Origin of the sequence: Halalkalibacter sp. APA_J-10(15) (assembly GCF_023017105.1) — a bacterium.
Taxonomy (GTDB): Bacteria; Bacillota; Bacilli; order Bacillales; family Bacillaceae_D; genus Halalkalibacter.
Window position 1 is genome coordinate 115,343 of sequence record NZ_JALKEV010000009.1, and the last position, 57,671, is coordinate 173,013.

Genomic DNA, 57,671 nt, shown 5'->3' on the forward strand with positions numbered 1-57,671 from the left:
GTTCTCCATTCTCATCAAGTACATAAGGTACACTTCTTGCGGGAACAAATGGAGAATGTGTATACAAAATCGGTCGTAGATCTTCGCCTTCATTAAAAGGATGATCATACTCCAATAACATTTGGTAAAGATCAAGTCGATAGTCTATTATAACTTCATGATCATGCGTAAAAAGAAGTGGTAAAAATTGATCGGAATAAGGACTTTGTACAAGTGGTTCTTCGGAAAAACCAAGTTCTTCATAATCTAAAATAAATAACCCATCATCGAATACTTCCATAATAGGAACATAAGTATGGTTCCTTATATAATCATTCACCCTACGGTGATATTGCTGAATAACCGATTGCGGGCGTAAATCAATCACCTTCACTTCAGGTTCCTCTTCTACATTCACTAACGCATATCGAAATACACCACCATTCTCAAAAGCAGTACCAGGTGGTTGCTGTAAATAACGTGGGACCAATTGGTTGAAATCAACCACATATCGATTATATAGCGACGTATGCTCATCAAATGTATAAATGGGTAATACGCCAGAATCTATTTGAAATTGATCTACTGCTAATTGAACAGATTGTAATTGATCAGGATAAGCGATTTGGTTTTCTGCGCGTTGATCATCAGGCAGAAAACAACCTGTAAGTATAAACAAACCGATCATCAAAACTAAAGATTGTATCACTCGCTTCATACCAAGCGTATCTCCTTTAAACTAAACTGTAGCTGTAGGTCCACCCAAAACAATAAGGAAAACAATAATTCCTGCTACGACTAAGCAGACAAATGAAAATGATAACATTATTTTTTGAAACCAACCTGTTAATTTCGTTCTGCTGAAAATAGCCGTTCCTGCTGAGACAAACATGAGAGCAAGAGCAAAAAAAGACACCCACATATTAAACATCGCTTGTGACACTAAGTTCCCCCTCTTTCTGTTGCAGTTTGTCGTTTATTATAGCACAGCTTGTCCAAAAATGAAGTGACAGAGTCGCGAACGATTAAACTCCAAAATGTTGAAGAAGTGGGGGCACACTTCTTCAACATGACGAAACCCTTCGTTTTAACAGCCCTATTATAATGTTCGTTCTTTAAAGTATATGCACATAAATGAAACATGCTTGTGATATTGCCTATAGTAGTGAATTTTACTTTTTATTGAACATTTTAGCAAGTGAAGAGAAGTCAGCAGGCATGTTATTATTAACAATAGCATTGACAATTTGATCTTCTTTTTCTTTCGACACTTCTTTATTAGCGAGCTTTGCTACTTGAGCAACGAGCTGTCGAACGGTTTTTTCATCTTGTAAATTAGCTTGACTAACTGAATTAGCTAGTTTCATAATTTCGTCAGGTTTCACACTCGTTTTCTTTTGAATTTGATCCATAAATGAATCATTTTTCCCAAACATGTTTCGCCCTCCCTCAATCGTATGATCACCATATCATATGCACGACTAGAAAGAAGGTGAGGACGTATAACTAATTAACTTAATCTTCTTTAAATGTTGATTTTATTAAATCGACAGGTAAGTCTTCTACTTCATGCTTTTTCACTCGACCCATTAATTCATCAGCTGCGTCTTGTGGCCTTACATGCTCAAAAAGAACACGGTATAGCGCTGTCGTGATCGGCATATCCACTTGTAGTTTCGTAGCAAGTTCATATGCAGCCTGAGTAGTACGAACCCCCTCGACTACCATACCCATTTCATTAAGAACATCCTCTAATGTTTTGCCTCTACCTAACATCAAACCTGCTCGGAAGTTTCTGGAATGAACACTTGTACACGTGACAATTAAATCTCCAAGCCCTGATAGGCCAGCAAATGTCATTGGGTTGGCACCAAGCTTCATACCAATACGCGCAATTTCTGTTAATCCACGTGTCATAATAGCAGCCGTAGAATTATCTCCTAACTTAAGCCCTTCCGTTAAGCCGCAAACAAGTGCAATAATATTTTTAAGAGCTCCACCGATTTCAACCCCGATCAAATCAGGATTTGTATAAACACGAAAATGCTGATTGAAGAACAAATCCTGAGTATATTTAGAGGCTTGTTCACTATGCGAGGATACTGTAACAGTAGTTGGTTGCCTTCTGCTTACTTCCTCAGCATGACTTGGCCCTGATAAAACAACAACATGTTCTAGAAATGATGAGTTATACATTTCCTCTTCAATCATTTCTGATATACGTTTATGAGATCCAGGCTCAATTCCTTTACTTGCGTGAATAATCGTTACCTTGCTTTGAAGCTTTTCAACCATTTGTTGGATCGTTGTACGAATTGCTTTTGTTGGGACGACCAAAACAACCACTTCAGTACCTTCAAGCGCTTCTTCCATCTTTTCGTAAGCTCTAATTTGTTCAGGTAAGGAAATGCCAGGTAAGTATTGATTATTTGAATGTTTAGTGTTGATTTCTTCTATTTGTTTAGCTCTTCTTCCCCAAATTCGCACATCATGATGATTATCAGCAAGCACCATCGCTAAAGCAGTACCCCAGCTACCTGCTCCTATAACGGTTACTCGTTTCAAATTGTCCACCTCAACTTTGTATTATTTGTTTTTCTGACCGATTTTGCTTTCTTCTCCTGCAACTAGTCGTTTTATATTTGTTTGATGCCTCCAAATCAAGAGAACAGCTATTACCACTGTTAAATACGTATAAGCATCTGGATATTCAAAGAAAACAACCATAAATATCGGTGTTCCAATCACAAATAAAATCGATCCTAATGAAACATATCTAGTAATGAAAATACTGCCGATAGCAATTAGCCCTGCGTATAGTGCTGGTAAAAAAACTAGTGTTGCTAGCACGCCAATCGTTGTTGCAACACCTTTTCCACCTCGAAAACCAAAATAAATCGGCCAATTATGACCAGCTATCGCAGCAAACCCAGCTAATGCAGGGAAGACTCCGCCATCGTCAGGTGCTAACCAATGGCCAAGCCATACAGCAACAATACCTTTTGCAATATCTAAACTAAGTACTAAAATGGCTGGACCGATACCTAATACTCGTAATGTATTAGTCGCCCCTGCATTCCCACTACCATGTTGACGAATATCGACTTTTTTAATTTTTTTTGCTATTAAATAACTAAAGCTTATTGAACCAAGTAGATAACTAATGATAATAACAACGATTAAAGAAATTGCAATGACTCCTTCTCCCATTTCATCTACTCCCTCTAACTATTTTTCTTTCTAGCGATAATTTTAATCGGCGTTCCTTCAAATTCAAACGTGTCCCTTAATCGATTTTCAAGAAAACGCTCATATGAAAAGTGCATCAACTCTGGCTCATTAACAAAAAAAACAAACGTTGGAGGCTCTACTGCTACTTGAGTGACATAATTAATTTTTAAACGACGTCCTTTGTCAGTAGGTGTAGGATTCATCGCAACAGCATCCATGACCATATCATTAAGCACATTTGTAGGAACACGTAGATGGTGATTTTCTGACACTTTTTGAACCATCGGCAAAACCGTATGTAACCTTTGCTTCGTCATAGCTGAAACAAAAAGAATAGGAGCATATGTTAAAAAGAGCAATTCATCTCTTAATTTTTGTGTGAAATTCTGCAGGGTTTTGTCATCCTTATTTACTGCATCCCATTTATTTACAACAATGATTACTGCCCTACCTGCTTCGTGTGCATAGCCAGCAATTTTTTTATCTTGCTCAATAAGCCCTTCTTCAGCATTTATGACGACTAAAACTACATTAGAACGCTCGATTGCTTTTAAAGAACGAAGTACACTATATTTTTCAGTTGCCTCATACACTTTTCCTCGTTTTCTCATACCTGCTGTATCGATTAGTACATACTCTTGCTCATCTTGTGAAAATGCTGTATCAATTGCATCTCGGGTCGTACCAGGAATATCACTTACAATTACTCGCTCTTCTCCTAACATCGCATTGACAAGTGAAGATTTTCCAACATTCGGCCGACCAATTAATGCAATACGAATCGTGTCATCTCCATATGGATCCGAAACTTCTTCGGGAAAGTACTCAATTACCTTATCTAACAAATCACCTAATCCAAGGCCATGAGATCCTGATATAGGATAAGGTGTGTCCATTCCTAATGAATAAAACTCATATAATTGTTCATGCATATCAGGGTTATCGATTTTGTTCACCCCTAATACAACTGGTTTATCCGAACGAAACAGCAGATTAGCTACTTCTTGATCAGCTGAGGTTACACCTTCACGACCATTAACAATAAAGATAATAACATCCGCTTCTTTTATAGCGAGTTCTGCTTGCGCTCTCATCTGTACAAGCAATGGCTCTTCTCCAAGCTCGATTCCTCCTGTATCGATCACATTAAATTCTCTATTTAACCATTCTGCTTTACTGTATATTCGATCACGGGTAACACCCGGCATATCTTCTACAATAGCAATTCTTTCGCCGATCACTCGGTTAAAGATTGTTGACTTTCCAACATTAGGTCTTCCAACAATAGCGACAACTGGATTGGACATACTTGCCACAACCTTTCTATTTAATAATTGACAACCTATTTATTTTAGCTGATTTCCTGCATATTGTCGACCGCTTCTCGGAACAGGTTGATTTTTTAAGAATGAAGACATCCATGAAATGATTATTCGTATCATGAAACCGACTCCAAACAAGGAAGTCGTTATGAATAGAACATCAAAGAAATAGAGATTTCCAATAGCTTGATCTTGATCATAAAATGGAGTTAAAGACAGTAAATACTCACCATGTATAAGTCCGGAAACAGACAGAATATAACGTTTTTTTAAAGTTGATGTTAAGAAATAACAAATAACAACAACTAGACAAGCTAACATCCACCTGCTGTCAATAAATGCAATGACCGGATCATAAATAAGCATTAGACGAAAACCAGCAAAGCATGCTGATACAGTCAAAGACATAAACAGAAAATAAAAATACTTTTCTTGTCTCCTTAATGTCTGTACATAAAAATATAGAAAAAAAGCAGAGCCTATGTAAACTAAATGATAAGATGTGTTCATAATTGAAACCTCAATCGGTAAAAGAATGAGAATGAGTAAAATGCTACACCCCATCCAAAAGCGTATCTTCAAACTAGAAGCAAAAAATGTGAACACACCCCAAAAAATCCAACCAAACCAATAAACGAAAATACCATCCATAATTAAACCACCTCAAATTCATTATGGACGAATCTCCATTAAATCATCCGTTTAGATAGTACTATTCTATTTATTTTTCCTCATAAAAAAAGGAGAGATAGGGTTCTACCGCTATCAACTCCTTTTTACTCTTTTTATTTTTTATATTTATCTAGTTTATTCCCGATCATATCTCCTAATGAAAATCCAGAAGGTTCATCATTTTGCTGTGCCTCGTATTGTTTGTAGTCTTCATCGTCTTGTTCATCTTCCTCTAATAAAGCACGAATACTTAAAGAAATTCGCTTTTCATCGATATTCACATCGAGAACTTTCACTTGTACCGTTTCTCCTTCAGTTAATACCTCAGAAGGGGTTCCGATATGCCGATTTGCGATTTGAGAGATATGAACGAGGCCTTCTACTCCAGGTGCGAGCTCGATAAACGCTCCAAAATGAACAAGTCTTCTCACAACGCCTTCTAACACATCGCCAACGGCTACTTTACCAGAAAAAGATTCCCAAGGACCAGGAAGTGTATCTTTAATTGATAATGAAATCCGTTCACTGTCGACATCAACTGAAAGGACTTTGACTTTCACCGTATCCCCTTCAGCTACTACATCTGATGGATCTTCTACACGATGATGAGCTAATTGTGAAATATGTACAAGACCATCAACTCCACCTACATCAATAAATGCACCAAATGATGTTAAGCGCTGTACTTTCCCTTCAACCACATCTCCTTCTTTTAAAGAACTCAATGCATCTTTTTTCAAACGCTCTAAGTCTTCATCCAAAACAGCTCGTTGAGAAAGAATTAACTTATTGTTTTCTTGATCAATTTCCGAAACCTTTAAGCGTAGTGTACGTCCTTTATAATCAGAGAAGTCTTCTACATAATGTCTTTCGACTAATGAAGCTGGTATAAAGCCACGAACACCTAAATCAACAACAAGTCCACCTTTTACAACTTCAGCAACTTCCACTTCTAAGATGTCGCCTGATTCATAGGCTTTTTGCAGGTCATCCCATGCTTTTTCAGCTAAGACAGCTCGTTTAGAGAGAATTAGCTCGTCATCTTCGAGCTTAATCACTTTTAATTCAATCTGATCATCAACTGACAAAACATCACTTACTTTTTCTACATGTAAACTTGAAAGCTCGCTAATTGGAATAATTCCATCAACTTTAAATCCGACATCGACAAACGCTTGTTTATCTTCGACCTTTGTTACTTTACCTGTAACAACTTCACCTATAGATAAAGATTTCATCTCTGCCATTTCGTTGTTCATTTCTTCGACCATTGACTTTTGCCTCCTTCATTACTCGCCGTCTACTTACGGTTATTTTCAACTTATTTAAAATCTTTCACACTAGCGAAAGAATTTGAATAACAATTACTGATGTTCATTTATCAAATTTTGAATTTCAGCCATAATTATCGCAGTTGCTTCTTCAGCAGAGCCTCTAGTCTCTTTTAATTCTGAAAAATCAATAGGCTCACCATAAACTAGCTTAAGTCTACCTCTAAACTTATATGGCCCAATAATAGCACTAGGGATTACGGTAGCATTAGTACGTAACGCAAAAAAACCAGCTCCTGCTAATCCTTTTTGTAATTGACCGTTTTTGCTTCTAGTTCCTTCAGGAAAAAGCCCTACTATTTCATTGTTCTTTATTAATGTCATAGCTGTGCGCAATGCTTGCTTATCACTCATCCCACGACGAATTGGGAATGCGTGTAATTTCGGGAGCAACCATTTTAGTATAGGCTTTTCAAATAGCTCCTTCTTTGCCATATAATGCACGTTTCTGTCTAAGTAGCTTCCTAGTAAAGGCGGATCTAAATTGTTAATATGGTTACAACAAAGCAACACTCCTCCATCTTTAGGAATATTTTCACGTCCAATTACTTCTACTTTATACGAACTTGAGAGAAACAACAAACAAATACGCTTGCCGAATTGGTACATACTCATATTGATGCTCTCTCCTTCACAAGGTTTAAAATTTGTTTTACTACAGCATCTATTGTAAGTGAAGTGGTGTCCACTTCAATAGCACTTTCAGCTTTTTTTAAAGGAGCAAATTCTCTAGTTGAGTCTAACTCATCACGTTTAGCAATTTCTTGAACTAATTGCGCGTAATCGATAGTCTCCCCTTTAGCTATTAATTCTTCATAACGCCTTTTAGCACGTTCTTCAACGGATGCCGTTAAAAATATTTTTAAATCGGCATTTGGTAATACGTGTGTTCCAATATCACGTCCATCTAAAACAACTTGCCCTTCTTTTGCCAGTTGCCTTTGGCGTTGTACCATTTCATGCCGTACTATTTCATGCTGTGCTACTATAGAAACGTTCGCAGTTATGGAAGACGAACGTATATCTGACGTAATATCCTCACCATTTAATAGTACAGTAGTGACACACTTTTCATTTTTTAATTCAATCTCTAACTTATTTAATAAATTTAATAATGCCTTTCCATCTTCTAAGGTTACATTTTCCTGTAACGCCGCATACGTCAATGAGCGATACATAGCACCAGTATCAATATATAAATACGATAATGACTCTGCTACTAATTTAGCAACTGTACTTTTACCTGCTCCTGCAGGTCCATCGATGGCTATATTCATCTCGACTACACCTTCCAACAATAACAACCATATATTTTAATAAGGTTAATTTTATCACAATCTTATATGCTTGGTCTAATGAAGAATACAAAATTGGAATTATATTCTGTTTTTTCTTCGTTGCTCTAACTGTTTTTCAAAGCAATATCGAACGATCGTTTGACTTTCTTCTTTAGAAATTGATAGAAACTGTAGCGATACACGCTTTCCTATATTCCCCTTTATCGGTATAACTCTTATAATTTTGCTCAATGTTTGTATGTAAACTAACTCCCCTGAGTTCATATGTAAAGCGATCCATAGATTTACTTCACCATGCTCAGGAAATGGGTGATCTTCTTGTAACACTACGGCACAACCTCCGCCACTTAAATCCCATGTTACAGAACGAAGAGGCTCATATTTGTTGTCTGTTGGATAAACAACAACATCAACCGCTTCTTCTACTCTAACATAATTACGGCGCTGTGTTCGGATGTAATTTTCTTTTCCTGGATCTTTTAACAATAAAACGGGTACGTTGAACTTTATTCTACCGACAATTTCCGTATTTAGCATATAGACAGCATCATCTTTTCCAACAAACGTAGCATGAAACTCAGTGCCCTCTAAAAAAAAACTCTGCTTGTTCGTTTCTTCATCTATTGGATAATCAACAACTAAGTGAGAATCATGATAATCAACAATTCGACAACGAAACTTTCTATTTTGTTGATTTTCTGCTTTGATTGATATTTCTAATATAAGAACCGTACCTACTTCAATCATAAATACCCCTCCTGTAAATACCGCTACTTTCATTTCTTATCTATTATGACATGAATGAGTCAAAAGTAACACCTTTCCGATCGATTATACATACCCTTTATCCTATAAAAAAGTGGAAGGGGGTACTTTATCCCCCCTTCCGCTTATCTTTTTTAAGAGAAATCATATACTGGCTCCGCCTGTTCTAGCATTTCAACCTTCTCTTCTTCACCATCCTCTGCGTTAATAAAAATCCGATACGTATTATTATCAATTACACCAAAGAACTCATAGCATAATACTTCTTCCCCTAAATCATTCTCAATAACTGCAATATGATCCTCCATAATTTCAAGTTGTGGATTAACGTTATCTAACGCTTCCTCCATTGAAATTTCTGGATCTGGAATATCCCTTTCCTTATGGTTAATTAGATAACTGATGGCGTGATAACCTAATATATCATTGTCATCCAGTGCTACCTCAAGGGTAATTTGGTCTGGATAAATACGTACATTGTCTTCTAAATGTACGTATTCCAGTACAGCCAAAGAATTGTATTGCTTACTATCAACTAACTGCATTGAAGATTTATCTTGCTTTCTTAGAAATTTAGAACCAGCTTCAGCTGCTTCGTTTAAACTTTTGTTCGTTTCTGAAACCTGACGATCTTGAAGAAACCATAATGGCTCTCCACCATAAACACTCATGTCCATATAGTAATTTGAACCATGGTTAGGATCATTTACAACGATTGAGTATGCAGGATACTCTAATCCATTACCAGTTTTGGAAATGTCCACTTCGGTTTGTTCATTCATATTTAGGAAGGACAACGCCTTATCTTTCGCTTCCTCTTCTGAAATTTCTTTCCCTTCTTCAAGAGCCCTTTTTAATTCTCCATTTAGATCATCAATGGCGGCTAAACTTACTCCCCAATCTGTTTCACTATAACCCTCTACCGCTTTATTCATGACTTCAAAATTTGTAACGACTTCATTTTCTTTCGCTTCCTCTGTTTGCTCAAGCGCTTGTTCAACATCTAACCAACGTCCATCTTGCTGTAACATCAATGCTTGTGCTTTTCTTAGTTCTTGTCGAATCTCTTTAGAGTAATCATAAAACTTTTCAAGTGTTTCATATTCCTCATCTGTTAAAGGCTCCTTGTCCAGATCTCTTATCGATGTCCGATAAGAAAAACGCCCCATTTTAAACAGAAACTCTTCCGTTTTACCTATATCAACAAAATTTAAAGGGAGCTGTCCGATCATTTCATGTGCTAGACTTGTCACACGCCAAATCTCTGCTAAAGCAGGCGTTAACTGTCTTCTTGTATTCATGGCTAAACTAGCTCCTAATTGATCTTCAATTTGATCTATATAATAGGCTAATTCATGAAAAGCTCGTTGGTAATTATTCTCTGCTTGTATTTGTAAAGTTTGGCCTTGAGTTTGTTGTTGATATCCCCAAATACCCGTTGAAACTAAAGCGATAGCTAATAGACCAATAATAAGATTCTTTGCCATACTTTTCACCTCCAAAGATTAATGACAGAAAATGTGCTTCCCGATACGTTTAATTTGCGGTCTGCTCCAAATCCATCCAGATGTGGCTGTATCAGGATTGAAATAGTAAATAGCGTTTCCGGTTGGATCCTGGCCATTTAATGCATCTAAAACCGCTCTTCGCGCTGTTTCATCAGGGTCCATATATATTTGTCCATCTGCAACAGCAGTAAATGCCCGTGGCTCAAAAATAACACCTGAAACCGTATTAGGGAAAATTGGACTATTTACACGATTGATAATGACAGCAGCAACGGCAACCTGGCCAATATATGGCTCACCACGTGCCTCTCCATAAACGGCTTGCGCCATAATTTGAATGTCATTATCAGAGTAACCAGGGGGAACATTATCGGCTTTTTGAATATTTGCTTCATTATCCTGTTCCTCTGGTACCTCTTCATATGGAACCGGTTCTTCAGGTATTGGTTGTTCTTCAGGAATTGGTTCCTCTGTCGGTGCTGCTTCTTCACCTGCTGGTTCCTCTTGTTGAGCAGGGGGCTCCTGATCAGGAGGTGATGGAGCTGGCTCCTCCGCTTCTTGAGGTGAAGGGGTCGGCTCCTCTGGTTGGTCCGCTTCTGCTTCACCAGTACGTTGTTGTGGTTTTTCTTCTTTTTGAGGCGTTTGAGTCTGTTTTTGACCTGTACTTCCTTTAGGGCCTTTTTGAATATCTAACGGTGTGGTGCCATAATGTGTAAATTTCCTACCCTCTGTCAAAGCTTTTTGAACAAACTCTTCGTGGTATTGTGTTGTTTTCTCTAACCGTTCCTTCATCTGAGGACCAACTAATCCATCAACCGTCATACCGAATTGATCTTGGTAATTTCTTACGGACCAATAGGTTCCCCATCCGTAAACACCATCAATCGTTCCATCGTAAAACCCGATGTATTGTAATCTTGCTTGCAATTCAACGACATCATCTCCAGTTGCTCCTCTTTGTACAATTTGTTCTGAAAAAGCGAATGTCGTCTGAGGCCAATGAAATACACTGACTAAAAGTAACGCAATTACTAAAATCGTTTTACGCATAACGATACCCTCCTTATCTTCAAACGCTTAAATACGTCCTACTTTCTAAGGATATTGTTTGTAAAGAACCATATTTTATACAAATGGATCAAAAAAACAGTTAACTACCCATTTTTTTCAGAAAAACATAAAAAAGCTAAAAAAGCCTTGTACACCACAGTAAGTGTATAAGGCTTAAAATCTCACTATTTAATTTGCTAAAACATTAAAATAACGTCCTTCAGGATGAGCAAATACCATCGCAGTAACTGAAGCTTCCGGTTCCATCATATACCCTTCCGTTAGTTCAATACCTATCTTTTCTGGTTTAAGTAAAGAGAAGAGCTTTTCTTGATCTTCCAAGTTTGGACATGCAGGATAACCGAATGAAACACGTACTCCTTGATACTTTGCAGCAAACCGTTGATCCATTGTCATATCAGGTGAATCAGGAAAACCCATTCGATCTCGCATTAATTGATGGACGCGTTCAGCAAACCCTTCGGCAATTTCTAATGCTGCAGCTTGAATTAAATGACTGTATAAATAGTCTCCATCACGTTTAGCTTGCTCGGCCAGCTCTCTTATTCCTTGGCCTGCAGTAACTGCTAAGAAACCAACATAATCCATCTCACCACTCGAAACTGGGCGTAAATAGTCCGCTAAGCATAGGAAAGGTTTATGATTTTGACGAGGAAATGTAAAACGCTCTATAATCGTTTTATGATCTATTGGATCATAAATAATGATATCATTTCCATCTGATTGAGCAGGAAAGAATCGATACATTCCATGAGCCTTGATTAGTTCGTTGCTTTTTGCTTCGTGTAAAAATTGATCTACCTTTTCCTTTAATGCTACTGTACGTTCATCACCTTCAGCTAATAAACGACTCACTTTTCCTTGTAAGCCTAAATGACGACCAAGTAGCATTTGCATATTGATATAAGGTACTAAATGTGATAGTTGGTACTCGCGAAGAATATGCGGATCAACGTCAGACGGCTTAAACACTTGAGCTTCTTTCACTTCAGATCTTGCTGGTACTATAACCTCTTTTTGTACCTTTGGCTCTTTTGTTACGGTTACTTGATCTCGCTTCAATTGAGCTTCTTTTAATTCTTCAGCAAGCTTCTGTTTCTCATCCGGCTTCGCTAATCTATTTGCTATATCAAGTCCATTCATTGCATCCTTAGCATATAAAACAAGGCCATCATATTCAGGGGCAATCCGAGTGTTTGTAAATTTCCGCGTAAGTGCAGCACCACCAACTAGAATAGGTAATGAAATTTGCTGCTGCTTTAAGTCTTGGGCAGTTAAAACCATTTGTTGTGCAGATTTGACTAAAAGACCAGATAATCCTATTGCATCAGGATTTTCTCGGTTAATCGCATCAATCAATTCATTAGGTGTTACTTTTATACCTAGGTTCACAATATTGAATCCGTTATTGCTTAGTATGATTTCAACAAGGTTTTTACCGATATCATGAACATCACCTTTAACAGTCGCAAGAAGAATTTTCCCTTTCCCATTTCCATTTTCTTTCTTTTCCATCAACGGTTCTAAATGAGCAACCGAGGCTTTCATCACCTCAGCGCTTTGTAAAACTTCAGCTACAATTAATTCATTATTATTAAATAACCGACCTACCTCGTCCATCCCCGTCATTAGTGGACCATTAATAATGTCTAAAGGTTCATCATACTTTTCTAAGGCTAAATCTAAATCTTTGATTAAACCATCTTTTGATCCTTCTACAATGTAAGATGCAAGTCGCTCCTCCAATGTTAAATTAGAGTGCTCAACTTTCTTTTCAGCTTTTTTTCCACGATAGAATGCCGTAAAGCTTGCTAAGTTCTCATCGGTTGTATGAAACAATAGCTGACTGGACATTTCTTTTTCCTCATCTGAAATGGATGCATATCGTTCAAGTTTCTCAGTGTTCACAATCGCGTAATCTAATCCTGCTTGTGTACAATGATATAAATAGACTGCATTTAGCACTTCACGACCGACAGGAGGTAGCCCAAAAGAAACGTTGCTTACTCCAAGAATCGTTAAACATTTGGGAAGTGCTTCTTTGATTAAACGGATGCCTTCTACCGTTGCATTTGCTGAGCCTATATATTGCTCATCGCCAGTTCCAACCGGAAATACTAACGGGTCGAAGATAATATCTTCAGGCTGTAAACCATATTTATTGACTAATAAATCATGCGATCGTTTAGCAACTTCTAACTTACGTTCAGCAGATACAGCCATCCCTTCCTCATCAATTGTTCCAATAACAACAGCTGCTCCGTACTTCTTTATAATTGGCACAACAGCTTCAAAGCGCTCCTCACCATCTTCTAAATTAATTGAATTAATGATGGCCTTACCTTGAGAATACGTTAATGCTTTTTCAATGACTTTTTCATCAGTCGAATCAATCATCAAAGGAACTTTAACTTTATTAATAACAAACGACAAAAATTCTTCCATGTCTTGTAGTTCATCTCGATCTGGATCTGCCAAACATATGTCTATAACATGGGCACCTCGCTTCACTTGAGCGCGTGCAATTTCAGAGGCTTCCTCGTATTTCCCATCAGCAATCAACTGTTTAAATTTACGGGAGCCGATGACATTCGTTCTTTCACCAACAAATAACGGTCTCATACTATCATCATAAATGAGTGGCTCAATTCCTGATACCGCATGTCCATGCTCACGATTGAATGAGCGAGGGGCTACACCCTTTGTCGCCTCGACCATTACACGGATGTGCTCAGGCGTTGTCCCACAACAGCCCCCAACAACATTTAACCAACCCTTTTCAGCAAAAGCGATAAGCTTCTTTGCAAGAGAATCGGGTGATTCATGATAATGTCCATCTTCATCAGGTAAACCAGCATTCGGATAACAGCTTACATAGGTTGTGGAAAGCTCTGACAATGAACGAATATGGTCACGCATAAACTCGGGTCCAGTAGCACAATTTAAACCAACGACAAGTGGCTTCATATGTTCTAATGAAAGATAAAATGCTTCAATGCTCTGTCCAGCTAGAGTCGTCCCCATCGGTTCAATCGTACCTGATACGATTAAAGGCAGCTCGACATTCATTTCTTCACTCGCTTTTTTTATTCCAATATAAGCAGCTTTCACATTTCTCATATCTTGACTTGTTTCGAGTAAAAAAATATCTATTCCGCCTTTAATTAATCCTCGAGCCTGCTCATGATAGGAATGTATTAATTGTTCAAAAGTTGTTCCGCCCGTTACTGATAGAGATTTCGTTGTTGGACCCATGGCACCAGCCACAAACCTTGGCCATTCAGGTGTAGAATATTCTTCTGCCTTCTTTTTGGCGATTTGAGCGGCTATAAGACTTAATTCCTCAGCCTTATAACCAAGGTCATAATCGTCCAATACAATGTCTGTAGACCCAAAAGTGTTCGTCGCAATAATATCTGCACCAGCAGCTAAATATTCACGATGTATTCGTTCAATAACATGAGGAGCGGTTTCATTTAAATATTCATTGCAACCCTCAAATTCTTCTCCACCAAAATCTTCAGCTGTAAGGTTCGCATCTTGAAGCATCGTTCCCATTGCTCCATCAAGAATCATAATTTTCTTTTCGAGCTGTCGTTCAAACAATGATTTAGTCATACTCGTTTCCTTTCCTTTTTAAACTCTCCTTGTTGATTTTGCTTTTTGATCGATATATTCCTTCAGTTCCACAGTCATTTCATATCGTAAAAATGGAGTGATTAAATAAATGCCATTAAAATATTCAAGAGTTGTATCAATTAAAGATTTTGCAATAGATAGACCTTCCTGCGTTGAAGCAGTACGATCTTCCCCGCAAGTTGCCATCGCACTACGAATTTCATCTGTTAGTTTAATACCCGGTACTTCGTTGTGAAGAAACTCTGCATTACGACTATTTGTAAGTGGCATGATGCCGACATAAATTGGATGAGATAAGTGCTTCGTTTCATGATAAAGAGCTTCGATTTGCGCTTCGTTGTAAATCGGTTGTGTCATAAAGTAGTCTGCACCACTTTCAATTTTCTTCTCTAAACGTTTCACTGCTTTATCTAAATATTTCACATTCGGATTGAATGCAGCTCCTACAGAAAATTGAGATTTTTCTCCTAACTCTTTTCCTGAAAAGGAAATACCGTCGTTTAATTGTTTAATGAGCTGTATCAATTGAAATGAAGTTAAATCATAGACTGATGTCGCCCCTGGAAAATCTCCTACCTTCGTAGGATCACCTGTAATAGCTAATATATCATTCATTCCTAGTGCATGTAATCCCATCAAATGAGATTGTAATCCGATTAAATTTCGATCTCGACAAGTAATGTGAACGAGTGGCCGTGCCGAAAGCTGCTGTTTGACCATTGAACCAAGAGATAAATTATCAACTCTCGGAGAAGCTAACGAATTATCAGCCATTGTAATTGCGTCCACACCGGCATCTTTCAATGCTTTAGCCCCTTGCATAAAACCTTCCGTACTTAATTTCTTTGGTGGATCTAATTCTACAATAACTGAATGGCGTTCCTTCACGATCTCTGGCAATGGTTTATCTATTTTTGGTGGAATTTGATCTTTCACCAATATTTGATGTAAAGGACGGACAACTTTGCTCGTAATTGGGGCTACTTCTTTTTTTACTTTGGCAAACGCAGCAATATGTTCCGGAGTCGTACCACAACAACCGCCTAGTAATCTCACACCTTGTTCGATAAACTTTTTCCCCATTGATTGAAAATAATCAGCGTTAGATTGATAAAAAACACGTCCATCGCGGAAATCAGGCAAGCTTGCATTAGGATAAGCAGCAAGAAACCCTTGATTAGGAATAGGAACGGTTTCAAATGAACGCAACATATGATATGGTCCCATACGGCAGTTTAAACCAACAACGTCTGCACCATTATGATACAAAGCTTTAAATGCTTCCGTTACAGGAATCCCACCATTTAATACTCCGATTTCTCCTAATGAGATATTCATCACGATCGGTAAGGAAGTTAGGTTACGAGCAAGCTCCACAGCGAGCTTTGCTTCTTCTAGATCATAAAATGTTTCAAGAAGAAGACCATCCACACCTGATTCAAGTAGGATTTCAGCTTGTTCCTTAAAAGCATTTCGAATTTCTTCGAGCCCTACTTCTTCTAATTGAAAACGTCTAATCCCACCTATTGTTCCAAATATATAAGTGTCATTATGTGAAGCTTGCTTAGCAAGCTTCACACTTTGATAATTAATATCTTTCACTTGCTTTGAAAGACCATATTTATCGAGTTTAATAGCATTAGCTGCATATGAATTCGTTTGAATCATATCAGCTCCAGCGTTTACATATTTTTCGTGGACATCAACGATCATTTCAGGATGAGTACGATTTAACTCCTCAAAGCATTGATCAACGCCTAATGCGTACAATTGAGTCCCCATTGCTCCATCACCAATTAAAATGTTAGATTGTAGCTGATTTAAAAAAGTCACCTTATTCCTCCCATCTCGATCCTATGCTAGGACTGCCCCTTTACGTAATGAAATGCTTGCTGTAAATCTCCAATTAAATCTTCAGCTTCTTCAATCCCAACCGAGAAGCGTAATAAACGATTACAGACACCATTGGCAATTCGAATTTCTTCAGGTATGTCCATATGAGTTTGTGTGGCTGGATAAGTCATAAGACTTTCAACTCCACCAAGACTTTCAGCAAATGAGATTAGCTTTAATTGTTGTAAAAATGGATTTACCCATTCTTCCTGTTCAATTCGAAATGAAACCATCCCGCCTTTCCCAGGATAAAGTACCTCTTTTACACCTTCCTCTTGCTCAAAATACTGAACGATTTTTTTCGCATTTTCTTGGTGTTTGTTCATTCTTAAACCTAATGTCTTCATTCCTCTTATTAATAACCAAGAGTCAAAAGATGAAAGTATCGCACCTACACCATTTTGATAATAAAAGAGCCTTTCACATAAAGCTTCACCTTTTGCGACTATTAGTCCAGCAATCACATCATTATGACCACCTAAATATTTTGATGCACTATGAATAACGATATTAGCACCTTCAGCTAGCGGTTGCTGTAGCAATGGTGTATAAAAGGTGTTGTCAACAATCAATAACAAATCGTGCTTTTTAGCAAAAGTAGCTAATTCACTGATGGATGCTTCTTGCATAAGTGGATTTGTCGGTGTTTCAATAAAGAGCGCTTTTGTTTTATCAGTTAAACAAGCTTCAACATTACGAATATCACGAGGATCGGCATACGAAAAATTCAAACCCCATCTATTCCAGCCTTCTTCAAATAACCGATAGGTTCCGCCATATAAATCCTTCGAAGCGATAATTTCATCCCCTGCCTCGAATAATGAAAAGACAATTTGAATGGCGGCCATTCCTGAACTACAGGCAAAGCCTCTGTCTCCTTTTTCTAAACTAGCAATGGCGTTCTCCAACACTTCCCTTGTTGGATTACCTGTACGAGAGTAATCATATCCCGTTGATTCTCCGATACCTGTATGCCGATACGCTGTAGAGAAATAAACAGGAGTATTAATGGTTCCTGTAGGATCTTTTGAGCGGTTTCCAATTTGTACAAGTTCTGTGCGTAAATGCTTGTCATTCATCAACATAACCTCCTAGTCAAATAAGACAACTCAGATTAATTTTTTTTAGTAGTCTCATCATCATATCCTTCTTACTTTTTGTAGAACAAAGAAAACACCTTCTTCGAGTAATAAGAAGAAGGTGTTTGTTTACATTTAATCAGCTCTCCTTCTTATCTCTCAAGTCAATTTCAACTTGTTGGAATTAGCACCTGACCTAGTGGCTGGTTGCTGAGACATCATAGGGCCATTCCCTCCGCCTCTCGTGATAAGAATCATCATATATTGTTTTATTAAAGGTACAACACTTTCGTTAAATTTGCAAGGTTATTTCGTTTTCTTTTTTATTCGAGAGTTGCATCTGTGTGTAATTGTTGATCATTTCCACATACACACCGTTTAAATCCCGTTTCAAACTCACCATGATCATTTAAATAACCTCGTAAAATATATTTTTCACCACAACTTAAACAGCGTATAACAACGCGATACCGCTCTCTCTGTTGCATGATTATTCCCCTTTCTTAAACATCTAATTGATGAGCTCGTTTTACTTTTGTTAATGCTAACCACCATAATAACAGCATAAATGGAATCATTCCAATAAGAAAGTATATATCAAATAATACTAAAATGAAATCATATGTTCCATGTAATAAAAATGGAAATAATAAAGCGAAAAATAGATATAAACGTTTTCTTGAATGCTCAAGCTTACTTCGTCCAAAGTAGTAGCCCATTATGACCCCATACAGAGCGTGACTCGATACAGGAAAAATAGCCCTTCCAAGAGCAAAATCAAGACCATTTGCTAATAAGTAAAAAACATTTTCAAGTGTTGCAAAGCCGAGCGATAACGCGACACCAAAAACAATCCCGTCATAACGTTTAGTGAATGTCGTATGTTGATAAGTAAAAAAATAAAGAAGAAACCATTTAAAAAATTCTTCAACAAATCCATATAAGAAAAAAGTACGAAGAAAAGCTTGTTGAAAGTAACCTTCCGTTAAGAAAGCATATTGTAATACCATAACTGGAAACACTAAGAGAGCACCAACAAAAAATGTCCTAAAAATAAAACCAACTGTTGTATCACTATAATGATTTCTTAAATAAAAATATGATAATAAAGCCATTCCCGGAGCAATAGCTGCTGTAATGAGTGCAATCATTATATGTCCTTTCCCTTTTATCTTAAGCATTTGAACCTTTGATTATTCGACTCAGAAAAAACGTGCAGAAAAATGCTTCATAACCTCCTCAAGTAAATCATTATTCTGCTATGATATATAAGGTCAGTACTATCATTATTCAGATCGATAAGAGGTGTATAAATTGAAAAAAATACTTATTCTTAATACTGGTGGAACGATTGCGATGCAAGAAGGTCCAAATGGTACAATCTTAAAGCAACAGTTAAATCCATTATATTCCACAATTGAATCTCTATCAACAATAGCTTCTGTCATCGTTGATGATTATTTAAATATTCCCTCTCCTCATATGACTCCTTATATAGTAGTACAATTAGCAAAACATATGAAGAAACGAGTTAAGGAAGATCAATTAGAAGGAATTGTTATTACTCACGGAACTGATACTCTTGAAGAAACAGCCTATTTGCTTGATTTATTATTAGGATGGGACATCCCGCTGATTGTGACAGGTGCAATGAGATCAAGTAATGAACTCGGCGCAGATGGTCCTCATAACCTCATTTCAGCTGTCAAAGTAGCTGCCTGTAAGGAGGCGGAAGGAAAAGGTGTTCTTGTTGTTTTAAATGATGAAATTCACACTGCAAAAAACGTAACGAAAACACATTCAAGCAATATTGCTACATTTCAAAGCCCTCAATATGGGCCAATTGGGATTGTTACAAAGCGCGGGGTTACTTTTCACCACACGTTAACGAAGCGTGAGACGTATAATTTGACTCAATTAAATAAGAACGTTGCCTTAATGAAAACCTATACAGGAATGGACCCTAGCATCATCGACGCCATCCATAAGACGAATATAGATGGGTTGGTGATCGAAGCATTCGGCCAAGGTAATGTACCTCCTGAATTAGTTAAACCTATTCAATCACTTCTATCTAACAATATAGCTGTTATTCTTGTTTCACGTTGCTTTAGTGGTATCGTTCAAGATATTTATGCTTACGAAGGAGGTGGCAGAACATTAAAAGAATTAGGAGTCATTTTCGCAAATGGCTTAAATGGACAAAAGGCTCGCTTGAAATTAATGGTGGTACTCGAACAAACAAATGACTTATCTCAGATGCACGCTTTATTTGAGCAATAATCGTAATAAAAAAACCACTCATACTAAGCTTTTCAAAATAGGCAAAGTTTTCGCGCATTGCTTAAAGGGGACTGGAAAAGTTAAAAATCAAACTTTTTCAATCCCCTTGAAATACCCATCTCTAGACTTTTACATTCATGAGTATGAAATAATATGATTGGCAATAACCTCTCCATGAAAACGTCCATTTTCAATAAATATTTCATTAGCATTGTTTCCCGCAGCAATTACACCGGCAATATAAAGCCCATTTACATTTGTTTCCATTGTCACTGGATCAAAGTTTGGACGCCCCGTTTCCACGTCTACTTTTACTCCCATCGCTTTAATAAACGAATGATCAGGATGATAACCCGTCATGGCAAAAACGACATCAGCTTTAACCTCTTGGCTCGTACCTTCTTTTTTATATATGACAGATGAGTTCGTAATCTCAGTTACTTCAGTATTAAACTCCATTTGAATGGAGTTATTACGAACTAACGAATCAAACTCTGGTAAAATCCATGGCTTAACACTTGTTGAATAATCATTACCACGGTATAAGTTCGTTACTCGTGCACCAGCCTTTTGTAGTTCTAGCGATGCATCAACGGCTGAGTTCTTCCCTCCTATAACGACAACATCCATATCAAAGTACGGATGAGCTTCCTTGAAATAATGATGGACATGACTGAGGTTTTCACCTGGTATATTAAGCATATTGGGAGAATCGTAATATCCAGTCGCCACAATAACGAAAGTGGACTCATAACACCCCTTTGATGTGCTTATATTGAATAACCCACCCTTTTTTTTCACTTTCAATACTCGCTCGTATTTATTAATGCGGATCTCTTTCCTTTTCACTACATCACGATAATACACTAATGCTTGATTTCGTCTAGGCTTTCGTTCTTCTGTTAGAAAAGCTACATCACCAATCTCAAGCTTTTCACTCGTACTAAAAAACGTTTGGTGAGTGGGATAACGATAAATAGAATGAACAACGTTTTCTTTTTCGATGACTAACGTGTTAAGCCCTTTATTTTGACATGCAATTGCTGCTGACAATCCACATGGGCCAGCACCAATAATAATAACATCTTCTCTATTCATTAATAAACCACCTACATAAAAAGGAGTTGCCAGTTTGCAAGGCTTCTCCTTTTTTTATTTATTATATCAAACTAATGACAACCGCGAAAACGAGATGCTTCAACGATTGAACGTAAACTATACATAAACGAAGCTAAGCGCAAGTTAACTTTACGTCTAATCGCTAATTCATAGACATCTTGATAGGATTGAGCCGTTCTCTTTTTTAACTGTTGCTCGACTTCTGCTTCTGACCATCTTAACCCTTGTTTATATTGTAACCACTCTAAATACGAAATGATGTCTGTTCCAATACTTGCAAGAACATGAGGTACAATAAATAGTTCATTTTGATTAATACTTGGCATATTAGTCATTGGTAGTGAATGATTGGTCACCTCAATAACAATCGAAGCATCAAGGTTTTCAATTTGAATAGGTGTGACTTGCTGCTGCTCAGAAGCAAGTAACAATAAATCACATTGCTTTCCTTGAAGTTCCTCTATCTTCAACGTATTTTTAAATAATTTAGTTACGGTTCCAAAGCTATCCCGTCGATCTAATAAATAATCAATATCTAAACCATCTTCATCATATAGTGCTCCGTAACTATCTGAAACTCCAATTACAGTAGCCCCTTGTTGATGTACATATTGTGCAAGAAAGCTTCCGACTTTTCCAAAACCTTGAATGATTACTCGCGTATCACTTAACTCTCGTTTGTTATAGTTTAACGTTTCATTTAATGTTGTAATAATACTAATTGCCGCCGCTTTTTCACGACCATATGTACCACCAATTTCTAATGCTTTACCTGTAATGGCACCTGCTGACTCCTTATCAAAATAACTTAATTCATCATACATCCAAGACATCATTTGAGTATTCGCTTGACCTTCAGACGTTAGTATATCCTTACTTGAGCCGATAATCTCATACATTCTACGTATATACAGCCTACTTAAGCGTTCCATTTCACGATAAGATAACTCACGAGGATCGCAAATAATTAATCCTTTTGCTCCACCAAATGGAATGTTTGAAACTCCCGCTTTAATACTCATAATCATCGCTAAAGATTCTACATCATTTTCATTATAATTATGGTGACAAATGACACCACCCATTGTGGGACCTTTATATAAATGATGTTGTACACGATATGCCGTGTATAACCTTGTGGAACCATCATCTAACTTCAAAGGTAGCGTCACTTTAACGAGTCTTGCCGGCTCCATAAATTGTAAGTATTCTTTTTCGGAATATCCTAACTTATTAAATGCAATCGTAAATTCTTCTTTAGTTGTAAAAAGTACGTCATTTTCCTCCGTACTTCCTTTTATCTTAGACATCTCCTAATTTTCACCTCAAAATGCTTAATCCTAAATCATTATTCATCTCAATCTAATATAATCAATGAGCCTGATAATTTCCATACTAAATTAAAATTTTTACAATTTTATTTATGATGAAGGGCATTTTAACAAAAAAAGAGACTGACTCTGCTCAGTCTTCTTATCAATGATTAAAAAAATGTGTATATAACAGTTTTATCGCATTATGTTCCATTAAACATTTCCCATATTCTTGTACACGATATATCGAAACCGTTGCAGGTGAGCCATATTCAGAAAGAACAGCGACAAATGTTTCCTCTAATTCTATATCAACGTCAAACTCTTCAAACGCTAAATAATAATGGCCTTCAAATGTATACAGTGTACCATTTTCTATACCTAGATTATACAATCGTTCAGCAAGTAAAAGGACACTTTCAATATCATCAAATACGTAATAAAAATCCTCTGTTTCATCAAGAGTGACTTGCATCTCTATATAACCATCATCAAATTCTTCATTAGTCCATTCATTCACTTCACATTTTGAAACAATAATCACCATCCCTTGTGCTGGCATGGCATAGACTTCAACTGCAATTGGACCATCTATTTTAAAACCTAGTTCATCATCAGCTTCCAACATCATTTCTCGAAATAGGTCATGGACTTTAGGCAAATCTTGCCAAAGATCATCTTTAGTTAACCCTCTTTCATTCATATCATCATTTGATAAAAAAGCTTTAAATTTATTCGTCGTTAACCGCTCAAGGCGCAATATCCTCACCCTCCTAACATTCTGCCAATTTCGATCCACAGCCTTCATAGTATACGGTATGACAAAACTGAAAAGAAGGTTCGCAAATGAAACTGGATTCATTGTTCATAAAGCTTAAATATTTTACGTTAGTCTCTCCTAGATTAACTAAAGTATGTTCAGACTAACATTAAAAATTGTCACATCAAAAAAGGTGAGTCCAATATTTAACATTAGACCCACCGAAATGTTATTATCTTTCTTTGTAATCGTTTTTCATTTATACTAACGGTTTCATTTCTTCTTCAATACCTAATTCGAAGTTTCCATTCAAGTAGGATAGCGCAGCACTTCCTAACGCTTTCGCTGCAACTAACATGGCACGTTCATCTATGTCAAATTTGGGGTGGTGATGAGGGTAAGAGGTACCTTCCATATTACCAGCGCCAGTAAAAAAGAAGACACCTGGAACATGCTGCAAATAATAAGCAAAATCCTCCCCACCCATAACGGGATCTATCTCTTCCACTTTAACTTCATTTATATTATTTTTAATTATTTTACTAAACTGTTTAGTCATAATAGAATCATTGACAACAGCTGGATAGCCCTTTTCATAATTAAATGTATAGTCTGCATTCATCGCTTCACATATACCTTTAATGATTTCCTCCATACGATTAATCATATAATTTTGAATATCTTCATCAAACGTTCGAACTGTACCTACTAGCCTCGCTTGATCAGCAATGACATTAAACGCACCGCCTGCTTGAAAGGAACCAATTGATAGAACTGCTGACTTTAATGGGTCTATATTACGACTGACAATTTGTTGTAGTTGTTGGACGATTGATGAACCAACTACTATAGCATCAACGGTTTCATGAGGGCTTGCTCCATGCCCTCCTCTACCGTATATCGTTAAATGAAAACGATCAGCTGAGGCCATAATAGCACCTGAACGATAACCAATACATCCATAAGAGAATGAACTCCAAATATGATTACCAAAAATAACGTCAACATTTTCTAAACAGCCATCTTTTATCATTTCAATTGCCCCTCCTGGAGCTAATTCTTCAGCAAATTGGTGGATTAAAACAATAGATCCTCGTAATTCAGAGCGATTTTCGACTAATGCTTTCGCTAAAACGAGTAATGTAGCAGTATGTGCATCATGTCCACAAGCATGCATCACACCAGGTACCTTAGAAGCAAAAGGCAGATTCGTCTCTTCTTGTATTGGCAAGGCATCAAAATCTGCTCGAATTGCAACGGTTTTTCCTGGCTTCCCACCTTTTATGTACCCAACTACGCCACGACCACCAACATTCCTTTTAACTTCAATTCCTATACGTTCTAAATAATCAGCAATCATTTTAGGGGTTTTGATTTCCTCAAATGAAAGCTCAGGATATTGGTGAAACTCCCTTCTCAACTCAACCATTTCTCCATATAATTCATCTAATCTATGAAATATTTTCTTTTCCATTCAATCACCTCTACTAAATAAAGCGTTTCAGCTACTTAGAATAATGTGCCCAAAGCATTTTCTTTATTAAACTTCAGGAGTAATGTATATCCATTTCTTTTAAAAAAGAAGCTGACTTCCCTTTGGTTGTCAACTTCTTTTCGCGTCATTCTTATTCAGAGTGTTCAGATAGCTTTAACATATATATAGCCATAACCACAGCTAGTGCTAATGCCATAAAGCCAAAACCAAGAATTCCAATTAATTGTATTGCTGACATCTACCTCACTCCTTACACCAACATGACATATAGTTATTTTATTCATTATATCACAGCTATTCATTTTCTTTAAAGTCCGATTGTGACAATATATAAGCAAATCACTGGGTGCATTGTTATCATTGGTTTAATGTTTATACTGAGCTTAGCGAGTGCCTTAGATGATTCACTTATTTTTAGCATTTATATTGTTTTATTCGTACAAAATCGCTATACTAATAAGGAAAGTAATCGTTTTCATTACAGGGGGATAATTTGATGCGATTAAAAAAAGTAAGGAATTTTACACTAATTACTAATAATGATATTTCCTATAACTACCGACTAGGACTTCCAATTGAAGTTTATTGCATCCAAAGTAAAAAAACGATAGCCTTTGGTAGAATTGCTTTTTTTAATAATAGCGTTATTATCATTCACGGTCACTCGTATACAAGGTCGTCCTATCTTTTTTTCGGTGTCAATCATTTAGAAAAGAGCTCATAGTCAATTATTTGTAATATAAATTAATGTCATGCTCAGCTTTCATATAGTGATAAACATTTTCCCTTGCTAACCATTGAGTATCTTCTTCCCAAAGTTCAGAACTACGATTCATTAATTCTTCGCGAAGCTCTTCGTACTCCTTTTCAGCCTTTGTAACTTTTTTATTTAAATATTGAACATATATGAAGCTTAATCCAGTTAATAGTAAAACAAATAAAAAAAGCGAATTATTTATAATACTCGTTAATAACGATTGATAGGAAGAAATAAGCCGTTGAGTAAATTCAATGTAACAGACTATCAACAGTATTGATATAAATATTAAAGTAAGATAACCACTATATCGATTATATTTTTCAAATTTTTTAAGTTTTATTTTTCGTTCAATTAATTCCTCCAACATCACTTTAACAACTGGACTACCATAGTCATTTTGAATTTTCCATTCCTTTAATCCGCTCATTGATGATCACCTCATTACAATGTATGTCCAATAAACGTATGATAGAATGGATTAGAGCCAATTTGGCAAAACTAAAGCTGCTACAATTAATAAAAGAAACAGGATAAGAAAAAGACGAATCAACACAAAGCGTACTCTCCACTTCGGTTTTTTATTTTTCTGTTCTCGTTGCTGGCGCTTATGAATCGAACTACGTGGAGGTAAAGACGACATTTCTTTTTGCTTCTCTTGATATTCTTCTACTTGCTCTCTCAACTTTTCTGCTTGATCCTCTAAGTTCTTATTCATATCATTTACCTCCTTTTATTTTACTTATTAATTATGGTTATGTTGTACAAGCAATAAAAAAAAGAAATCAACTTGTATTAGTAACATCATTATACCTTAAACACTGCATGTAAATGCTCCTGCCATGTTGAATCTTCTTGTGAATGTTCATGTTCTTTTTTTCGTTCATAAGCAGATAATAAAAATGTACAAATATCGCAACACGCATACGCGTTCTCTCGTACTTTTTCTTCTGAGAAATAATGTAATAACACGTCTCTTCTACACGTTGTACTAGTTAAATACTCTTCTGTTTTTTTCCACTTCGCTAATTTTACTGACATCCTTTTCTGTTGCGATTCCAGTATAATTGCCGTTATTTCATCTATTTGAAAAGGAGAAATAATCATATGATTAATAATATTTAATTGTTCCAATTGAAATACAATTAACCTCCAATTCGTCTCCGAACAACCCGTTTCTACTAAAAGGTCCTCCACGGGTACTTCATTGATTTTTTTGTATTGTGAAACACGGCGCAATAGCAGTGATAGCTGCTCCATTGTAACGGTATCCCGTTCAATTAAACTCTTTGCTAATGCTCTGTCATCCTCACAAAAAAGTGAAATAGCAATACTTGGTGCATGATCTCTAGCTGCACGCCCAATTTCTTGAACATAAGCCTCTAATTCTATTGGAAAGTGAAAGTGCAACACATAACGAATGTTTTTTTTATTGATACCCATTCCAAAAGCACTCGTGCAACAAATAAGATCTAGCTCTTCTTTCATAAATTGTTGTTGGATTAGTATTCGATCCTCTGTCGATAAACCACCATGGTAATACGCCACTCGTTTATGACCATCTTTCTTTAACTGCTCGCACATCGACTCTGCCCATAATCGACTTGAAAAATAAATCATTCCAGGGCCTTCTAATTGATGAATGAGCTTTTTCGTTTTTTCTATTTTTTCCTCCGTTGAAACACAGCTCTCAACTGATATCACAATTTCAGGACGATTGATCGATTGGACAATTCGCTCAGGGTTATGAAGCGATAGTTGAGCGATAAGATCGCGTTGAACTTCTTTTGTCGCTGTCGCTGTAATCGCTAAACACGGTGGGCTACCTAGATGTTGAATGACATCCCCTAGTCTCAAATAATCAGGTCTAAAATCATGTCCCCACTGAGAAATACAATGTGCTTCATCCACGACAAACAAAGACACCTGCATGCTCAGCATTCGACTCCTCAAATGTCGATGCTGCAACATTTCAGGTGACACATACACTAACTTATATCGTTGTAAATCCTTAATAACTCGCCTTTGATCTTCCTTTGGCATAAAACTGTTAATGGCTACTACTTCTTTAATACCATTAGATCGAAGTTCTTGAACCTGATCCTCCATTAATGATAGTAATGGTGAAACGACAATCGTTATACCTTCTAACAATAATGCTGGTAATTGGTAACAAATAGATTTACCTGTTCCAGTCGGTAATATAGCTAACACATTACGCTTGGACATAATGGCACGAATAATGGGTTCTTGACCATTACGAAATTTCTCATAACCAAATTTCTCTTTTAATACTTGCTCAAGACTCATAGTGCACCTTCCTTATTGCTATGACAAGCCGAATCATAAAATATGTAACGGTATCGTTTAAATGCTCTTTAATGACTCTTAATTTTGTCGTTCTTAATTGCTCGATACAATGAATAATTTCATTTTCTGCTTTTTCCGTAATAAATAATTTGTATTGGAAGGGAACTCCTGCATAGGCCATTTCAACAATATGATCTTCTATCGTACTTTTTTTTAATTGTCGACGGTTCATGATATCATTTAAACTAAGCCCCCTTTGTATGAGCTCATACGTCTTTTTCGTTGAATCTGTAAGTATAATTTGACCCTCAATATCATTCACAAACAGGTGCAGCATTGGATAAGCTGTTTCATTTTGAGCCAAATTACATATTTTATGTATGACAGATTTATGTAACAGAGCAATGATATCTTCAGAAGTCGTCATTTCTTCAGCGATTTGCTTTTTTGTTTTGCCTATATTGTTTTTACTCGATAATTGATAGGTAAAAGCTTTTGCTTGCCCTGTTTCACAATCATCTAATATCGATTTTAATTCGTTATGTATTTGGACAAATTGTTGTTTCTGTATTTCGGAATCTTTCGGTAAATGTTTCTTGACCCACTGTTGAACCGAATACCTTTGTGTTAATGGGTAAAACTTTGGTTCTTTTGAAATTAAAAAAGACAAGGATTGTATGTAAAGTGCCAGCCTCAACCAAACAATGCGCGACCATTTGTGATACTTCCAACCATTTAAATCATGAGCAAAATTGTTTGTAGCTTTTTTTTGTTCATATGTTTGTATACCGCATTTAGTTAATTTCACTCGATCTTTGTTGAACTTTTCAATATAATTGAGAGCAATCAATTTCTTTACTTCGAAAATAAAATCGTCTCTTGACCACTTTGGAAATAAACCAAAGTAAGAAGATATCATAAATAGGGACTGGTCTTGAATGGTTTGAGCTGATTTTTTCCCTTGCAATACATGATAAGCACCAAAAATAGAGCGTTCCCCATTAAAAGCAGCTAATACTGTTAAAATAATGTATTGTTTTCTATCCATACATACACCTACTAACTTCATCGCTTCAATTTTATTGTATCAAATTCCCTCTAATAAAAGGGACTTATTTAAGCAAATAACGGGATTACTAATAATAAACAAACATTTATATTCTTAATTGTTTTTAAAGAAAATAAAAATAAATAAATTATTTTAAGACGAATATGTTGAAAAGTTCTCTATTCCGTTTTAAAATAGTTCATTAGGAAAACAATTATTCAATTTGTGAGTTATGAACATTTGCCAGTTGTTCAGGATAAGGTAATATAGATACAGACTAAATGGAGGGTTATAGAAATGGCGAAATATACAATTGTTGATAAAGATACGTGCATTGCTTGCGGCGCATGTGGAGCAGCAGCACCTGATATTTATGATTATGATGATGAAGGGATTGCTTTTGTCATTTTAGATGATAATCAAGGTACGACAGTCGTACCTGATGAGTTAGAAGAGGATATGATCGACGCCCTTGAAGGATGTCCGACGGATTCGATTAAAGTATCAGATGATTCATTTGATGGCGACCCACTAAAATATGAATAAATCAAAAAAGGTCATCCAAATCTCTCAAATTGGATGACCTTTTTCTTATAGTGACAGTGCTTCTAGGGTTAGCAAGCAATTATTAGACCATACTTCAGAAAAATGATCAGGCGATAATGGATTAACTCCTACACCTACTTCAATAGTAAAACCAGGTTTACGATAATGCTGAATAAACCAATCCTTATATCCTCCATCACTATCCGCTGTTTTAACCGGTAAATAAGAACTAACATAAGATAGTCTACTTACCATTGCCTCACTAACTTCTGGCTCTAAATGATTATAGCCCCAATAAATGACTTGACCTTGAGAGTGAAATGCCAATACATAATCAAATTGATGTTGATTCGTATACTTGTAAATCGCTTTAGCTTCTGGTTCTGTTAATGGCTTTTGTCCACTGTAATGTCTTGACCATGGCTCTTTCGGACTTTCATTTGCTTCCTTAGCCCAACCAGCTGGCCATTGATGATTTAAATCCACACCTCGAATGTTACTAGACCAATGATCAAATGACCTCATTCCTTTATTGATTTCTAATACCTGATGAAAGTGCGGGTGCTCATTATAAATACCTTGTTGAACTAATTCAATTCCATCTGGATTCACGATTGGAACAACATAAAGTGTACTATCTTTCAATAATTCCTCAATTGAATAACCATGCCATCTTTGTTGATCTTTTTGCCTTTCACTAATCTCATATAAAAAATAAGCTAACAGTTTAGAGGTGATCCATTCATTGGCATGCCACCCGCCAGAGTAAAACACTTTCTTCTTACCGGTCCCTATTTTAAATGCGTATATCGGTTTATTCATAACTGAGTAACCAATGACATCCGTTTCAACTCCGTTTTTCTGTAACCGCGATAGCATTCCTTCTAAATCATGCTGATTAAACTCAGTTAACCCTAACCAATCCATTTGATCTTGTCTAAGCGTTCCATTTTGTATGTATAATCTCATTCCAGGGTAGATATATTGTTGTTCAGAAAAGACTTCACGATTAAATAAAAGAATGTCGAATGGACGTATACCATATTGAAAAGCGACCTTATTAATCGTCTCTCCAATTTGTACTGTATGCATCATCACCTCTTCCCCCTCCCATATTTATATATGACTTGCACTTATTTTTATGACTAAGCAACGACAGTTAATAACTAAACAACAATTGACAGAAGGTTGTGTTTATGATAAATTATCAAACAATTAGTACTATTTCTGCTTAATTAAAAAGTAAAAACTATACATAATGAAACGATGATGAAGAAAGATAGATGTGAAACCAACATCAGAGAGCTAGTGGTTGCTGTGAACTAGTTTGGTTCCTTCTTGAAAGCCCTTCTGAGTTCATGTACTGAACCTGATGCAATAGTAGGTACATACGGATAATCCGTTATCTTGGAGTTGATTCTCCCCGAGTTGCGTTAAGCAAAAAATGAGGGTGGTACCGCGGTTTGAACCTTCCGCCCCTCACGACACACGTCGTGTGGGCAGAAGGTTTTTTGTTTGTAGCGCTTTCATTTTACTGAAAAGGCCCATCAAGGCTTTTTTGTATAAAAAAAGAACGAATGAGGAGTGTAGAGTATGAGCAATAAAACTAACAAAAATGAAGAAACGATTTATCAAATTCTAGTATCTGACAGCATGAGTAAAGAAGGTCTGTTACCATTATTAGAAAGTGACACCGTTCGTTGTATTGAGAAAAATGTAAACGATGTGGAGGATTTAACTCTATTTGATGCATTGCTTGTGCGAAGTGCGACTACTGTTGATGCAGAGTTATTAGCCAAAATGCCTAATTTAAAAATTGTAGCTCGTGCTGGTGTTGGGGTTGATAATATTGATTTAGATGCTGCTACTAAGCATGGTGTCGTTGTCATTAACGCTCCAGATGGGAACACTATTTCAACTGCTGAGCATACTTTTGCAATGATTATGTCATTAATGCGTAATATTCCTCAAGCATATGCTTCCATCAAAGCTGGCGAATGGAATCGTAAAGCATTTCAAGGATTCGAATTACGTGGCAAAACATTAGGGATTGTTGGTTTTGGACGTATTGGTACACAACTTGCACAACGGGCAAAAGCGTTTGAAATGTCATTACTTGTCTTTGATCCATTCTTAACGAAAGAACGTGCAGAAAAAGTTGGCGTTCAAACAGCAGCGTTAGAAGAAGTACTATCACAATCAGATATTATTACCGTTCACACTCCATTAACAAAGGAAACAAAAGGCCTTCTAGGTATGGAGAATATCGCCAAAACCAAGCGTGGTGTCTTCTTAATTAACTGTGCTCGCGGTGGTATTATTGATGAACAGGCACTAAAGCATTACTTAGAAAATGGACATGTAGCTGGCGTTGCTCTAGATGTATTTGAGGAAGAACCTGTAGTTGATCAAGAATTAATGTCATACCCACGTGTCATTGCAACTCCACATATTGCAGCATCTACTTTGGAAGCTCAATTAAATGTAGCTGCACAAGTATCAGAAGAAGTTTTACGATTTTTACAAGGTGAGCCTGTTAGCAATTCGATCAACTTACCTACTCTTTCAAAAGAAGTTTATAGTAAAGTGAAGCCATTTTATGATCTTTCTAAAAAAATGGGTAATATTCTTTCACAAGTAATGCGTACACCTGTACAAGAAATAGATGTATTATACGGTGGTTCGGTTACTGATCTAGAAACATCTATTATTACCCGTAGTTTAATGGCTGGCTTCCTGCAACCACGTGTAGATGCAGGTGTGAATGATGTTAATGCTAGCCTCATTGCGAAAGAGCGTGGAATTACATTTGGTGAGAAAACAATGAGCCAAACATATGGCTATGCCAATATCATTCATGCAGTTGTTCGTGGTGAAGAAAGAACATTTGAATTAAAAGGAACGTTCATTAAAGAATATGGTCCACGGATCGTGAACATTAATGGATTTAACGTTGATTTCATACCTGAAGGTCATTTAATTTATATTCACCATAATGATCGTCCCGGTGTAATTGGGCGTATGGGGCAATTATTAGCAAAACATAATGTGAATATCGCAACCATGCAAGTAGGCCGAAAGGAAGAAGGCGGAGAAGCTGTCATGATGGTTGCAGTTGATAAATTGGTGGAACAACAAGTCATTGATGACTTACTTCAAATTGAAGAAATTCATTTTGCAGATACAATTGAATGTTAATAAATTGATAGATAAAAGAAAATGGCGTATCCCGTCATTTTCTTTTTTATTACCATATGTAAGAGAATAACAAGCCTAATTGTTCATCCCTATTTCTTTGTAAAAAATCGTTCCCTTTATCGGATAGTTGGATGGTATGATACCTTACAATAACAAACTGTTCATGATAGGCTACGTGAAAATAAAATTTATATAAGTGAGCTAACTCTTTTTTACTTCGTGAATTAATTAAATTAAAATTAAAAGCCCGGTCATAGCTTCTCCAAAATCTTGGGTGTATTTTTTGCTTATTTTTCATTCGTATGTGACCGTGTTTCCTGATTTTTTTTAACATAAATAGAAAGCCATCTAAAAACACAACATTATGACTATGAATATCCGTTTGCTCATTTAACCATCTTAACAATTCCGTCTCTACAGTCATTTCTATACCCCGCTTACGCACTTCTTACTACTACACTATTTTAACATATATTATTTTGCTATGGGGGTGTATAGATGAACAGATCGCACTCTATTCTCTTTCGATATATAGCATTTGACCGATTAAAATTTGATCAGAGTCTAATTTATTTAATTCCATTACATCATCAACAGAACGCTCATATTGATTGGCGATAGCTGTTAAAGTCTCTCCTTTTTGTACATTATGCACGGTGCTCACCTCATAAATCATTAGCTGTTGATTAATATAAATCGTTTCATCCTTAAGATGATTCCATTCCTTAATTAGTTCTACAGACACACCATAACGCTGCGCTAAACTCCATAACGTGTCCCCTTTCGTGACAGTAATCTTGCCCACAACATTTGATGAGACTTCCTCATTTCTTGCAGCAGCAGATATGGCATCATTTCTTTCAGCTTCTAATGAAGCATACATATGACTAGGCTTTTGAGACAGCACAAATAAAGGATCTATCGCTTCTGATTTATGTACATTCCAGCTTTCTTGATGGACTTCAAAGTGTAAATGGTTACCTGATGAACGACCTGTCGTACCGACCGTTCCAATTAATTGACCTTCTTCCACATATTGTTCTTCTTCAACTAATCGTTCGTGTAAGTGAGCATAAACCGTTTCCATTTGATTATCATGATTAATAAATATCACATTTCCATATGTATCAGAATAATAAGACCGAGAAACAACACCGTCTGCAACAGAAACAACTGGAGTACCTTCCTCTGCTGCAATATCAATTCCATAATGAGATCCCCCTCTCGTTCCGAATGTGTCTGTTAATTCGCCAACTGTCGGCCAAATAAAGGCTTCCTCCCACTCATAAGGAACACCTCGATCCTCAGCAGCAAATGTATATGAAGTACTGAAAAACAACACGCCCAAAAAGGCCATAATCCCTAACACAATACATAATCTTTTTATTAAATCCATCATCGTATCCTCCTCCATACTTGTACCATTCTTTGACAATGACTGTACTATCATATGAAGGCTTGACCGATTTTATGCTTTTTATTCAATAGCACCTGATTGAACAATGTTAATCGAAACGTTCACCTCAAAATTTGCTGTAGAATATATCTCTTCTTCCCACATTGTAGGGTTCCAATCTCTTGTTGTACTTCTATACAATTCACCGATTCCCACTGGATCAATTCCTTGATCACGAAAACGTTCAAGCATATCAAGTGTTTGTAGCTTTAGTTTATCTTCTATTTTCTTTTCATAATTATCAACGGTTTCTGGTTCGTCGAAATTAAAATCTCCACTATGATCTTGTATTTCACCATCGATTTGTATATTAAATCGAAATAAAGGACTTTCTCCAGACTTGTCTACTTGCTTATTTAAATGGCTATTTAATTTTTCTATAACAATATAAACAGGTTGCTCTTCTTCATCTTTCACCTCGAATTGTTTGATCGCTTGTTTTGTTACTGATGTAATCGTCTTTAAAATAAAAGATTCATCTAATCCAATCTCAGAATGGTAATATTGACCTGAGAACAAAGCGGTTCCTATTATGCGAACATTGCTTCCTTGAAGCTTTAACATTGGAGCAAATGGATCTCGACCATCGTTATACATACTAAAAAGAAATTCATGCATATTCGTTGACGGTATTGTATTTAAATCCATATTTTGCTGAATGAGATCCGGAATGAAGACGCCTGCTAATTCACCTACGCCGAGCTCTGTTTCTAACATTTTTCCAGCGCTATTTCCCTTTACAATACCAATTAGCATTCGATTCCCAACTGAAGGGTCTCGATACATCGCATCTAAATAGATTTCAACACCTTCCTTTGCTAGTTCATCACCAAAAAGCATGACGCGCGTTTGTCCAAATCGTATTGGCTTTTGAGAGCGCCGATTCAATAGGATTTTCGTTCCTTTTGTAGTTTGTCCATTCGCTGAAATAGATCCTTGCTGTAATAGACTTTCTTCCCCTTGTTCTAGAAAAGTAGGGAAATTAACGGTTACTTTTATGAAGTCATCTTCATCAGCTTTATCAATTGAAACAATGCGAATTAATGCAACTTCATCAACTATACTCGTTTCTAAACAAGCGCTTAGAACTATTAAAAACAGGACTAAGTAACTAAACCGAAGTACTTTGCCCATGTTTATTCCTCCTTATTTTCACTACTAACGTTTGCAATATGACTAATATTGGGATATAGACATACACAAAATAGAATCCAATATTTCCAATCATTTCATTAAATATCTTTATTTCTTGCCTTGAAGGTAGCATAATACAGGCAATACCAACTAATACAACAGCTATAATTAAAGCTTTTCTTTGACTCATTTTAAAGACAACCTTTGCACATCGTGTAGCCGCCCATAGTAATAATCCAATATTAGGAGCAATTAAAAACATCCACATCGAGATTCCAATATATTCAAACCTTTCTAAAAAAGGGAGTTGCACAACTTTAAATAACGTCAGCGTAGCCCATATCGTTTTGTTTAGCTGCTCTTCACTAAAAAAAGATAGGCTAACAAGCATGATTAATAAATAAATAGTAGTTGTAGTGAAAACAGCCAGCTGCGACCATTTCTGTGTATCTTCTTTCTTTTTTAAGAAGGGGTAAAAAAGCAAAAGTAGTTCCACACCTAAGAAGCTTAACGTTGCTTCCTTTGCCCCTAATAAAAGATCTAAGATCGAATGTTTTAAGATCGGTAGCATGTTAATGAACTGAGCATACTCCAATGGTAATAAGAGCACAGGAAACAAAAGAGCTGGTATAATGACACCTATAAAGGCTAACCCAACAACTGTTCGAAATCCTCCGGAAACAACGTAGTAAAAAAAGCTCACAGAAACAATTGTAATTCCCCACGTTGGTAAATCTGAAAACATCCACACTTGAACAACTTCAATATAAGAACGTAAAACCGTAACACTTACTCCAATAAAATAAATCATTGCAATAGAACTTAAAATATTGCCTACCCATTTCCCGAAAATTTGCTGATGAATACTCATTAAATCTCCATTAGACCTTTTTAAAAGAAGGTACATGCAAGCAACAATTATGTGGACAGCTAATCCCGATATTAATACGGAAGACCAGCCGTCATATCCTGCTTCCTTGACAATGGTTCGCTGAAAGCTCAGCATGCCCACTCCAACCTGAACTGAATGAATGAGAAAGAAGGCTAAAAAGCCTGACACTAAGTATTGCTCTTTAATCGGCTTATGCATAAAATCATCCTCCTTTCCTATTCATCAAAATCACTTTTGGACGTTGCTCTCTTAAAATTAAAACGACCACTATCAAGCGGACGCATATATATCGGTCTTTTAGACATTCTGTTAAAAGGTAAACGAACAAATGCATCCTTCCAATCGGTAAACCTTGGAGGGAATAACGGCTCCATGTAAGGACGCCCTAATGATGTCAGTCTAATCAAATGAATTAATACATATAAGCCGCAAAATGCAACACCTACTCCACCAAAAAAAGCAGCCATAAACAAAATCGGAAAGCGAATAACACGAATTGTATTCCCCATTTGATATACAGGAGTTGTAAATGATGCTAGGGCGGCTAGTGCAACAATAATTAATAAAATGTTACTTGTTAAACCAGCTTCAACAGAGGCCTGTCCTATAACAATTCCTCCAACGATTCCGATTGTTTGACCTACCTTTGTCGGTAGGCGTGCACCCGCTTCGCGTAACAACTCAATTGTTAATTCTAAAAATATAGCTTCAATAATCGGTGGGAAAGGAATATTACTACGTGATGCAATAATGGTTGACAATAAATCACGCGGAATTAATTCATAATGAAATGTTAAAACAGCAACATAAATCGGTGTAGAAAAGATAGAGAAAAGTACAGCTCCAAACCTCAAAAGGCGTAAAAACGAAGCTATTTGCCAGTGTAAATAATAATCTTCTAGAGAAGAAAAAAATTCAATTAGAGTCGCTGGTCCAATAATGGCATCTGGAGATCCGTTTGCCATAAAGGCAATTTTTCCTTCTGCTAAGACAGCGGCAACTCTTTCAGGTCTCTCTGTATGAATTAACTGTGGGAAAATAGACATCGTTTGGTCAGTAATCATTTGTGAAAGTGCATTCGCATCAATTACCTGATCAATCTCAATTGAATGAAGTCTTTGTATGACAGTTTCAATATTATCAGGATCAGCAATACCATCTATATACATAACCACAACACGAGTTTGTGTTAATTTTCCGATAGATAATTCTTTTACTTGTAATTGTGGGAGAGGTAATCGTTTTCGAATTAAATAAATATTTGTATCAAGTGATTCTATGAACGCCTCTTGAGGTCCTGAGACACTAAATTCAGTTTCTGGTGGCGCAACTGAGCGATTATTTTCTTGAGTTGCTTGTATAGCTAGACACCTTTTAGGCAAAGGTTGATCATAAATAATGACAAAACCATGCATAACCTTTTCTCTCAGTTCATCACTTTGGTTGATCCAGAGTGAATTCGCATTAGCAACAGCATCTTTCATTTCCTCTAATGTTATATACGTATGATTTTCCTTTAATACTTTAAGCACATTTTCGTTTAATTCTTTGTTGTCAATAAGTGGTTCGTAATAAGCTATGTAAAACAATTTCCCATTAAGTATGTATTCGCTCTCAACAAAATCCTCTGACTTTTTAAATAGGTTAATCATATTCGCTAAAGGCTGCTCTTTATTCTGACTTTTTCTATTCATAATCCATCTACTAATCACTATGTCTCACCACCTACATATCACTGTGCTCTAAAGTTAGTATGAAAAAACCCTAATTGTATTATGCGTAAAAAAGAAAGAGAAATTTCAAAAGGTAGCAATCCCTTTGAAACTTCTCTTTCATTCCTACTTCTCTTCTTTTCTTACCCCATTTTTAAAAACAGCCGCACTGCGAATATATTCGATGTCCTTTATTTTTAATCTTGCATTTGCAACTCTTGCAATAGCGAATAAATAATCTGATAAACGATTTAAATATTTAAGAACATACGGATTGTAATCTTCGTTTGTTTCTAGTAATTGAACAACTTGGCGTTCAGCTCTTCTTGCAATCGTCCTACATATATGCAACGTTGCTGCAGCTTCTGCCCCCCCTGGTAAAATAAATTTTTCAATTGATGGTGCTTCATCTATGTAAACATCCATCCTTTTCTCTAAATAATCAATCATTGCTTGATTTGTTTTATATCGGATTTTATCTGATTTCTTAATAGCAGCTAAATCTCCACCACAGTCAAATAGTTCATGTTGGATTCTCTCTAACTCACCCTTAATATCTCGAAATAGATCATCTTCTAATTGTGTTACTGCTTGACCAACAAAAGCATTCAATTCATCTATTGTCCCATATGCTTCAACACGAATATGACTCTTCATTACACGCCCACCAATAACACTTGTTTTACCTTCATCTCCAGTTCGTGTATATAACTTCAATACAATCCCTCTTTCTAATCGTTTTCACTAGTATACATGATTATTTTAAATTCTACCTAATAAAAATTCTCTTGACATTTCTCCTCCTTCACGATAAAGTATAAAACAATTTCATATGTTGGAAATCGGTACTTTGAATACAATGACTTTCAAAGTTTAAAAGGGAATCCGGTGAAATTCCGGAGCGGTCCCGCCACTGTAGTAGATGAGTTACAATTTCTTAAACCACTGGCTTATAAAGCTGGGAAGGTGATTGTGACGTTGATTCTAGAGCCAGGAGACCTGCCAATTTCAACAACACTGTTTTTACCTACGGGAGATAGGGAGGTGTTATAATAGCTTATTTACGCATGCCGTCATAAGGATATTATTACACTAGTATAGGTAATAATATCCTTTTTTATTTCATGAATACACATTTTGGAGGAGATGTTTGAATGTCAATTAAAACAAGCAACTTAGGTTATCCACGAATTGGTGAACAACGTGAATGGAAAAGAACGTTAGAGTCGTTTTGGAAAGGTTCGATTACTGAAGATGAGTTACATACTCAAATGAAAGAAATTCGTCTAAATCATCTTAAGAAGCAAATGGAATTAGGCATTGATTATATTCCTGTTAATGATTTTACTTATTATGATCATGTGCTTGATACAGCGACTATGTTTGGTATCGTTCCAAATCGTTTTCAATATTCCGGAGGGGCTGTTTCTTTAGCTACTTACTATGCAATGGCACGCGGAGGAGACGCTCAAGCGTGTGAAATGACAAAATGGTTTGATACAAACTACCACTACATTGTTCCTGAGCTACAGGACGCAAAGCCTACACTCGTTGAAAACAAACCGTTGAAAGCATTTAAAGAAGCGAAAGAAGAATTAAATGTAATTGGAAAGCCGGTTATTTTAGGACCTTTTACATTCTTAAGCTTATCAAAGGGATATAAAAAGTCAGAATTCTCAAACCTTTTGTCGCAATTAATCCCACTTTACTCACAGGTTTTATCAGAGTTGAAAGAAGCAGGTGCAGAAATTGTCCAAATCGATGAACCTACATTTGTGACGGATTTAAGTGAGGAGGACTGGTATCTAATTAAACAAGTTTACACTCAACTAGCTAATACAACTGACATTCATTTAATCGTACAAACGTATTTTGAAAGTGTTGATCAATATTTAGAGCTCATTTCATTACCAGTGAAAGGGATAGGCCTTGATTTTGTTTATGGAAAGGAAAATAATTTAAATTCCTTAATCACGTACGGCTTCCCTCAAGATAAAATACTTGGTGTCGGAATTATTGATGGTCGAAACATTTGGAAAAGTGACCTCAACAAAGTATCTAAGCTTCTTGAAAGAATTAATGAAGTAGTCCCATATTCCAGACAGCTTATTCAGCCTTCATCAAGTTTACTGCACGTTCCAGTAACGTTAAAGTATGAAGATGCACTAGATCCTCTCGTAAAAGGGGCACTTGCCTATTGTGACGAGAAACTAGAAGAAATGATATTATTAAAAGACATCCTATCAAAACGTTATCAATATGAGGACAAATTAAAGGAACACCAAAAAGGCATTTACGATTTAGGTGAATCTGCATGGAGAACCGAAAAAAAATTAAACGAACTGAAAACGAATCGAGGTACTCATTTCAGTAAAAGAGCCGAGCTTCAACACAAAAAATGGAAATTACCTTTACTACCTACTACGACGATCGGGAGTTTTCCACAAACAACAGAAGTACGCCAAACCCGTTTAAAGTGGCGTAAAGGAGAATTATCTAACGAAAACTATGAGCAACAGATCAATGAATATATGAAGAAATGGATCCAAATTCAAGAAGATCTTGAACTTGATGTTTTCGTTCACGGTGAGTTCGAACGAAATGACATGGTCGAATTTTTCGGCGAAAAGTTATCGGGGTTTGCTTTCTCGAAAAATGGTTGGGTTCAGTCATATGGCTCACGTTGTGTAAAACCACCTATCATTTTCGGTAATGTAGAATTTACTAAGCCAATGACAGTGAAAGAAGTTGTTTATGCACAATCACTAACAGAGAAACCAGTTAAAGGAATGCTTACCGGGCCTGTCACCATTTTAAACTGGTCCTTTGCTCGAAACGATATTTCTAATAAAGAAATTAGCTTTCAAATTGCAGAAGCGCTTCTTAAAGAAGTACAAGCGTTAGAAGAAGCAAATATTACGATGATTCAGGTTGATGAACCTGCATTACGCGAAGGTTTACCATTGAAGAAAGAGAAGCAAGAAGACTATCTTCAATGGAGCATTGAAGCATTCAGACGTTGTACATCTGATATCGATGACCTAACGCAAATTCATACACATATGTGCTATAGCGAATTTAATGAAATTATTGATGCGATTGATGCAATGGACGCAGATGTGATCTCCATTGAAACCTCTAGAAGTCATGGTGAAATGATTGAAGCATTTGAAAAAACAACCTATACAAAAGGAATTGGTTTAGGTGTATATGATATTCACAGTCCTCGTATTCCAAACGTATCCGAAATGTCATCAATCATTGAACGTGCACTAAAAGTTCTTCCAGCTGAAAGTTTCTGGGTTAACCCAGATTGTGGCTTGAAAACACGCTCCGAAGAAGAAACAATTGCTGCACTAAAAAAAATGGTTGACGCAGCTAAAAAAGCTAGAGAAAACATTACCGTTTCGAGCCAATCTTAGAGGTGATAATGAGACGAGAAATGATTCAATTTCTTGAATATACAACGAGTGAAAAAGAAATGAAACATTGTATTTACCACCTAGATTCTCAAGGCTTACATTCTTTAGTTGAGCATTTAGGCTTTACAACTTTAGAAACGCAAGAACGCTGGTTGGCTATTCTTCATTCGATTTTAAATATGGAATAGAAAAAAGAGGCTGAGACAACACTTTTGTCCCAGCCTCCTTCCTACGATTAGTCAAGTGGTTTTCCTGCAATTCTTTTTAGTAAAAACCAACAATTAGGCGCAGGAAATTTCTCTCAATACACGTTACTCATTATACATCGCAATATTTGGGATGAAAAATGTGAATTCTGTACCTTCATTTAATTTACTATGAACAGAAATATGGCCATTGTGAGCTTCAACAATATTTTTAGCAATCGCTAAACCTAAGCCCGTTCCTCCGCGACTTCGAGTTCTAGCCTTGTCTGCCTTATAAAAACGCTCAAAAACAAACGGTAGGTCCTCTTCTGGTATTCCAGAGCCTGTATCAAGAACATCAAACTTTGTCCCTTCATCAAATGAACGTACACGCAACGTCACATGGCCTTCTTCATTTGTATGTCTTATTGCATTGTGAAGTAAGTTTGTTAATACCTGTTCAATACGATCTGGATCAATGGTTGCTTCTTTGTCTAATTTAGTTGCATCAAGTGAAAGTGTAATGTTTTGTTCTTTCGCCAAACCTTGAAATTTTCGGACGACCTTTTCAACAAATGGGTGAAGAGGTATGTGTTCTGCATGTAATTCGACGTGCCCCGCTTCCATTCTTGCTAAATCTAATAATTCATTCACTAATCGTCCTATTCTTAGTGATTCATCATAAATGATTTTTGCCATTTCCTTTTTCTCTTCATCTGATTGAGCTACATCATCAATAATCGCCTCACTATAGCCTTGGAGCATCGATATTGGTGTACGTAATTCATGTGAAACGTTTGCAATGAAATCCTTACGTAATTTATCGTGCCGTCGTTCTTCAGTCATATCACGAAAAACAGCAACTGCTCCTCTTATTACGTTTTGATCATATAGCGGAGTCATTAAAATAGTCCAGCTTCTACCTTGCACTTCAATTTCCGTCGTTTGTTCCTTTTCAAATGTTACGACCTGTTCAAATAATGTTCCAATTGTATCAGGTAGCTGCTCTTCTGGTCGAATTTGACCTTGTTCAAAAGACCAAGATTGAATAAAACGTTCTGCTGGAGGGTTCGCTAGCACGACCTTACCATATTTATTTAACGTAATGACACCGTCAGCCATACTTCCTAATATTCGTGCTAACTGTTCTTTTTCTTGATTTAACGCGTGAATATTATTATTTAATTCTCTTCCCATTCGATTAAAAGCCATTGCCAATTGTCCAATTTCATCATGTGTCAAAATCGGTATTTTCGTTTCAAATTCTCCTTTTGCGACTTCTAATGCCATTTCACGCATTTTTCGTAGTGGTGCTGTTACCCTTGATGATAGGAAAAAAGCAAATACTGTTGTCATAATGATCGCTATACCACCAGATAGATACACAATTCTTCTCGTTTCTGCTGTTGCTGAATTAATTGCGTCTAAAGATTGATAGAGAAAAACAGCGCTATCTTCTATTTCACCAGGCTGCACCGGTACACCAACAATCATGATTTCGGCGTATAATTGTTCGTCATGACTTTCAAAAGGAAAATCACCTTCTGTACGGACAATTTGCTCACCTGAAAATACTTCCATTAACACATGATTATTGTATAACGTATGCAACGCTAAATAATGCGAATGATGATTTTCAGTACTTAAAACTTTTTCTCCCTCTATAAGTAAAATTAATTTCGTATCAAACGTTTCAGCATACTCTTGAATAACGTATAATGCTTCTTCTTGATCATAGCGCTCATACATTGAAGCAATCATCTGTGCATGATTCATTAATTGCGACTCGGCCGTATTTACGTGAACTCTCTCAAATGATTGAAGAAGAAGAACCATTAATAACGTTAACACAAATGTAACTAGTAAAATAATTGTAAGCCAAAGCTTACCAACTACACTACGCCATAACATTAGTCTTTCTGTGCCTCAAACTTATAACCTATTCCCCATACAGTTGCAATCATCGATGCAGCTTGCGGTGATACTTTATTTAACTTTTCACGTAACCGTTTAATATGTGTATCGACCGTACGTAAATCACCAAAAAAATCATAATTCCATACATCCTTGAGTAATTGCTCTCGCGAAAAAACTTTATCAGGAGATTGGGCTAAATAATGAAGTAACTCATATTCTTTTGGTGTTAACGAAATCTCTTCATCAGCGACCATAACACGATGCGCGTCATGATCAATGGTTAATTCTTGAAAGACTAATACATTTTTTGCTAGAGTATCGGTTTGCATAAATTTTGTAGCAGAAGCACGTCGAAGTAACGCTTTTACTCGTAAGACAACTTCTCTCGGGCTAAAAGGCTTCACAATATAATCATCCGTTCCAACTTCAAAGCCTTGGACACGGTTTGCTTCTTCTCCTTTTGCTGTTAACATAATAACAGGTGTTGCTTTCGATTTACGAAGCTCTTGGCATACTTCAATACCGTCCATTCCTGGCATCATTATATCTAATAATATGACATCGAAGTCTTTTTCAAGTGCTAATTGTAAGGCTTCCTCACCATTTTCAGCCTCTTCTACTTGATAATTTTCACGTTCTAAATACATTTTTAATAATCTTCTTATCCGATCCTCATCATCTACTACTAATAAACGAGCATGCTCCATATAACTTCTACCTCCTCCATCTGTTCAAAAGGGGTGCTCCAATAAAGGAACACCCCTTACCATTATAGGGCATATGAATGCAACCCAGCTATAACTAAATTAACAAACACAAGGTTAAACATTATGATACCAAATCCAATGACACATAGCCAAGCTGAACGCTCGCCATGCCACCCTTTTGAAAGTCTTAAATGTAAATATGCAGCATAGAATAAGAAAGTAATTAATGCCCAAACCTCTTTAGGATCCCAGCCCCAAAAGCGGGACCAAGCAATCTGTGCCCATATCATCGCAAATATTAACCCTCCAAGTGTAAAGACAGGAAAACCAATTGCTATTGCTCGATAACTTATTTCATCAATTAATTGTGGACTTACTCCTTTTAATAAAGGTTGAATAGCAGCGCTTATTCGTTTACGAAGAATAAGCCGTAATAACCAATAAAGAATTAGACCAACTAAGATAGACCAAATAACGGTGTTCATATCATTTGCTCGAATATTCTCGGGCACATAAAGAAATGGAGATAAAGCACCTTCTGTCAAAAGCTCCCCTTCATTCGGCCCTATGAATGCTGGCATCGTATATGTCATTGTTGCTTCTGTTTCAAATTCATTTATATAATTAAACTGCGCTTCATAATTAGCTAAGTTAAAAGCGGTGCCCGCAACGATATATCCAACTAAGCTTAATACACAGAAAAGAATAATTTCCATTGAACGTGTACGCTTATTTGTTTTTGAAAAATCAATCGTCCTTAATAAGTATATGAGCCCAGCTGCCATCCCTATCGTCAATATCCCTTGTCCAAGAGCGACAGTAATAACATGTATTGTTAACCAATTACTTTGAAGAGATGGAATTAAAGGTGAAATTTCACCAGGGAACATAGAAGCATAAGCAATTAAAAGCATAACAACTGGCATTGTAAATAAACCTAAATAGTTTGAACGGTAAATAGCATATAAAATAATAAAGGCTAAACCAATTGCTATTGCAAAAAAGGTCATGTATTCATACATATTACTAACGGGTGCATGCCCCGCTATATACCAACGAGTAAAAAAATATCCAAGTGAAAAAAACGATGCGAAAATGGAAGAGAGAAAACCTAAAAACCCCCATCGATTTCCTCTCATTTCTCCTTCTTTATTACGCCACTTTCTTCCTGTAACGGAAACCGCAAAAAAAATCGTTGCTGCCAAATAGAGAAAGAAAGCAATATAAAGAAGATTACCACTTAATTCAACCATACTCCAGCCTCCTTGCGCTTATTTTTCAACTAATTTGTTATCTCTTTTTCCTCTTCTTCATTTTCCAACTGATCGACAGGAGAAGGAATCGTTGTTCCTTCTAATATTTCGTCAATATCTTTGCGTAAAGATAAATAATTTTTATTCGTATGACCAGCGATAATGAATTCGTTATCGATTTGTTGAAACCAGATTCTACGATGTGCCCAATAGGAGCCTTGAATGAGACCAATCATAAAAATAACTCCACCAATGATTAATAACGGAAATGTATAGTCCTTTCTCAAAACGAGAGCTGTTACATGATTCGTTTCCAAATCGACAAATGACATCTTATATTCATTTTCACCTAAAGGCTCAAGGTTTGTTTGAATTCCAACAAAGCTTACTTCTCCTTCAGGAGTATCAGGTGTATACATATCGAAAATAAACACAGGATTGTTTGGAACATTTGATCGTGTTGATGGAACATTATTATTTAAATAAAAATCTTGAAAATATTCACGGATTTCAACATAATACCCTTCTCCCAAATCATATACTGCTTGAGGGCTTGAGAGGTCAACATCCAATTGACCAAATTGTTCGCCAGTTTCCTTATTTTCAAGTGTGAAACTCATTGAGCTAAGTTCATTAAGCTTATAATCCATTTGATAAAGAGAAAAGCCACTAAATGTTAATGGTTCGTTTACTCGAATTGGATAGCGTTCTATCTCAACTAATTCAGCATTATCTCCAATGATTCCCGTATCTTGTCGTTCATATAACACAGCATTTGTTTGATAGTTACTAGCTATTGCACCTTCAGCTCGATTTAATGCCTCTCGGTACAACTCATTTTCTTCGTCGTAAACTTCAATAATAAATTGTTCATTTTCGACATGAAACTGACCATCTGTATGCGGGACTTCAGCTGTTTCCCCTTCTCGAATCCACATATGATCATCAACATACATTCCAGGAAAATAACGTAGCATGCAACCAATTAAGAAGATAATTAACCCAATATGATTGACATATGGTCCCCATCTAGCAAAACGATTTTTTTCCGCAAGTACATTTCCGTTTTCTTCTCGAATTTTATATTTCTTTTGCTTTAATTTTTTGTTTATTGTCTGTAGCTTTTCATCAACATGGTTCACTTCTGTATAGCCGTAAAGGCGTTGACGTTTTAAGAAATTACGATGTTTTGAGACACGTTGATTTTTCAATGCACGATATAATGGAAAAAAACGATCAATACTCGCAATTAAAATTGATACTCCTAGCGCTGCTACTAGAAGCATGTACCACCATGTTCCATATAGGTTGTGCAACCCTAGCTCATAATAGAGCTTCCCTGTAAAGCCGTACTCGGCTTCATAATGCTCTGTAGGACTTACACCACCTGGTATATACATTTCTTGTGGGTAAATCGTTCCTAATGAGGACGCTATTAATGTAATAACAATGATCCATATCCCGACTTTAACAGAAGAAAAAAACATCCAAACTTTATCTATCATTGTAGTCGTATATGTTTGCGAGCGACGAGCCACTCCTTCATATTTCATATCTAGGAGCTTAGTTGATTCGTTGTATTCACCAATTGGATTCCCACAAGCCTCACAAACTTGTGTCCCCTCTTGATTTAAATGTCCGCATTCACACTTGATTTGACTCATTCCCCACACCTCAATACTTTACTGATCTTCTGGTATTATCCGTTCCATAAAATCTCGTACCATGCTTTCTGTCATACCACCTTCAAAAACATGTTCGACAGTGCCATGTTCATTTATTAAAATTGTAGTTGGTAAAGGATGGACGCCATATGCATTTGTCACAGAACGACCCTTATCGATTACAATCGGAAACGTCAAATTATACCGACTAGCGAAACGCTCAACCGTCAGTTCTGGTTCGTTTACATTAACGGCAATAATTTCAACACCTTTTTCCTTATACTCATCGTATAACTCTTCCATAATCGGCATTTCTTTTTCACATGGAGGACAGAATGTACCCCAAAAATTAAGAAATACACCTTTCCCTTCATATTCACTTAATTCAATTCGTTCGCCATTGAGGTCGGTTAATGCAAAATTAATCGACTCTTCTCCTACTTTCGCTAAACTTTGATCCATAAAAAATTGAGAATAAAACGTATAAGCAAGGGCTGCTCCGATCAATACTAAAACGCTCGTTCGCATCACTAAACGTTTTTGCTTCATTCACTCGTCCTCCTCTCAAAAAACACTTAACACTATGTTATTATAACGTCTTCCTTAAAGCGGTGATAAGGCGTTTTATGACGGTTTCGTGACAGCTATTTCTCTTAAATGCTTCACTTCGATTGGCTTTAAAGCTCGTCCTTCACCTGGGTTTAATCCTTTTAAATTCAAAAAGCTGTATTCTTCTCTTTTTAACTTCATGACAGGGTGCCCAATTGCTTCAAGCATTCTTCTTACTTGGCGATTACGCCCTTCATGAATCGTTATTCGAATAATAGCTGTTTGCTTTCTCTTATCAAGTGAGGTCATTTTCACCTTCGCAGGTGCTGTTTTCCCATCCTCTAACACAATTCCATTTTGAAGCTTCCTTAGCCCCTCTTTACTCGGGATTCCTTTTACCTTCGCAACATACACCTTATTTACATTATATTTCGGGTGCATTAAAAGATTTGCAAATTCTCCATCATTCGTTAGTAAAATAATTCCCGAGGTATCATAATCAAGTCGACCAATCGGAAAAACTCGTTGCTCAATTTCGATAAAGTCGGTTACGACTTTTCGACCTTTATCGTCACTCACACTTGAAATCACACCACTAGGCTTATAAAGTAAAAAGTAGACAGGTTCTTCACGATCAATGGGTACACCATTCACTTCTATCTCATCTTTATTAGGTATCACTTTTACACCTAGCTCTCGAACTACTTTCCCATTTACTCTTACTTTTCCTTCAATAATTAACTGTTCAGCTTTTCTTCTTGACGTAATTCCTGCTTGTGCAATGACTTTTTGTAGACGTTCCATATGTTCACCTCATTTAACATCATACTCGTACCACTTTAATTTCTCAAGCAAATCAAACATTGCAATATTGTGAACAGTGTACGTATGATAATTTCGTAAAAATTCTCAAAACAAAAAAACTGATTACCTTAGTTTCATCATAACCAAAAAGTAATCAGCTAATAGCTCTATTCTACCTTCCAAACACATAACTTACAACAATTATAGCAGCTATAATACCTACTAAATCAGCTAAAAGACCTACTTTTAAAGCATCTCCCATTTTTCGAATTCCAACGGCTCCAAAATAAACGGTTAAAACATAAAACGTTGTATCCGTACTCCCTTGCATCGTCGATGCAAGGCGACCGATAAACGAATCAGGACCATACGTCGCGATTAAATCAGACGTCATTCCTAAAGCACCTGTTCCAGAAATAGGTCTAATCAGTGCAAGAGGGACAATCTCTGATGGAATTCCTAGAGCTTGTAGCATCGGCTTTAGAAGCTCAATTATAAAATCCATTGCCCCAGACGCACGAAAAACAGAAATAGCTACTAACATTCCGACCAAATATGGAATTATTGAAATAGCCATTCCGAAACCTTCTTTAGCTCCTTCTACAAAAGTCTCGTAAGTTGGAACCTGTTTATATGTTCCGTACATGAGCACAAATGCAATTAAAATGGGTATAAACCAAATGGAAATAACTGTAATCCAATTCATGACTCAGCGCCCCTTTCTTAAGCGACGATAGTAAAAAAATCGATCGATAAGAATGGCACCTAATGTTGAACATATCGTAGCTATTAACGTGGTACCGACAATTTCTGTTGGAGCTACAGAATCATAACTCATACGAATGGATATAACAGTTGTTGGAATTAAGGTTATGCTAGCTGTATTAATCGCTAACAAGGTAATCATGGATCGACTTGCTGAATCTTTATTACCATTTAGCTCCTTTAATTGTTGCATCGCTTTAATTCCCATTGGAGTAGCGGCATTGCCTAAACCAAAAAGGTTAGCAGACATATTTGATAAAATGTATCCCATTGCTGGATGGCCTTTAGGCACTTCAGGAAAAATTTTACGAACAAATGGCTCCATTAAACGTGACAAGCCTCGAAGCATACCAGCAACCTCTGCTATTCTCATGAGCCCTAACCAAAAAACAAGAATACTAATGAGACCAATACAAATCGTAACAGCATCCTTAGCACCTGAAAAAATGGCTTCATTCACTTCAGACATTCTACCGTTAAAAGCTGCAAAAACTACGCCAATGACTAGCATTGACATCCATATTTTATTAATCATACGGTTTCACTCCAATATAAGAAGAAAAAACATTTTTAAAATTCGTCCAAAAGCCTTTTTCTTGTTCAATTGGAGCTTCGTAAATAATCGGAACTCTACCGATCAAGTCATTGTAGACAAGTACATCATAATGACCTACTTTTTGTTGATCAAATCGCTGTTCCTGTCCACTTTTTTTCGGAGGTTCATCAAGAGTGAGTGAAATTTCTAACGATTCTTTTTCTGATTCATTTAATGGATAAAGAAAAGGATGAGAAACATATATACGATCTTTATAAAAAGGATGATCGATACCTTTAATCATTCCCTTTTCAATAATCATTTCTGTTTCATATTGATCAAACACCCATTCAAATAAGTTCATATGGTCATGCCAATCACTTGGAGCATTTAACGTCACAACGATATATTTGTTTTCACTTTTTTCAGCTGTTGAAACAAGAGTTCTTTTAGCGCGTTTTGTAAATCCTGTTTTTCCTCCAGTTGAATGAGGATACAGCTCTGTTAATAAACGATTTTTATTTTTCCAAACGCGTATTTGTTCACCGTCAACTCGATGACTTTTGGTAGAAGCAATCGTTCGATATTGTTCAAATTGCATCGCATATTGTGTCAAAAGAGCCATATCATAGGCAGTGGAAAAGTGGTCTTCATGATCATCTAAACCATGAGGGTTTTGAAACAGCGTATTGTACATACCAATTTGCTTTGCTTTCTCATTCATTAAATAGACAAATCCCTCTAAGCTGCCACCGACATGCTCAGCAATAGCTATCGCTGCATCATTACCACTTCTTAACATTAATCCATATACTAAATCTTCAAGTGCCATTTCTTCTCCAGCTCTTAAATAAATCGAAGATCCTTCTGTTCCCTCAGCACGATTACTCACTTTAACCATTTCGTTCATTTTTCCTGACTCAATGGCTAATAAAGCTGTCATAATCTTGGTTATACTAGCAATTCTTAGTTGATCATGAGCATTCTTTTCATATAACACTCTTCCTGATTCTTGTTCCATTAATATAGCAGCTTGAGCAGAAACATGGCGATTGTTTGCCTGTGTAATTTGTGATTGTGCAGAAAAAATCATGATTATAGCAATGCTCATACATATAATTCTTCTTCCCATCTCTCCATCCCCATCCTTGACTAATAGGATTCAACTAAACTTGTCCTGTCATTCTCTTATTAGCCCATTCTATGCAATGGTGACAAAAATATGATAATAAAAACTGCGGTAGCGATTTTTTCTTAATTGCGTCGTGCCCAAATCGTTGTAACGCATGGTGCCACGCCATCCGAGAATCCGTCTACATCCTCTTTAACTAACCTTTTAAACATCTTTTCATTCAATCTTTTTATAATAGGATATACTGATAAATTCTGATCCTGATTCAAAATAAACACTTCTATTATATTCAAGCTCATAATTTTACTTATTATAGAGAAAATATAAAAATGGGGGGTTGAACGATGGAAGAGTTGTTTCAAATATTCGGAAGAATCATGACGATTTTACCACTTCTTTTAATGCTGACATTGTATATGGGAAGGCGTGCGATTGGTCAAATGCCCGTATTTGATTTTCTTATTATGATGACACTTGCTTCAGTTACAGGAGCTGATATTGCTGATCCGAGCATTCAGCATACTTACACAGCTTTTGCAATTGTTGTCATTGCTCTTTTTCAAAAAGTTGTTTCAACCTTATTAATTAAAAGGAAATCATTTGCTAAGTGGATTACATTTCATCCAATTGAAGTCATTCGTGATGGAAAATTAATTAAAGCAAATCTAGAAAATGTTCAATATTCAGTTGATAACATTTTACAGCTATTGCGTGGAAAGGATATTTTTAATATTGAGGACGTTTATTCAGCCATTATCGAAGCAAACGGTTCGCTTAGTGTGCAAAAAAAAGCAAATAAAGTGACTCCTACTAGAGAAGAATTCAATCTAGCTAATCCAATAGACACAATTGCTTATCCCGTTATTGTAGATGGACGTTTTATGAAAGAAGTGATTACTCACTTAAATACAACAGAAGAATCCCTTCGCCAACAGCTTATTGATAAAGGGATTCATCGTATTGAAGATATTTTTCTTTGCACAATGACACGTTCAGGGGACACCCAATTATCCTACACAACGAAACAACCTCTTAACCCTTATGTGTAAAGATATTATTTCGTATAAGGTGAAACCATTTGATATACAGCATGCATTTGTTCTGCACACCATCGATACTGTTTTTTTACTTGAGGCTGTTCTGTATCCAGTGAAAACAATTCCAAATCAGCTTGAACCTGTTTTATACTTGCTTCAAGCAATGGAAGCTCTGTTGGCTTGGGAACTGTCAGCTGATCATCAAATAAATCAATGGTTAATTGACCATATTCATCGATTTGAGCTAAAACGACATTCTCAACTAATGCATTCATTTTCTCTAGTTCCGTTTGTAGCCATTCTCTACTTAATCCCCTTGTCGCTAATGGTTCATCTAAAATTTCTCCATCCATTATGACTGTCTCGGGCTCTTTAATAGCCGGAACGTTTTGATTTAATATTTTTGCGGTTAAAGGTTGAGTATCTTTTTTCAACAGAACATTTAATTCACCATTCCCTTCAAGAACCGCAAATTCTACATCTGTAAATTGAAATACATTTTTCGATCGTAATTTGCGTAATAACTCATCTGTATTTATGTGTTGCTTCTTCATATTATCTTCAAGAATCTTTCCATCTTTAACAATGGGAACTCCTTTCCCATAGAACAGCGTTCGAACTTTCTTACTCACTTCACTTAGATAAGAAATACTAATCATCCCTACACACCAGACGACTAATGAAATGAGAGCCCAACCAAATGGAATTGACAGATGAAACGAACCCATAGCTACGATGAGTGAAATGATTAAAATGAAACTAAATTCAATTATTGAAGCTTCACCGATCGGTTTTCGTACAAACAACCTCCCTATTGTTATTACGATAATAAAACCGATCGCACTTCGTAGTATAACTTCTAACCATCCTGGCATTTCATCACATCCTTAAACTTATACTTATTGTGGTTCATATTGCGGTTCTTGAAATTCAATTTCTTGTTTTCTTTTTTGAACTTCATCTACAACTGACCTTGTCTTGAGAGCTGCTTGTCTGAATGCCTCGCTCGCTTCCTGCTCCTTCGTTTTTAATGAAAGAGAAAGTAAGCTTGCTTCAATGGCTTTTAACGATACTAACGCGCTTTCTACTTTTGAAGCTACCGTCATTACGTAATCACCTACCCTTTCGATTTAAAGACCAATGATGCTAAAAAGCCAAATATAATGGCCGCTGAAATACCTGCACTTGTGACTTCAAAAATCCCGGTCAACACACCGATTATCCCACTACGTTCTGCTTCAGCCATTGCACCATGGACTAGCGAATTACCGAAGCTTGTAATAGGTACAGTTGCACCTGCCCCTGCGAAATCAATTAAAGGCTCATATAATCCGAGACCATCCAATATCGCACCGCTTACAACTAGCGCACTCATTGTATGAGCAGGTGTTAATTTACCTATATCCATTAAAAGCTGACCAATGACACATATGAGACCACCGACAATAAACGCAAATAAAAAGGTCATTCACCTCCACCTCCTACTTCTATTGAAACGGCATGAGCAATACACGGTATCGTTTCATTTTGTTGGTAAGATAAAGGTGATAACAAGGCTCCTGTAGCAACAACTAATAATCGTTTTACCTGACCTTCGCGCATAGTTTTTAGTAGATGACCATAGACGACTGCTGCCGAACAACCTGGCCCACTTGCTCCTGCTAAAATCGGTTGTCCCTCCCGATAAATCATGAGACCACAATCTTGAAACGTATCATCCTTGATAAATAATTGCTTTTCACTTAACAGTTCCTTCGCAATGGGTAAGCCAATTTCCCCTAAATCACCAGTGACAATGAGATCATAATAATCGTCTGGTAAATTCAAATCTCGAAAGTGAGCAGCAATAGTATCCGCAGCTGCTGGGGCCATTGCAGCCCCCATATTAAAAGGATCTGATAGTCCCATGTCAACGACTTTCCCCATCGTTGCTGACGTTACGACAGGTCCTTCACCTGAATGGGCGACGACCGCTGCTCCAGATGCTGTCACCGTCCATTGCGCCGTAGGAGGCTTCTGCCCACCATATTCTGTTGGATAACGGAACTGCTTTTCTGTAGCAGCGTTATGACTTGAAGCGGCTGTCACTATCCGGTTTGCACTTTTTGAATTAACTAGAAGCGCACCTAGTGCAAGCCCCTCCATCGATGTTGAACATGCGCCAAACAATCCAACATAAGGGATAGTCAATGTTCGACTCGCAAAGCTCGATGGCGTCATTTGATTAATTAAATCACCAGTGATCATAAATTGAACATCTTCTTTCTGCAAAGAAGCCTTTTCCAAGGAGCGAACAATTGATTCTTCTAATAAAACTTTTTGTGCTTTTTCATACGATTCCTGTCCTAGCCATAAATCACTATGAAGAATATCAAAATCATCTGCTATTGCTCCATTTGCTTCAAATGGCCCACCTACTGTTGCGGTTGATATAATGACAGGTTTCTGTTCAAATGACCAAGATTGATGTCCTTGTAGCATTTACAGTCCTCCCCATTGGATGAAAACGGTTTTAATTAATGCAATAACGAACGCGGCAACAGTTCCAAATACAATGACTGAGCCAGCTAGCTTGAATATATTACCTCCTACTCCAAGCACATAACCTTCTGTTCGATGTTCAATGGCAGCTGAGGCAACCGAGTTAGCAAAACCGGTTACAGGAACAGCCGTCCCTGCGCCGGCAAATTGAGCAAATCGATCATATACACCAAAGCCGGTAAACAATACAGCAAGTAGTATGAGAGTGGCAATAGTCGGGTCGCTTGCAGAGCGTTGCGTGAAGTCAAAAAAAGTATAATAAAACATTTGAATACATTGCCCGATCACACAAATAAAGCCCCCGACTAAAAAAGCTTTTATACAGTTTTTTATAACAGGTCTTTTTTTCTCATGTTTCTGTGCTAGCTGTTGATATTGATCTTGTTTTGGCGAGATATTTTTCTTCTTATTTTGAGACATTTTACTACCCTCCTATCCTTTCATCATTTCATCTAATTCTTTTAAGCGTTTTGACAATCGTTCTTCACTAATTGAACGTTGCTTCAATTGCTGTTCGAGCTTTCCAACCTCAATAAAGATTTTCTCATCTGTTGAAACATGTACAGTCGCATCTGGATATCTCTTTTTGATAGCATCATGTGACTTTTTCCTTATTTCCTTTAGAAAAAAACGGTCCAGTGGTTTTACATGAGGCGTTATATATACGTTATTCCCCTGCGAAACCCCTTTCACTTCGATAACTTCATCCATTGATAAGACAATTTCTTTCGCTGTATTTGCCATGTTCTGCTCTACTATGACGTCCTTTAATTGCAGTGATTTTATTTCTTCGTTCGTATTCATTTCACATCCTATCAAATAAAAGCAACATACTAATAAAATCAATATGATCTTTTTCATAACCTTCTCTCCTTACAATTCATTATGTATGGCAAAGAATCTTTCTATATAATGAAAGGAGGTTCTCACGTAGAGCAACCTCCTGCTTTAAGCTAACTTTTGTATTGAGGCTCTTCTTGTTCGATTTGCTGCATTCTTGGTGTTAAGCCATCAATAACACTTTGTGTGTTTTGGGCCATTTGTTGATACAATTGCTTTGCTTGTTGATTTTCCGTTTCAAGTGCAAACGTTTCTAAGCTCGCTTGAGCACTTTTTAATCCGGCAATGGTTTGTTTCATTTTTGAACCAACCGTCATCTTCATAACCTCCTTAGTCGTTAGTACAATTATATTTTGATAAAATAACCAACAAACTATTAGAGGAAAAATTTTACTTTTTAGAAGGAGCGTATCTAATGTTCTTCAATCCCATTACGGTTATGTTAATTTGCACAAGTATTGTCCTTATAACTATATTTATTACGTATAAGCATGTAAAAAAGAAGATTCAGCTATTACTTAACGAAATAACAGATTTAAAAGTACCAATTTCATTAGTTCAGTCAGAAATACAAAAAAGCGTACAAGAAGAAAGTCGTACTCATGTTTTGATTATGCTATATCGCTTACGAGAAGCTGTTGGTAAGCAACAAGAACAGTTACACCCTCGATATATTGAGCAATTACCTATGACTCATGGTTTATCAGAAGTTGAGCTTAGTCATCTATTTTCTGGTGAAGCAGCTTTAATTATTCATCAATATTGGGCGTCTTATCGTTCTTATGTGGAAAAATATTGGTTGACAGATTCAGGGCAAATAAAAACGATTTTTCAAGGTAAGAATAATGACCTTAATACGGAACTCGGACAGCTTCACTTCGATTCACAAAAACTTGTCATCTATTTTGATCAAATGATTAGCAAGCTAAACTCACTCACATAAATCTCTTCTCTCTCGTTCAAACTAATTATAAGCGAGGGAAAAGGAGGAGTTACGTGAATACAAACTTTCTTTCTCTAACAGTTGAGCTTTTTGTTGGTTTTTTTGCTTTGCTCGTCCTTACGAAAATTCTTGGCAAAAATCAAATTACACAATTAACACCTTTCGATTTTATCTCAGCATTAGTTCTTGGGGAGTTAGTGGGAAATGCTATTTATGATAAAGATATTGGTCTACATTACGTTATTTACGCTGTTTTTTTATGGGGAGCACTTATTTATACAATTGAGATGATTACACAAAAATTCCGTGGCTCTAGAAGTATACTTGAGGGTAAACCATCCTTCATTATTGCAAACGGCAAAATTCAATTTTCAGAGTTAAAAAAAAATAAACTTGATTTCGATCAACTTCTCCATCTTCTTCGTTCACAAGGAGTTTTTTCAATTAGAGAGGTCGAATATGGAGTATTAGAAACGAATGGATCCGTTAGTGTATTAAAGAAATCCCAATATAGCTACCCAACTCAACAAGATTTGAATATGCCTCCTACATCAGTACAATTTCCTGTTTTTATAATACTTGATGGTGAAGTGATACAAGAAGGTCTGGACAAGCTAAATAAGGATGGAGCCTGGTTAAAGAAGGAGCTTTTTCAAAGAGGGATCGCTGGTCCGAAACAAGTCGTCTACGCAGAGTGGTTAGAGGATGAAGGGTTCGAAATTCAAACATACTAAAATGGAGGTATGTAACACCATGAAACAACTAGCGCTCTTTATATTAATTGTCTTTATTTCATTGTGCGGGTGTCAAGATGAGAAGACAGATCAACACTCTCTCACACATCAACAAAAGAAAGCAACTCAAAACAACGGTCATAGCGTTATCGTCATTCTAATTGACTCAATGACTGAAAAAGTAATAGAAAAGGGACTTAAAGAAGGCAGACTACCAGCTTTACAATACTTAATCGATCATGGTACAGTCTTTCATGATCTCGTTGCACCGTTTCCTTCCATGTCAGTTACGATAGAAAGCACTTTGATTACAGGCGATTCTCCAGATGAACATTCAGTTCCAGGGTTGAATTGGTACGATGCAACATCAGATTCTCTTATTAGTTATGGTGACTCTATCTCATCCATGTGGAAGCTAGGTCGAAATGATGTTATTGATCATACATTAAGTAAATTAAATAACGAACATTTAAATAAAAAATCAACAACGATTTATGAAAGCTTAAAGAGAAAAGGACTTACTACTGGTTCTATTAATATGCTTGTCTATCGAGGAGACACAAGGCATACACTCACTGTGCCTGCTCCTTTTAAAACCATTCTTCAATTGGAATCGGAAACGATAGAGACTAAAGGGCCTGACCTTTTGGCATTTGGTAAAGCTATTCAACCTGAAATAAAAGGTGATGTTCCCGATGGAATAACAGAGCAACTTGGTCTAAATGACCGTTACTCAGCAGAAGTCATTGCTCAGCTCATTAAAGATGGACAACAACCTAACTTTCTGATGGCATTCTTTCCTGATTTTGATAAGCTTGCTCATCATCATGGA

At 36.5% G+C, this 57,671-nt stretch carries 60 protein-coding genes, 2 riboswitches and 1 other annotated feature (2 of these 63 running past the window's edge); of the genes, 10 read left to right on the forward strand and 50 right to left on the reverse strand.

Annotated elements, in window-relative coordinates; translation table 11 throughout:
- From MW695_RS12215 to prsW, 18 genes are all read right to left on the reverse strand, one after another.
- Window positions 1–697: the 5' portion of a hypothetical protein gene (locus MW695_RS12215; protein WP_247105623.1), read on the reverse strand. 32 nt of this gene lie to the left of the window's left edge; the window shows 697 of its 729 coding nt (coding positions 1–697); its start codon is at window positions 695–697; the stop codon falls past the left edge of the window.
- A 21-nt stretch (window positions 698–718) separates the two neighbouring features.
- Complete coding sequence (locus tag MW695_RS12220; protein WP_247105624.1) at window positions 719–922, reverse strand: DUF2768 domain-containing protein; 204 nt, start codon at window positions 920–922, stop codon at window positions 719–721.
- Between the two features lie 229 nt (window positions 923–1,151).
- Complete coding sequence (locus MW695_RS12225; RefSeq protein ID WP_373646501.1) at window positions 1,152–1,391, reverse strand: stage VI sporulation protein F; 240 nt, start codon at window positions 1,389–1,391, stop codon at window positions 1,152–1,154.
- 103 nt (window positions 1,392–1,494) lie between these two features.
- Entirely contained in the window at window positions 1,495–2,544 is a 1,050-nt protein-coding gene (locus tag MW695_RS12230) for an NAD(P)H-dependent glycerol-3-phosphate dehydrogenase (protein ID WP_247105625.1), read from the reverse strand.
- Between the two features lie 21 nt (window positions 2,545–2,565).
- A complete protein-coding gene (gene plsY, locus MW695_RS12235; protein WP_247105627.1) occupies window positions 2,566–3,189 on the reverse strand; it encodes a glycerol-3-phosphate 1-O-acyltransferase PlsY in 624 nt (207 codons plus the stop codon).
- Window positions 3,190–3,203: 14 nt separating this feature from the next.
- On the reverse strand, window positions 3,204–4,517 hold the full coding sequence (der, locus tag MW695_RS12240; protein ID WP_247105629.1) for a ribosome biogenesis GTPase Der: 1,314 nt from the start codon (window positions 4,515–4,517) through the stop codon (window positions 3,204–3,206).
- Between the two features lie 39 nt (window positions 4,518–4,556).
- Window positions 4,557–5,183 carry a YphA family membrane protein gene (locus MW695_RS12245; RefSeq protein ID WP_247105631.1) on the reverse strand — a complete coding sequence of 209 codons (627 nt, stop codon included), beginning with the start codon at window positions 5,181–5,183 and terminating at the stop codon, window positions 4,557–4,559.
- A 134-nt stretch (window positions 5,184–5,317) separates the two neighbouring features.
- The gene (rpsA, locus tag MW695_RS12250) at window positions 5,318–6,475 is read right to left on the reverse strand and encodes a 30S ribosomal protein S1 (protein WP_247105633.1); all 1,158 of its coding nucleotides are present in this window, start codon (window positions 6,473–6,475) and stop codon (window positions 5,318–5,320) included.
- A gap of 93 nt (window positions 6,476–6,568) precedes the next feature.
- Window positions 6,569–7,150 carry a lysophospholipid acyltransferase family protein gene (locus MW695_RS12255; RefSeq protein ID WP_247105635.1) on the reverse strand — a complete coding sequence of 194 codons (582 nt, stop codon included), beginning with the start codon at window positions 7,148–7,150 and terminating at the stop codon, window positions 6,569–6,571.
- A complete protein-coding gene (gene cmk, locus MW695_RS12260; protein ID WP_247105636.1) occupies window positions 7,147–7,812 on the reverse strand; it encodes a (d)CMP kinase in 666 nt (221 codons plus the stop codon). Before cmk ends, MW695_RS12255 begins: the two co-directional genes overlap by 4 nt.
- A gap of 99 nt (window positions 7,813–7,911) precedes the next feature.
- Entirely contained in the window at window positions 7,912–8,580 is a 669-nt protein-coding gene (locus MW695_RS12265; protein ID WP_247105638.1) for a flagellar brake protein, read from the reverse strand.
- 152 nt (window positions 8,581–8,732) lie between these two features.
- On the reverse strand, window positions 8,733–10,085 hold the full coding sequence (gene ypeB / locus MW695_RS12270; RefSeq protein ID WP_247105639.1) for a germination protein YpeB: 1,353 nt from the start codon (window positions 10,083–10,085) through the stop codon (window positions 8,733–8,735).
- 18 nt (window positions 10,086–10,103) lie between these two features.
- Complete coding sequence (locus MW695_RS12275; RefSeq protein ID WP_247105640.1) at window positions 10,104–11,156, reverse strand: cell wall hydrolase; 1,053 nt, start codon at window positions 11,154–11,156, stop codon at window positions 10,104–10,106.
- Window positions 11,157–11,345: 189 nt separating this feature from the next.
- Window positions 11,346–14,795 carry a methionine synthase gene (gene metH / locus MW695_RS12280; RefSeq protein ID WP_247105641.1) on the reverse strand — a complete coding sequence of 1,150 codons (3,450 nt, stop codon included), beginning with the start codon at window positions 14,793–14,795 and terminating at the stop codon, window positions 11,346–11,348.
- An 18-nt stretch (window positions 14,796–14,813) separates the two neighbouring features.
- On the reverse strand, window positions 14,814–16,649 hold the full coding sequence (locus tag MW695_RS12285) for a bifunctional homocysteine S-methyltransferase/methylenetetrahydrofolate reductase (protein WP_247105642.1): 1,836 nt from the start codon (window positions 16,647–16,649) through the stop codon (window positions 14,814–14,816).
- A 26-nt stretch (window positions 16,650–16,675) separates the two neighbouring features.
- Window positions 16,676–17,788: a methionine biosynthesis PLP-dependent protein gene (locus MW695_RS12290; RefSeq protein ID WP_247105643.1), complete on the reverse strand. Its 1,113-nt coding sequence runs from the start codon at window positions 17,786–17,788 to the stop codon at window positions 16,676–16,678.
- A 149-nt stretch (window positions 17,789–17,937) separates the two neighbouring features.
- Window positions 17,938–18,042: riboswitch (SAM riboswitch) on the reverse strand.
- A gap of 69 nt (window positions 18,043–18,111) precedes the next feature.
- On the reverse strand, window positions 18,112–18,276 hold the full coding sequence (locus MW695_RS12295; RefSeq protein ID WP_247105644.1) for a hypothetical protein: 165 nt from the start codon (window positions 18,274–18,276) through the stop codon (window positions 18,112–18,114).
- A gap of 15 nt (window positions 18,277–18,291) precedes the next feature.
- On the reverse strand, window positions 18,292–18,939 hold the full coding sequence (gene prsW / locus MW695_RS12300; protein ID WP_247105724.1) for a glutamic-type intramembrane protease PrsW: 648 nt from the start codon (window positions 18,937–18,939) through the stop codon (window positions 18,292–18,294).
- 163 nt (window positions 18,940–19,102) lie between these two features.
- Here prsW and MW695_RS12305 point away from each other — a divergent pair, with 163 nt between their 5' ends.
- On the forward strand, window positions 19,103–20,071 hold the full coding sequence (locus MW695_RS12305) for an asparaginase (protein ID WP_247105645.1): 969 nt from the start codon (window positions 19,103–19,105) through the stop codon (window positions 20,069–20,071).
- A 135-nt stretch (window positions 20,072–20,206) separates the two neighbouring features.
- Here MW695_RS12305 and MW695_RS12310 read toward each other — a convergent pair whose 3' ends face one another.
- From MW695_RS12310 to MW695_RS12325, 4 genes are all read right to left on the reverse strand, one after another.
- On the reverse strand, window positions 20,207–21,169 hold the full coding sequence (locus tag MW695_RS12310; RefSeq protein WP_247105646.1) for a YpdA family putative bacillithiol disulfide reductase: 963 nt from the start codon (window positions 21,167–21,169) through the stop codon (window positions 20,207–20,209).
- A 71-nt stretch (window positions 21,170–21,240) separates the two neighbouring features.
- The gene (locus MW695_RS12315; protein ID WP_247105647.1) at window positions 21,241–22,500 is read right to left on the reverse strand and encodes a Glu/Leu/Phe/Val family dehydrogenase; all 1,260 of its coding nucleotides are present in this window, start codon (window positions 22,498–22,500) and stop codon (window positions 21,241–21,243) included.
- Between the two features lie 166 nt (window positions 22,501–22,666).
- Window positions 22,667–23,263 carry a genetic competence negative regulator gene (locus MW695_RS12320; protein WP_247105648.1) on the reverse strand — a complete coding sequence of 199 codons (597 nt, stop codon included), beginning with the start codon at window positions 23,261–23,263 and terminating at the stop codon, window positions 22,667–22,669.
- A gap of 259 nt (window positions 23,264–23,522) precedes the next feature.
- On the reverse strand, window positions 23,523–24,737 hold the full coding sequence (locus MW695_RS12325) for a M20 metallopeptidase family protein (protein WP_247105649.1): 1,215 nt from the start codon (window positions 24,735–24,737) through the stop codon (window positions 23,523–23,525).
- A gap of 517 nt (window positions 24,738–25,254) precedes the next feature.
- Here MW695_RS12325 and MW695_RS12330 point away from each other — a divergent pair.
- Window positions 25,255–25,482, forward strand: a complete 228-nt coding sequence (locus MW695_RS12330) for a hypothetical protein (RefSeq protein ID WP_247105650.1) — start codon at window positions 25,255–25,257, stop codon at window positions 25,480–25,482.
- A gap of 4 nt (window positions 25,483–25,486) precedes the next feature.
- Here the strand turns inward: MW695_RS12330 and MW695_RS12335 are convergent, their stop codons facing one another.
- From MW695_RS12335 to MW695_RS12350, 4 genes are all read right to left on the reverse strand, one after another.
- Window positions 25,487–25,945, reverse strand: a complete 459-nt coding sequence (locus MW695_RS12335; protein ID WP_247105651.1) for a DUF2663 family protein — start codon at window positions 25,943–25,945, stop codon at window positions 25,487–25,489.
- A 51-nt stretch (window positions 25,946–25,996) separates the two neighbouring features.
- Complete coding sequence (locus tag MW695_RS12340) at window positions 25,997–26,233, reverse strand: hypothetical protein (protein WP_247105652.1); 237 nt, start codon at window positions 26,231–26,233, stop codon at window positions 25,997–25,999.
- Window positions 26,234–26,322: 89 nt separating this feature from the next.
- On the reverse strand, window positions 26,323–27,825 hold the full coding sequence (locus tag MW695_RS12345) for a RecQ family ATP-dependent DNA helicase (RefSeq protein WP_247105653.1): 1,503 nt from the start codon (window positions 27,823–27,825) through the stop codon (window positions 26,323–26,325).
- Window positions 27,815–28,873 carry a YpbB family protein gene (locus MW695_RS12350; protein ID WP_247105654.1) on the reverse strand — a complete coding sequence of 353 codons (1,059 nt, stop codon included), beginning with the start codon at window positions 28,871–28,873 and terminating at the stop codon, window positions 27,815–27,817. Before MW695_RS12350 ends, MW695_RS12345 begins: the two co-directional genes overlap by 11 nt.
- A 297-nt stretch (window positions 28,874–29,170) precedes the next feature.
- Here MW695_RS12350 and MW695_RS12355 point away from each other — a divergent pair, with 297 nt between their 5' ends.
- The gene (locus MW695_RS12355) at window positions 29,171–29,419 is read left to right on the forward strand and encodes a ferredoxin (protein ID WP_247105655.1); all 249 of its coding nucleotides are present in this window, start codon (window positions 29,171–29,173) and stop codon (window positions 29,417–29,419) included.
- A gap of 45 nt (window positions 29,420–29,464) precedes the next feature.
- Here MW695_RS12355 and MW695_RS12360 read toward each other — a convergent pair whose 3' ends face one another.
- Window positions 29,465–30,514, reverse strand: a complete 1,050-nt coding sequence (locus MW695_RS12360) for a M14 family metallopeptidase (RefSeq protein ID WP_247105656.1) — start codon at window positions 30,512–30,514, stop codon at window positions 29,465–29,467.
- A 162-nt stretch (window positions 30,515–30,676) separates the two neighbouring features.
- Window positions 30,677–30,902 (forward strand) — a binding site (T-box leader).
- Window positions 30,903–31,012: 110 nt separating this feature from the next.
- Between MW695_RS12360 and serA the strand changes: the two genes are divergently transcribed.
- Entirely contained in the window at window positions 31,013–32,617 is a 1,605-nt protein-coding gene (gene serA / locus MW695_RS12365; RefSeq protein ID WP_247105657.1) for a phosphoglycerate dehydrogenase, read from the forward strand.
- 49 nt (window positions 32,618–32,666) lie between these two features.
- Here serA and MW695_RS12370 read toward each other — a convergent pair whose 3' ends face one another.
- The 6 genes from MW695_RS12370 to MW695_RS12395 form a co-directional block, all read right to left on the reverse strand.
- Window positions 32,667–33,041 (reverse strand): hypothetical protein, encoded by a 375-nt coding sequence (locus MW695_RS12370; RefSeq protein WP_247105658.1) that lies wholly within the window; start codon window positions 33,039–33,041, stop codon window positions 32,667–32,669.
- A gap of 90 nt (window positions 33,042–33,131) precedes the next feature.
- Entirely contained in the window at window positions 33,132–34,013 is an 882-nt protein-coding gene (locus tag MW695_RS12375; protein ID WP_247105659.1) for a M23 family metallopeptidase, read from the reverse strand.
- An 81-nt stretch (window positions 34,014–34,094) separates the two neighbouring features.
- Window positions 34,095–35,207, reverse strand: a complete 1,113-nt coding sequence (locus MW695_RS12380) for a Ger(x)C family spore germination protein (RefSeq protein WP_247105660.1) — start codon at window positions 35,205–35,207, stop codon at window positions 34,095–34,097.
- Window positions 35,185–36,297 (reverse strand): GerAB/ArcD/ProY family transporter, encoded by a 1,113-nt coding sequence (locus tag MW695_RS12385; RefSeq protein ID WP_247105661.1) that lies wholly within the window; start codon window positions 36,295–36,297, stop codon window positions 35,185–35,187. The genes MW695_RS12380 and MW695_RS12385 overlap by 23 nt, the downstream gene beginning before the upstream one ends.
- A 17-nt stretch (window positions 36,298–36,314) precedes the next feature.
- Window positions 36,315–37,811, reverse strand: coding sequence for a spore germination protein (locus tag MW695_RS12390; RefSeq protein ID WP_247105662.1), 1,497 nt, complete (start codon window positions 37,809–37,811; stop codon window positions 36,315–36,317).
- A gap of 126 nt (window positions 37,812–37,937) precedes the next feature.
- Window positions 37,938–38,528, reverse strand: coding sequence for a cob(I)yrinic acid a,c-diamide adenosyltransferase (locus MW695_RS12395; RefSeq protein WP_247105663.1), 591 nt, complete (start codon window positions 38,526–38,528; stop codon window positions 37,938–37,940).
- A gap of 109 nt (window positions 38,529–38,637) precedes the next feature.
- Window positions 38,638–38,832, forward strand: a riboswitch (cobalamin riboswitch).
- A gap of 133 nt (window positions 38,833–38,965) precedes the next feature.
- On the opposite strand from MW695_RS12395, the gene metE reads away from it, so the two are divergent.
- Window positions 38,966–41,233 carry a 5-methyltetrahydropteroyltriglutamate--homocysteine S-methyltransferase gene (metE, locus tag MW695_RS12400; protein ID WP_247105664.1) on the forward strand — a complete coding sequence of 756 codons (2,268 nt, stop codon included), beginning with the start codon at window positions 38,966–38,968 and terminating at the stop codon, window positions 41,231–41,233.
- Window positions 41,234–41,241: 8 nt separating this feature from the next.
- Window positions 41,242–41,421: a hypothetical protein gene (locus tag MW695_RS12405; RefSeq protein WP_247105665.1), complete on the forward strand. Its 180-nt coding sequence runs from the start codon at window positions 41,242–41,244 to the stop codon at window positions 41,419–41,421.
- A 123-nt stretch (window positions 41,422–41,544) separates the two neighbouring features.
- Here MW695_RS12405 and MW695_RS12410 read toward each other — a convergent pair whose 3' ends face one another.
- The 10 genes from MW695_RS12410 to MW695_RS12455 form a co-directional block, all read right to left on the reverse strand.
- Window positions 41,545–43,329: an ATP-binding protein gene (locus MW695_RS12410; RefSeq protein WP_247105666.1), complete on the reverse strand. Its 1,785-nt coding sequence runs from the start codon at window positions 43,327–43,329 to the stop codon at window positions 41,545–41,547.
- A complete protein-coding gene (locus tag MW695_RS12415; protein ID WP_247105667.1) occupies window positions 43,329–44,042 on the reverse strand; it encodes a response regulator transcription factor in 714 nt (237 codons plus the stop codon). Before MW695_RS12415 ends, MW695_RS12410 begins: the two co-directional genes overlap by 1 nt.
- A 62-nt stretch (window positions 44,043–44,104) precedes the next feature.
- The gene (gene ccsB / locus MW695_RS12420) at window positions 44,105–45,295 is read right to left on the reverse strand and encodes a c-type cytochrome biogenesis protein CcsB (protein WP_247105668.1); all 1,191 of its coding nucleotides are present in this window, start codon (window positions 45,293–45,295) and stop codon (window positions 44,105–44,107) included.
- A gap of 29 nt (window positions 45,296–45,324) precedes the next feature.
- The gene (gene resB, locus MW695_RS12425) at window positions 45,325–46,959 is read right to left on the reverse strand and encodes a cytochrome c biogenesis protein ResB (RefSeq protein WP_247105669.1); all 1,635 of its coding nucleotides are present in this window, start codon (window positions 46,957–46,959) and stop codon (window positions 45,325–45,327) included.
- Between the two features lie 18 nt (window positions 46,960–46,977).
- On the reverse strand, window positions 46,978–47,508 hold the full coding sequence (gene resA / locus MW695_RS12430; protein WP_247105670.1) for a thiol-disulfide oxidoreductase ResA: 531 nt from the start codon (window positions 47,506–47,508) through the stop codon (window positions 46,978–46,980).
- A gap of 75 nt (window positions 47,509–47,583) precedes the next feature.
- Window positions 47,584–48,312, reverse strand: a complete 729-nt coding sequence (locus MW695_RS12435; protein WP_247105671.1) for a pseudouridine synthase — start codon at window positions 48,310–48,312, stop codon at window positions 47,584–47,586.
- Window positions 48,313–48,484: 172 nt separating this feature from the next.
- Window positions 48,485–49,018: a spore maturation protein gene (locus MW695_RS12440; RefSeq protein WP_247105672.1), complete on the reverse strand. Its 534-nt coding sequence runs from the start codon at window positions 49,016–49,018 to the stop codon at window positions 48,485–48,487.
- A 3-nt stretch (window positions 49,019–49,021) separates the two neighbouring features.
- On the reverse strand, window positions 49,022–49,612 hold the full coding sequence (locus MW695_RS12445; RefSeq protein WP_247105673.1) for a nucleoside recognition domain-containing protein: 591 nt from the start codon (window positions 49,610–49,612) through the stop codon (window positions 49,022–49,024).
- Window positions 49,605–50,723 carry a D-alanyl-D-alanine carboxypeptidase family protein gene (locus MW695_RS12450; RefSeq protein WP_247105674.1) on the reverse strand — a complete coding sequence of 373 codons (1,119 nt, stop codon included), beginning with the start codon at window positions 50,721–50,723 and terminating at the stop codon, window positions 49,605–49,607. The genes MW695_RS12445 and MW695_RS12450 overlap by 8 nt, the downstream gene beginning before the upstream one ends.
- A gap of 143 nt (window positions 50,724–50,866) precedes the next feature.
- Window positions 50,867–51,043, reverse strand: coding sequence for a hypothetical protein (locus MW695_RS12455; protein ID WP_247105675.1), 177 nt, complete (start codon window positions 51,041–51,043; stop codon window positions 50,867–50,869).
- Between the two features lie 45 nt (window positions 51,044–51,088).
- On the opposite strand from MW695_RS12455, the gene MW695_RS12460 reads away from it, so the two are divergent.
- Window positions 51,089–51,793 (forward strand): DUF421 domain-containing protein, encoded by a 705-nt coding sequence (locus MW695_RS12460; RefSeq protein WP_247105676.1) that lies wholly within the window; start codon window positions 51,089–51,091, stop codon window positions 51,791–51,793.
- Window positions 51,794–51,798: 5 nt separating this feature from the next.
- Here the strand turns inward: MW695_RS12460 and MW695_RS12465 are convergent, their stop codons facing one another.
- From MW695_RS12465 to MW695_RS12495, 7 genes are all read right to left on the reverse strand, one after another.
- The gene (locus MW695_RS12465) at window positions 51,799–52,656 is read right to left on the reverse strand and encodes a DUF421 domain-containing protein (protein WP_247105677.1); all 858 of its coding nucleotides are present in this window, start codon (window positions 52,654–52,656) and stop codon (window positions 51,799–51,801) included.
- Window positions 52,657–52,680: 24 nt separating this feature from the next.
- Entirely contained in the window at window positions 52,681–52,887 is a 207-nt protein-coding gene (locus tag MW695_RS12470; protein ID WP_247105678.1) for a DUF1657 domain-containing protein, read from the reverse strand.
- An 11-nt stretch (window positions 52,888–52,898) separates the two neighbouring features.
- Window positions 52,899–53,249, reverse strand: a complete 351-nt coding sequence (gene spoVAE, locus MW695_RS12475) for a stage V sporulation protein AE (protein WP_247105679.1) — start codon at window positions 53,247–53,249, stop codon at window positions 52,899–52,901.
- Window positions 53,246–54,262 carry a stage V sporulation protein AD gene (spoVAD, locus tag MW695_RS12480; protein ID WP_247105680.1) on the reverse strand — a complete coding sequence of 339 codons (1,017 nt, stop codon included), beginning with the start codon at window positions 54,260–54,262 and terminating at the stop codon, window positions 53,246–53,248. The genes spoVAE and spoVAD overlap by 4 nt, the downstream gene beginning before the upstream one ends.
- Window positions 54,263–54,742 (reverse strand): stage V sporulation protein AC, encoded by a 480-nt coding sequence (gene spoVAC / locus MW695_RS12485; RefSeq protein ID WP_247105681.1) that lies wholly within the window; start codon window positions 54,740–54,742, stop codon window positions 54,263–54,265.
- A gap of 12 nt (window positions 54,743–54,754) precedes the next feature.
- Window positions 54,755–55,183, reverse strand: a complete 429-nt coding sequence (locus tag MW695_RS12490) for a hypothetical protein (protein ID WP_247105682.1) — start codon at window positions 55,181–55,183, stop codon at window positions 54,755–54,757.
- Window positions 55,184–55,275: 92 nt separating this feature from the next.
- The gene (locus tag MW695_RS12495; RefSeq protein ID WP_035340047.1) at window positions 55,276–55,479 is read right to left on the reverse strand and encodes a DUF1657 domain-containing protein; all 204 of its coding nucleotides are present in this window, start codon (window positions 55,477–55,479) and stop codon (window positions 55,276–55,278) included.
- A gap of 98 nt (window positions 55,480–55,577) precedes the next feature.
- Between MW695_RS12495 and MW695_RS12500 the strand changes: the two genes are divergently transcribed.
- The 3 genes in view from MW695_RS12500 to MW695_RS12510 are tightly spaced (at most 53 nt apart) and all read left to right on the forward strand, a layout consistent with a single transcriptional unit that may run on beyond the window.
- A complete protein-coding gene (locus MW695_RS12500) occupies window positions 55,578–56,105 on the forward strand; it encodes a hypothetical protein (protein ID WP_247105683.1) in 528 nt (175 codons plus the stop codon).
- A gap of 53 nt (window positions 56,106–56,158) precedes the next feature.
- Window positions 56,159–56,839 (forward strand): DUF421 domain-containing protein, encoded by a 681-nt coding sequence (locus tag MW695_RS12505; RefSeq protein ID WP_247105684.1) that lies wholly within the window; start codon window positions 56,159–56,161, stop codon window positions 56,837–56,839.
- A gap of 19 nt (window positions 56,840–56,858) precedes the next feature.
- Window positions 56,859–57,671, forward strand: partial view of an alkaline phosphatase family protein gene (locus MW695_RS12510; RefSeq protein WP_247105685.1) — the 5' portion only. The gene runs 753 nt beyond the window's last position; the window shows 813 of its 1,566 coding nt (coding positions 1–813); its start codon is at window positions 56,859–56,861; its stop codon lies beyond the right edge, outside the window.

Coding starts and splice junctions, on each gene's coding strand:
- MW695_RS12225 (WP_373646501.1), bottom strand. CDS start 1,391: ATGGATCAAATTCAAAAGAAAACGAGTGTGAAACCTGACGAAATTATG.
- plsY (WP_247105627.1), bottom strand. CDS start 3,189: ATGGGAGAAGGAGTCATTGCAATTTCTTTAATCGTTGTTATTATCATT.
- der (WP_247105629.1), bottom strand. CDS start 4,517: ATGTCCAATCCAGTTGTCGCTATTGTTGGAAGACCTAATGTTGGAAAG.
- MW695_RS12245 (WP_247105631.1), bottom strand. CDS start 5,183: ATGGATGGTATTTTCGTTTATTGGTTTGGTTGGATTTTTTGGGGTGTG.
- rpsA (WP_247105633.1), bottom strand. CDS start 6,475: ATGGTCGAAGAAATGAACAACGAAATGGCAGAGATGAAATCTTTATCT.
- MW695_RS12255 (WP_247105635.1), bottom strand. CDS start 7,150: ATGAGTATGTACCAATTCGGCAAGCGTATTTGTTTGTTGTTTCTCTCA.
- cmk (WP_247105636.1), bottom strand. CDS start 7,812: ATGAATATAGCCATCGATGGACCTGCAGGAGCAGGTAAAAGTACAGTT.
- MW695_RS12265 (WP_247105638.1), bottom strand. CDS start 8,580: ATGATTGAAGTAGGTACGGTTCTTATATTAGAAATATCAATCAAAGCA.
- ypeB (WP_247105639.1), bottom strand. CDS start 10,085: ATGGCAAAGAATCTTATTATTGGTCTATTAGCTATCGCTTTAGTTTCA.
- MW695_RS12275 (WP_247105640.1), bottom strand. CDS start 11,156: ATGCGTAAAACGATTTTAGTAATTGCGTTACTTTTAGTCAGTGTATTT.
- metH (WP_247105641.1), bottom strand. CDS start 14,795: ATGACTAAATCATTGTTTGAACGACAGCTCGAAAAGAAAATTATGATT.
- MW695_RS12290 (WP_247105643.1), bottom strand. CDS start 17,788: ATGAATGACAAGCATTTACGCACAGAACTTGTACAAATTGGAAACCGC.
- MW695_RS12295 (WP_247105644.1), bottom strand. CDS start 18,276: ATGCAACAGAGAGAGCGGTATCGCGTTGTTATACGCTGTTTAAGTTGT.
- prsW (WP_247105724.1), bottom strand. CDS start 18,939: ATGATTGCACTCATTACAGCAGCTATTGCTCCGGGAATGGCTTTATTA.
- MW695_RS12310 (WP_247105646.1), bottom strand. CDS start 21,169: ATGAATAGAGAAGATGTTATTATTATTGGTGCTGGCCCATGTGGATTG.
- MW695_RS12315 (WP_247105647.1), bottom strand. CDS start 22,500: ATGTCTAAGATAAAAGGAAGTACGGAGGAAAATGACGTACTTTTTACA.
- MW695_RS12325 (WP_247105649.1), bottom strand. CDS start 24,737: ATGGAAAAGAAAATATTTCATAGATTAGATGAATTATATGGAGAAATG.
- MW695_RS12330 (WP_247105650.1), top strand. CDS start 25,255: ATGCGATTAAAAAAAGTAAGGAATTTTACACTAATTACTAATAATGAT.
- MW695_RS12335 (WP_247105651.1), bottom strand. CDS start 25,945: ATGAGCGGATTAAAGGAATGGAAAATTCAAAATGACTATGGTAGTCCA.
- MW695_RS12340 (WP_247105652.1), bottom strand. CDS start 26,233: ATGAATAAGAACTTAGAGGATCAAGCAGAAAAGTTGAGAGAGCAAGTA.
- MW695_RS12345 (WP_247105653.1), bottom strand. CDS start 27,825: ATGAGTCTTGAGCAAGTATTAAAAGAGAAATTTGGTTATGAGAAATTT.
- MW695_RS12350 (WP_247105654.1), bottom strand. CDS start 28,873: ATGGATAGAAAACAATACATTATTTTAACAGTATTAGCTGCTTTTAAT.
- MW695_RS12355 (WP_247105655.1), top strand. CDS start 29,171: ATGGCGAAATATACAATTGTTGATAAAGATACGTGCATTGCTTGCGGC.
- MW695_RS12360 (WP_247105656.1), bottom strand. CDS start 30,514: ATGATGCATACAGTACAAATTGGAGAGACGATTAATAAGGTCGCTTTT.
- serA (WP_247105657.1), top strand. CDS start 31,013: ATGAGCAATAAAACTAACAAAAATGAAGAAACGATTTATCAAATTCTA.
- MW695_RS12370 (WP_247105658.1), bottom strand. CDS start 33,041: ATGACTGTAGAGACGGAATTGTTAAGATGGTTAAATGAGCAAACGGAT.
- MW695_RS12375 (WP_247105659.1), bottom strand. CDS start 34,013: ATGGATTTAATAAAAAGATTATGTATTGTGTTAGGGATTATGGCCTTT.
- MW695_RS12380 (WP_247105660.1), bottom strand. CDS start 35,207: ATGGGCAAAGTACTTCGGTTTAGTTACTTAGTCCTGTTTTTAATAGTT.
- MW695_RS12385 (WP_247105661.1), bottom strand. CDS start 36,297: ATGCATAAGCCGATTAAAGAGCAATACTTAGTGTCAGGCTTTTTAGCC.
- metE (WP_247105664.1), top strand. CDS start 38,966: ATGTCAATTAAAACAAGCAACTTAGGTTATCCACGAATTGGTGAACAA.
- MW695_RS12405 (WP_247105665.1), top strand. CDS start 41,242: ATGAGACGAGAAATGATTCAATTTCTTGAATATACAACGAGTGAAAAA.
- MW695_RS12410 (WP_247105666.1), bottom strand. CDS start 43,329: ATGTTATGGCGTAGTGTAGTTGGTAAGCTTTGGCTTACAATTATTTTA.
- MW695_RS12415 (WP_247105667.1), bottom strand. CDS start 44,042: ATGGAGCATGCTCGTTTATTAGTAGTAGATGATGAGGATCGGATAAGA.
- ccsB (WP_247105668.1), bottom strand. CDS start 45,295: ATGGTTGAATTAAGTGGTAATCTTCTTTATATTGCTTTCTTTCTCTAT.
- resB (WP_247105669.1), bottom strand. CDS start 46,959: ATGAGTCAAATCAAGTGTGAATGCGGACATTTAAATCAAGAGGGGACA.
- resA (WP_247105670.1), bottom strand. CDS start 47,508: ATGAAGCAAAAACGTTTAGTGATGCGAACGAGCGTTTTAGTATTGATC.
- MW695_RS12435 (WP_247105671.1), bottom strand. CDS start 48,312: ATGGAACGTCTACAAAAAGTCATTGCACAAGCAGGAATTACGTCAAGA.
- MW695_RS12440 (WP_247105672.1), bottom strand. CDS start 49,018: ATGAATTGGATTACAGTTATTTCCATTTGGTTTATACCCATTTTAATT.
- MW695_RS12445 (WP_247105673.1), bottom strand. CDS start 49,612: ATGATTAATAAAATATGGATGTCAATGCTAGTCATTGGCGTAGTTTTT.
- MW695_RS12450 (WP_247105674.1), bottom strand. CDS start 50,723: ATGAGCATTGCTATAATCATGATTTTTTCTGCACAATCACAAATTACA.
- MW695_RS12455 (WP_247105675.1), bottom strand. CDS start 51,043: ATGAGCTTGAATATAATAGAAGTGTTTATTTTGAATCAGGATCAGAAT.
- MW695_RS12460 (WP_247105676.1), top strand. CDS start 51,089: ATGGAAGAGTTGTTTCAAATATTCGGAAGAATCATGACGATTTTACCA.
- MW695_RS12465 (WP_247105677.1), bottom strand. CDS start 52,656: ATGCCAGGATGGTTAGAAGTTATACTACGAAGTGCGATCGGTTTTATT.
- MW695_RS12470 (WP_247105678.1), bottom strand. CDS start 52,887: ATGACGGTAGCTTCAAAAGTAGAAAGCGCGTTAGTATCGTTAAAAGCC.
- spoVAE (WP_247105679.1), bottom strand. CDS start 53,249: ATGACCTTTTTATTTGCGTTTATTGTCGGTGGTCTCATATGTGTCATT.
- spoVAD (WP_247105680.1), bottom strand. CDS start 54,262: ATGCTACAAGGACATCAATCTTGGTCATTTGAACAGAAACCTGTCATT.
- spoVAC (WP_247105681.1), bottom strand. CDS start 54,742: ATGTCTCAAAATAAGAAGAAAAATATCTCGCCAAAACAAGATCAATAT.
- MW695_RS12490 (WP_247105682.1), bottom strand. CDS start 55,183: ATGAAAAAGATCATATTGATTTTATTAGTATGTTGCTTTTATTTGATA.
- MW695_RS12495 (WP_035340047.1), bottom strand. CDS start 55,479: ATGACGGTTGGTTCAAAAATGAAACAAACCATTGCCGGATTAAAAAGT.
- MW695_RS12500 (WP_247105683.1), top strand. CDS start 55,578: ATGTTCTTCAATCCCATTACGGTTATGTTAATTTGCACAAGTATTGTC.